The sequence below is a fragment of the Streptomyces sichuanensis genome, assembly GCF_020328095.1.
Taxonomy (GTDB): Bacteria; Actinomycetota; Actinomycetes; order Streptomycetales; family Streptomycetaceae; genus Streptomyces; species Streptomyces cinnamoneus.
In genome coordinates, this window is the sequence record NZ_JAIXMK010000016.1 from 1 (window position 1) to 57,435 (window position 57,435).

At 73.9% G+C, this 57,435-nt stretch carries 46 protein-coding genes, 1 pseudogene and 2 riboswitches (1 of these 49 only partly in view); of the genes and pseudogenes, 20 read left to right on the top strand and 27 right to left on the bottom strand.

Annotation, left to right across the window (positions count from 1 at the left end; all coding sequences use genetic code 11):
* Nucleotides 1-230, bottom strand: a pseudogene (locus LE181_RS07970) (hypothetical protein); the annotation flags it as partial.
* A 112-nt stretch (nt 231-342) separates the two neighbouring features.
* Here LE181_RS07970 and LE181_RS07975 point away from each other — a divergent pair.
* The 6 genes from LE181_RS07975 to LE181_RS08000 all read left to right on the top strand — a co-directional run bounded on the left by LE181_RS07975 (nt 343) and on the right by LE181_RS08000 (nt 5,945).
* Nucleotides 343-1,098: a bestrophin-like domain gene (locus tag LE181_RS07975; protein ID WP_225660485.1), complete on the top strand. Its 756-nt coding sequence runs from the start codon at nt 343-345 to the stop codon at nt 1,096-1,098.
* 178 nt (nt 1,099-1,276) lie between these two features.
* Complete coding sequence (gene egtA / locus LE181_RS07980; protein WP_225660486.1) at nt 1,277-2,557, top strand: ergothioneine biosynthesis glutamate--cysteine ligase EgtA; 1,281 nt, start codon at nt 1,277-1,279, stop codon at nt 2,555-2,557.
* On the top strand, nt 2,554-3,882 hold the full coding sequence (gene egtB / locus LE181_RS07985) for an ergothioneine biosynthesis protein EgtB (protein WP_225660487.1): 1,329 nt from the start codon (nt 2,554-2,556) through the stop codon (nt 3,880-3,882). The genes egtA and egtB overlap by 4 nt, the downstream gene beginning before the upstream one ends.
* Nucleotides 3,882-4,685 (top strand): ergothioneine biosynthesis protein EgtC, encoded by an 804-nt coding sequence (egtC, locus tag LE181_RS07990; RefSeq protein ID WP_225660488.1) that lies wholly within the window; start codon nt 3,882-3,884, stop codon nt 4,683-4,685. The genes egtB and egtC overlap by 1 nt, the downstream gene beginning before the upstream one ends.
* A complete protein-coding gene (gene egtD / locus LE181_RS07995; RefSeq protein ID WP_225660489.1) occupies nt 4,682-5,665 on the top strand; it encodes an L-histidine N(alpha)-methyltransferase in 984 nt (327 codons plus the stop codon). The genes egtC and egtD overlap by 4 nt, the downstream gene beginning before the upstream one ends.
* Nucleotides 5,666-5,732: 67 nt before the next feature.
* Nucleotides 5,733-5,945, top strand: a complete 213-nt coding sequence (locus LE181_RS08000) for a dodecin (protein WP_190107591.1) — start codon at nt 5,733-5,735, stop codon at nt 5,943-5,945.
* Between the two features lie 25 nt (nt 5,946-5,970).
* Here the strand turns inward: LE181_RS08000 and LE181_RS08005 are convergent, their stop codons facing one another.
* Together LE181_RS08005 and LE181_RS08010 are read right to left on the bottom strand one after the other, a co-directional pair.
* Complete coding sequence (locus LE181_RS08005) at nt 5,971-7,413, bottom strand: amino acid permease (RefSeq protein ID WP_225660490.1); 1,443 nt, start codon at nt 7,411-7,413, stop codon at nt 5,971-5,973.
* A 120-nt stretch (nt 7,414-7,533) separates the two neighbouring features.
* Nucleotides 7,534-9,894, bottom strand: coding sequence for a GH92 family glycosyl hydrolase (locus tag LE181_RS08010; RefSeq protein ID WP_225660491.1), 2,361 nt, complete (start codon nt 9,892-9,894; stop codon nt 7,534-7,536).
* A 226-nt stretch (nt 9,895-10,120) separates the two neighbouring features.
* Between LE181_RS08010 and LE181_RS08015 the strand changes: the two genes are divergently transcribed.
* Nucleotides 10,121-11,302, top strand: coding sequence for a serine hydrolase domain-containing protein (locus LE181_RS08015; protein WP_225660492.1), 1,182 nt, complete (start codon nt 10,121-10,123; stop codon nt 11,300-11,302).
* A gap of 156 nt (nt 11,303-11,458) precedes the next feature.
* The gene (locus tag LE181_RS08020) at nt 11,459-12,169 is read left to right on the top strand and encodes a (2Fe-2S)-binding protein (RefSeq protein WP_225660493.1); all 711 of its coding nucleotides are present in this window, start codon (nt 11,459-11,461) and stop codon (nt 12,167-12,169) included.
* Here the strand turns inward: LE181_RS08020 and LE181_RS08025 are convergent.
* A complete protein-coding gene (locus LE181_RS08025) occupies nt 12,148-12,786 on the bottom strand; it encodes a helix-turn-helix transcriptional regulator (RefSeq protein ID WP_225660494.1) in 639 nt (212 codons plus the stop codon). The two genes, LE181_RS08020 and LE181_RS08025, sit on opposite strands and share 22 nt — an antisense overlap.
* A gap of 123 nt (nt 12,787-12,909) precedes the next feature.
* Here LE181_RS08025 and LE181_RS08030 point away from each other — a divergent pair, with 123 nt between their 5' ends.
* Together LE181_RS08030 and LE181_RS08035 are read left to right on the top strand one after the other, a co-directional pair.
* Entirely contained in the window at nt 12,910-16,104 is a 3,195-nt protein-coding gene (locus LE181_RS08030) for a bifunctional cytochrome P450/NADPH--P450 reductase (protein WP_225660495.1), read from the top strand.
* A 109-nt stretch (nt 16,105-16,213) separates the two neighbouring features.
* Nucleotides 16,214-17,254 carry a phosphatidylinositol-specific phospholipase C domain-containing protein gene (locus LE181_RS08035; protein ID WP_225660496.1) on the top strand — a complete coding sequence of 347 codons (1,041 nt, stop codon included), beginning with the start codon at nt 16,214-16,216 and terminating at the stop codon, nt 17,252-17,254.
* 60 nt (nt 17,255-17,314) lie between these two features.
* Here LE181_RS08035 and LE181_RS08040 read toward each other — a convergent pair whose 3' ends face one another.
* From LE181_RS08040 to LE181_RS08050, 3 genes are all read right to left on the bottom strand, one after another.
* The gene (locus LE181_RS08040) at nt 17,315-18,178 is read right to left on the bottom strand and encodes an Fpg/Nei family DNA glycosylase (protein WP_225660497.1); all 864 of its coding nucleotides are present in this window, start codon (nt 18,176-18,178) and stop codon (nt 17,315-17,317) included.
* 35 nt (nt 18,179-18,213) lie between these two features.
* The gene (locus tag LE181_RS08045) at nt 18,214-19,422 is read right to left on the bottom strand and encodes an FAD-dependent monooxygenase (protein ID WP_225660498.1); all 1,209 of its coding nucleotides are present in this window, start codon (nt 19,420-19,422) and stop codon (nt 18,214-18,216) included.
* Nucleotides 19,423-19,598: 176 nt separating this feature from the next.
* Nucleotides 19,599-22,028, bottom strand: coding sequence for an excinuclease ABC subunit UvrA (locus LE181_RS08050; RefSeq protein WP_225660499.1), 2,430 nt, complete (start codon nt 22,026-22,028; stop codon nt 19,599-19,601).
* A 334-nt stretch (nt 22,029-22,362) separates the two neighbouring features.
* Here LE181_RS08050 and LE181_RS08055 point away from each other — a divergent pair, with 334 nt between their 5' ends.
* Together LE181_RS08055 and LE181_RS08060 are read left to right on the top strand one after the other, a co-directional pair.
* On the top strand, nt 22,363-23,091 hold the full coding sequence (locus LE181_RS08055; RefSeq protein WP_225660500.1) for a response regulator: 729 nt from the start codon (nt 22,363-22,365) through the stop codon (nt 23,089-23,091).
* Nucleotides 23,084-24,208 (top strand): sensor histidine kinase, encoded by a 1,125-nt coding sequence (locus LE181_RS08060; RefSeq protein WP_225660501.1) that lies wholly within the window; start codon nt 23,084-23,086, stop codon nt 24,206-24,208. The genes LE181_RS08055 and LE181_RS08060 overlap by 8 nt, the downstream gene beginning before the upstream one ends.
* 326 nt (nt 24,209-24,534) lie before the next feature.
* Here the strand turns inward: LE181_RS08060 and nicT are convergent, their stop codons facing one another.
* Together nicT and LE181_RS08070 are read right to left on the bottom strand one after the other, a co-directional pair.
* On the bottom strand, nt 24,535-25,740 hold the full coding sequence (gene nicT, locus LE181_RS08065; protein ID WP_225660502.1) for a Nickel transporter NicT: 1,206 nt from the start codon (nt 25,738-25,740) through the stop codon (nt 24,535-24,537).
* A 30-nt stretch (nt 25,741-25,770) separates the two neighbouring features.
* Nucleotides 25,771-25,985, bottom strand: a riboswitch (cobalamin riboswitch).
* Between the two features lie 81 nt (nt 25,986-26,066).
* Nucleotides 26,067-27,290, bottom strand: coding sequence for an FAD-dependent monooxygenase (locus tag LE181_RS08070; RefSeq protein WP_225660503.1), 1,224 nt, complete (start codon nt 27,288-27,290; stop codon nt 26,067-26,069).
* A 168-nt stretch (nt 27,291-27,458) separates the two neighbouring features.
* Between LE181_RS08070 and LE181_RS08075 the strand changes: the two genes are divergently transcribed.
* A complete protein-coding gene (locus tag LE181_RS08075) occupies nt 27,459-29,009 on the top strand; it encodes an APC family permease (protein ID WP_225660504.1) in 1,551 nt (516 codons plus the stop codon).
* A gap of 72 nt (nt 29,010-29,081) precedes the next feature.
* Complete coding sequence (locus tag LE181_RS08080) at nt 29,082-29,672, top strand: YIP1 family protein (RefSeq protein ID WP_225660505.1); 591 nt, start codon at nt 29,082-29,084, stop codon at nt 29,670-29,672.
* A 114-nt stretch (nt 29,673-29,786) separates the two neighbouring features.
* Here LE181_RS08080 and LE181_RS08085 read toward each other — a convergent pair whose 3' ends face one another.
* The 4 genes from LE181_RS08085 to LE181_RS08100 form a co-directional block, all read right to left on the bottom strand.
* Nucleotides 29,787-30,965 (bottom strand): cytochrome P450 family protein, encoded by a 1,179-nt coding sequence (locus LE181_RS08085; protein WP_225660506.1) that lies wholly within the window; start codon nt 30,963-30,965, stop codon nt 29,787-29,789.
* A 168-nt stretch (nt 30,966-31,133) separates the two neighbouring features.
* A complete protein-coding gene (locus LE181_RS08090; RefSeq protein ID WP_225660507.1) occupies nt 31,134-32,345 on the bottom strand; it encodes an MAB_1171c family putative transporter in 1,212 nt (403 codons plus the stop codon).
* A gap of 5 nt (nt 32,346-32,350) precedes the next feature.
* A complete protein-coding gene (locus LE181_RS08095; RefSeq protein ID WP_225660508.1) occupies nt 32,351-33,001 on the bottom strand; it encodes a hypothetical protein in 651 nt (216 codons plus the stop codon).
* Nucleotides 32,998-33,480 carry a helix-turn-helix domain-containing protein gene (locus LE181_RS08100; RefSeq protein ID WP_190107571.1) on the bottom strand — a complete coding sequence of 161 codons (483 nt, stop codon included), beginning with the start codon at nt 33,478-33,480 and terminating at the stop codon, nt 32,998-33,000. The genes LE181_RS08095 and LE181_RS08100 overlap by 4 nt, the downstream gene beginning before the upstream one ends.
* A 290-nt stretch (nt 33,481-33,770) precedes the next feature.
* On the opposite strand from LE181_RS08100, the gene LE181_RS08105 reads away from it, so the two are divergent.
* Entirely contained in the window at nt 33,771-35,531 is a 1,761-nt protein-coding gene (locus LE181_RS08105) for a hypothetical protein (RefSeq protein WP_225660509.1), read from the top strand.
* A gap of 183 nt (nt 35,532-35,714) precedes the next feature.
* Here the strand turns inward: LE181_RS08105 and LE181_RS08110 are convergent, their stop codons facing one another.
* Together LE181_RS08110 and LE181_RS08115 are read right to left on the bottom strand one after the other, a co-directional pair.
* Nucleotides 35,715-37,901 carry a hypothetical protein gene (locus LE181_RS08110; protein ID WP_225660510.1) on the bottom strand — a complete coding sequence of 729 codons (2,187 nt, stop codon included), beginning with the start codon at nt 37,899-37,901 and terminating at the stop codon, nt 35,715-35,717.
* On the bottom strand, nt 37,898-38,284 hold the full coding sequence (locus tag LE181_RS08115; protein WP_225660511.1) for a hypothetical protein: 387 nt from the start codon (nt 38,282-38,284) through the stop codon (nt 37,898-37,900). The genes LE181_RS08110 and LE181_RS08115 overlap by 4 nt, the downstream gene beginning before the upstream one ends.
* Before the next feature lie 210 nt (nt 38,285-38,494).
* On the opposite strand from LE181_RS08115, the gene LE181_RS08120 reads away from it, so the two are divergent.
* Entirely contained in the window at nt 38,495-39,448 is a 954-nt protein-coding gene (locus tag LE181_RS08120; protein ID WP_225660512.1) for a trypsin-like serine peptidase, read from the top strand.
* Nucleotides 39,449-39,509: 61 nt separating this feature from the next.
* Here the strand turns inward: LE181_RS08120 and LE181_RS08125 are convergent, their stop codons facing one another.
* The 9 genes from LE181_RS08125 to cobN all read right to left on the bottom strand — a co-directional run bounded on the left by LE181_RS08125 (nt 39,510) and on the right by cobN (nt 50,762).
* Nucleotides 39,510-40,229, bottom strand: coding sequence for a hypothetical protein (locus LE181_RS08125; protein WP_225660513.1), 720 nt, complete (start codon nt 40,227-40,229; stop codon nt 39,510-39,512).
* Nucleotides 40,229-41,485, bottom strand: a complete 1,257-nt coding sequence (locus LE181_RS08130) for a VWA domain-containing protein (protein WP_225660514.1) — start codon at nt 41,483-41,485, stop codon at nt 40,229-40,231. The genes LE181_RS08125 and LE181_RS08130 overlap by 1 nt, the downstream gene beginning before the upstream one ends.
* A gap of 45 nt (nt 41,486-41,530) precedes the next feature.
* A complete protein-coding gene (locus LE181_RS08135; RefSeq protein WP_225660515.1) occupies nt 41,531-42,214 on the bottom strand; it encodes a restriction endonuclease in 684 nt (227 codons plus the stop codon).
* On the bottom strand, nt 42,211-42,405 hold the full coding sequence (locus LE181_RS08140; protein ID WP_225660516.1) for a hypothetical protein: 195 nt from the start codon (nt 42,403-42,405) through the stop codon (nt 42,211-42,213). Before LE181_RS08140 ends, LE181_RS08135 begins: the two co-directional genes overlap by 4 nt.
* Before the next feature lie 29 nt (nt 42,406-42,434).
* Entirely contained in the window at nt 42,435-43,289 is an 855-nt protein-coding gene (locus tag LE181_RS08145) for a hypothetical protein (protein WP_225660517.1), read from the bottom strand.
* Complete coding sequence (locus tag LE181_RS08150; RefSeq protein ID WP_225660518.1) at nt 43,286-45,394, bottom strand: hypothetical protein; 2,109 nt, start codon at nt 45,392-45,394, stop codon at nt 43,286-43,288. The genes LE181_RS08145 and LE181_RS08150 overlap by 4 nt, the downstream gene beginning before the upstream one ends.
* Nucleotides 45,391-46,257, bottom strand: a complete 867-nt coding sequence (locus LE181_RS08155; protein WP_225660519.1) for a hypothetical protein — start codon at nt 46,255-46,257, stop codon at nt 45,391-45,393. Before LE181_RS08155 ends, LE181_RS08150 begins: the two co-directional genes overlap by 4 nt.
* Before the next feature lie 144 nt (nt 46,258-46,401).
* Nucleotides 46,402-47,091, bottom strand: coding sequence for a Crp/Fnr family transcriptional regulator (locus tag LE181_RS08160; protein WP_225660520.1), 690 nt, complete (start codon nt 47,089-47,091; stop codon nt 46,402-46,404).
* Between the two features lie 50 nt (nt 47,092-47,141).
* Nucleotides 47,142-50,762 carry a cobaltochelatase subunit CobN gene (gene cobN, locus LE181_RS08165; protein WP_225660521.1) on the bottom strand — a complete coding sequence of 1,207 codons (3,621 nt, stop codon included), beginning with the start codon at nt 50,760-50,762 and terminating at the stop codon, nt 47,142-47,144.
* Between the two features lie 97 nt (nt 50,763-50,859).
* Nucleotides 50,860-50,986: riboswitch (cobalamin riboswitch) on the bottom strand.
* Between the two features lie 89 nt (nt 50,987-51,075).
* Here cobN and cobG point away from each other — a divergent pair.
* From cobG to LE181_RS08180, 3 genes are read left to right on the top strand one after another with little or no spacing between them, the layout of a single operon-like run.
* The gene (gene cobG / locus LE181_RS08170) at nt 51,076-52,689 is read left to right on the top strand and encodes a precorrin-3B synthase (RefSeq protein ID WP_225660522.1); all 1,614 of its coding nucleotides are present in this window, start codon (nt 51,076-51,078) and stop codon (nt 52,687-52,689) included.
* Nucleotides 52,686-53,339, top strand: coding sequence for a precorrin-8X methylmutase (locus tag LE181_RS08175; protein ID WP_225660523.1), 654 nt, complete (start codon nt 52,686-52,688; stop codon nt 53,337-53,339). Before cobG ends, LE181_RS08175 begins: the two co-directional genes overlap by 4 nt.
* Entirely contained in the window at nt 53,336-54,847 is a 1,512-nt protein-coding gene (locus LE181_RS08180) for a precorrin-2 C(20)-methyltransferase (RefSeq protein ID WP_225660524.1), read from the top strand. The genes LE181_RS08175 and LE181_RS08180 overlap by 4 nt, the downstream gene beginning before the upstream one ends.
* Nucleotides 54,848-54,859: 12 nt before the next feature.
* On the opposite strand, the gene LE181_RS08185 is transcribed toward LE181_RS08180, so the two are convergent.
* From LE181_RS08185 to LE181_RS08195, 3 genes are all read right to left on the bottom strand, one after another.
* Complete coding sequence (locus tag LE181_RS08185) at nt 54,860-55,129, bottom strand: hypothetical protein (RefSeq protein WP_225660525.1); 270 nt, start codon at nt 55,127-55,129, stop codon at nt 54,860-54,862.
* Entirely contained in the window at nt 55,122-55,481 is a 360-nt protein-coding gene (locus LE181_RS08190) for a hypothetical protein (protein ID WP_225660526.1), read from the bottom strand. Before LE181_RS08190 ends, LE181_RS08185 begins: the two co-directional genes overlap by 8 nt.
* Before the next feature lie 72 nt (nt 55,482-55,553).
* Nucleotides 55,554-56,312 carry a cobalt-precorrin-6A reductase gene (locus LE181_RS08195; RefSeq protein WP_225660527.1) on the bottom strand — a complete coding sequence of 253 codons (759 nt, stop codon included), beginning with the start codon at nt 56,310-56,312 and terminating at the stop codon, nt 55,554-55,556.
* Nucleotides 56,313-56,396: 84 nt separating this feature from the next.
* Here LE181_RS08195 and LE181_RS08200 point away from each other — a divergent pair, with 84 nt between their 5' ends.
* Nucleotides 56,397-57,435, top strand: the 5' portion of a protein-coding gene (locus LE181_RS08200; protein ID WP_225660528.1) for a cobalt-precorrin-5B (C(1))-methyltransferase. Its footprint extends 125 nt past the window's final position; only the first 1,039 of its 1,164 coding nucleotides appear in the window; the start codon lies at nt 56,397-56,399; the stop codon falls past the right edge of the window.

Below are 57,435 nucleotides of genomic sequence, written 5' to 3' on the forward strand. Positions count from 1 at the left end.
CAGCCGCCGGGGCCGGAGCCCGTGCCCGTGACGTCGGCTCCGCCGCGGCCCGCGCCGCCCGTCCCGGTGGCCGCACCGCGGCGCGCGCCCCAGCCCCCGCCCGCACCCGTGCCGTCCCCACCGCCGTTGCCCGCCCCTGCAGCACGGCACTCCCCCGCGTCGCACATCGCGCCCCGCGCGTACCACCAGAGCGCCGCCAAGCCGGCCCCGGCCGGTACCTCACTGGTCACGCTCACCTTGGTGATCACCGCCCCGGCGGTGCTGGCCGCCGCCCTGCTGCGTCCGCGCTCAGGCGGCGGGCGCAGCCGCTGACCCCGCTTCCTTCGCCCCTGGAGGTACCCCTTGTCCGAGTGGCTGGTGCTGGCCCTCGCCATGCTCGCCGCCTGCGCGGTCGTCCTGTCCATCACGGTGCTGAGGCAGCGCAGGATCAGCGAGGACGACGACCCGTCGGAGACGCCCGACGTCATCGAGTACATGACGATGATGGTCGGCGTGGTGTACGCGATCGTGCTGGGCCTGGCCATCGCCGGCGTCTGGGAGGCGCGCAACGCGGCGCAGGACACCGTCCGGGCGGAGGCGCAGGCCCTGCACGAGGTCACCGAGCGGGTCCAGGCGTACGCGCCGGCCGCCCGCGACCGCACCCGCGAGGACGTGAACGCCTACGTCACCCACGTGGTCAGGAAGGAGTGGCCCGTGATGCTCGAACAGGGCGAGCTCACCGACAAGGGCTCCCAGCTGCTGGACAAGGTGCGCGCGGACCTCACCTCGTACGAGCCGCGCAACGACCATGAGGGCCAGTCGTACCAGCCGCTGCTGGACCAGGTCGGGGCGGCGGACGCGGCGCGCAACGCGCGGGCGCAGGCCGCCGAGCCGACGATGCCGGGCGTGGTGTGGTTCGGCCTGATCGCGGGGGCGCTGGTGGCGGTCGGGCTGATCTTCACCCTGCAGATCAGGCGCTCGCCGCGCGAACTGATGCTCGCCGGGCTCTACAGCGCACTGATCGCCTTCCTCCTCTTCCTGATCTGGGACTTCAATTCGCCGTTCGGCCACGACGTGGCCGATGCGACGGGCATCTTCAGCGACCTGTTCGCCGTCTGAGACCCACCGGGCCGGACGGCCCGGTCCGGCCTCCTCGCGTGGCGGGCGGGCCGCGGTGCCGCGACAATGAAGCCTCCCCGGCGAGCCGCAGAATGACCGGTTCACGGCTCGTCCCCCGGCGTGTCCGACTGCCATCCCCGTTTTGGGGGTACGGACCAACGGACGGGAGGTAGCAAGCGTGACCGACTGCTTTGCTGACAGGGAAGGCCTCACCAGGCCGGTCGGTGAATCGGAGGCCGACGCGTTCGTGCGCGGCATCTGCTTCAAAACCGGCCCGCCCCGCCTTCTCGGTGTGGAACTCGAATGGCTCGTCCATGATCTGCACGACCGGGCCCGCCCCGTCGCCCCGCACCGGCTCGCCGCCGCCGCGGACCGCGTGGGAGCGCTGCCGCTGCGGTCGTTGTTCACCGTGGAGCCCGGCGGTCAGCTGGAATTCAGCTCGCAGCCGGCGGAGTCGCTGACCGCCTGTGTGGAGGAGCTGACCGCCGACCTGGCCCTCGCCCGCGGAGTCCTCCGCGAGCTGGGCCTCACCCTGGCGGGCTACGGCAAGGAGCCGTGGTACGAGCCCCCGCGGGTGTGCGACACCGCCCGGTACAACGCGATGGAGGTCTACTACGACCGGATCAACGGCGCCGGGCGCAACGTCATGTGCCGCACGGCGTCGGTGCAGGTCTGCGTGGACGCGGGCTACGAGGAGCCCGGCCCCCAGGGGTACGTCCAGCGGTGGCGGCTCGCCCACCTGCTGGGGGCGGTGCTCTCGGCCTCGTTCGCCAATTCCCCCCTGCACCTGGGCGTCCCCAGCGGCTGGCGCTCCAGCCGGCAGGCGTGCTACGCGCGGATGGACCCGGGCCGCACGCTGGCCCCGGTGGGCGGGCGTGACCTGCGGGCGGCGTGGGCGGCGTACGCGCTGAACGCGAACGTGATGTTCGTCCGGTCCGAAAAGGAGCCCTGGGCGGTGCAGCAGGGGCTGGCACTGCGCCAGTGGACGCGCACGGGCCTGCCCCGGCGGCCCACCGTCGACGACGTCGCCTACCACCTCACCACGCTGTTCCCGCCCATAAGGCCGCGCGGCCATCTGGAGCTGCGCATGATCGACGCGCAGTCCGGGGAGGACGGCTGGATCGTCCCGCTCGCGGTGACCGCCGCGCTGTTCGACGACCCGGCGGCGGCCGAGACCGCCTTCCGGGCGGTGAAGGCCCTGGCGGACTCGCCGAGCCGGCAGCCCCCGCCGCGCAACGCCCTGTGGCGCAGGGCCGCCCGGCACGGCCTGTCCGACCCGGAGCTGCACGCCGCCGCCGCGGCCTGCTTCGCCGCCGCCCGCGAAGCGCTGCCCCGGCTCGGTGCGCAGACGAAGGTCCTCGACGCGGTGGACGAGTTCACCGCGCGCTACGTCGAGCGTGGCCGGTGCCCCGCCGACGACCTGCTCGACGAGGTGACCGGCAAGGGGGTCCGGGCATGACGGCCCCCGGGCAGGACCCCGCCGTCCTGCGCGAACGCGCCGCGAGCGCCCTGCTGGGCGCTCGCGAGCGCACGCGCCTGCTCACCGGCTGCGTGGACGAGCACGAGCTGACCGCCCAGCACTCCCCGCTGATGTCGCCCCTGGTGTGGGACCTGGCGCACATCGGCAACCAGGAGGAGCTGTGGCTGCTGCGGGCGGTGGCCGGGCAGACGGCGCTGCGCCCGGAGATCGACTCCGTGTACGACGCCTTCGAGCACCCCCGTGCCGAGCGGCCCTCGCTGCCCCTGCTGGCGCCCAAGGAGGCGCACGGTTACGTGGACGAGGTGCGCGGCCGGGTGCTGGACGTGCTGGAGCGCACGCCGGTGACCGGCGGCGGGCCGCTGGTGGAGGACAGCTTCGCCTTCGGCATGATCGCCCAGCACGAGCAGCAGCACGACGAGACCATGCTGATCACCCACCAGCTGCGCGGCGGTCCGGCGGCGCTCACCGCCCCCGAGCCGCCGCCCGCGCCGCCGGAGGCGGCCCTGCTGCCGCAGGAGGTGCTGGTCGAGGGTGGCCCGTTCACGATGGGCACGTCCGCCGAGCCCTGGGCGCTGGACAACGAGCGGCCCGCCCACCCCCGCTTCGTGCCCTCGTTCTTCCTCGACACGCTGCCGGTGAGCAACGGCGCGTACCTGCGGTTCATCGAGGACGGCGGGTACGCGGACCGGCGCTGGTGGCACCCGGCCGGCTGGGAGCAGGTGCGCCGCCACGGCCTGGCCGCCCCGCTGTTCTGGCGGCGCGAGGGCGACGTCTGGGTGCGGCGCCGGTTCGGGGTCGTGGAGCCCGTGCCGGCGCACGAGCCGGTGCTGCACGTGAGCTGGTACGAGGCGGCCGCCTACGCGGCGTGGGCGGGGCGGCGCCTGCCCACGGAGGCGGAGTGGGAGAAGGCCGCCCGCCACGATCCGGTGTCCGGCCGTTCGATGCGCTACCCGTGGGGTGACGAGGACCCCACCCCCTCCCACGCCAATCTCGGCCAGCGCCACCTGCGCCCGGCGGCCGTCGGCGCCTACGCACGGGGGGCGTCGCCCCTGGGCGTGCGGCAGCTGATCGGGGACGTGTGGGAGTGGACGGCCAGCGACTTCCTGCCGTATCCGGGCTTCCGGGCCTTTCCCTACCGGGAGTATTCGGAGGTCTTCTTCGGCGACCGGTACAAGGTGCTGCGCGGCGGCTGTTTCGCCGTGGACCCGGTGGCCTGCCGGGGGACGTTCCGCAACTGGGATCTGCCGGTCCGCCGGCAGATCTTCTCCGGTTTCCGCACGGCACGTGACGCGGAACCGGCCTGATGTGCCGTCACATCGCGGTGCTGGGGCCCGACGCCCCTCTGGGCGAGAGCCTCAGCGAGCCGCCGTACTCGCTGGTGCGCCAGTCCTGGGCCCCGCGCCACATGCGCAACGGCACGGTCAGCGCGGACGGCTTCGGCGTCGGCTGGTACGCCCCCGGCGACCCGCTGCCCGCACGCTACCGGCGGGCCGGGCCGATCTGGGGCGACGAGTCGTTCGCCGACATCGCCCGGGTCGTACGGGCCCCGGCGCTGCTGGCCGCGGTGCGGGACGCGACCTTCGCGGGCGCGGACGCCGAGGCGGCCGCGGCGCCCTTCGCCGGCGGCCCCTGGCTGTTCAGCCACAACGGGGCGCTGACCGGCTGGCCCGACTCGGCGGAGCCGCTGGCCGCGCTGCTGCCGCCGGGCGCGCTGCTGCGGCTGGCGGCCCGGTGCGACGCGGCGTTCGTCTGGGCGCTGGTCGAGCACCGCCTGCTGGGCGGTGACCCACTGGGGCGGGCGCTGGCCGAGGTGGTGACGGCGGTGGACCGGGCCGCACCGGCCTCCCGGCTCAACCTGCTGCTCACCGACGGGGCGGCCGTCGCCGCGACCGCCTGGGGGGACTCTCTGTGGTACCTCACCGGCCCCGCCCCGGGCCGGACGGTGGTGGCGTCCGAGCCGTACGACGACGACCCGGGCTGGACGGAAGTCCCCGACCGCACCCTGGTCACCGCCGATCGCACCGGCGTCACCCTCTCCTCTCTGCTCCCCCACACCCCGCACGCCTCGCATGCCCCGAGCCCTCCGCTCAAGGAGCCCGTTCTGTGAGCCCGTTCGTCCTCACCCGCACCCTCCCCCTCGATGCGACGGCCGCCGCCCTGCGGGCGGACGTGGCCGAAGGTCTGACCCGTTCCCCCAAGGAACTCCCCCCGAAGTGGTTCTACGACGCCCGCGGCAGCGAGCTGTTCGACGAGATCACGCTGCTGCCCGAGTACTATCCGACGCGCGCCGAGCGCGAGATCCTCATCGCCCGCGCCGACGACATCGCGGCGGCCACGCACGCCCGCACGCTGGTCGAGCTGGGCTCGGGCTCCTCGGACAAGACCCGCCACCTGATCCGGGCCCTGCGGGAGCTGGAGTCCTACGTCCCGGTCGATGTGAGCGAGAGTGCGCTCTCCGGTGCCGCCGCGACGCTGCTGGCGGAGCATCCGGCGCTGACGGTGCACGCCCTGGTCGCCGACTTCCAGTACGGGCTGGCGCTGCCCGACGTCCCCGGCCCGCGCATCGTCGCCTTCCTCGGCGGCACGATCGGCAACCTGCTGCCGCCCGAACGGGCCACGTTCCTCGCCGGCCTGCGCTGCGGGCTCGCCCCGGGCGACGCGCTGCTGCTGGGCACCGACCTGGTCAAGGACGAGCGCGTGCTCGTCCCGGCCTACGACGACGCGCAAGGGGTCACGGCCGCCTTCAACAAGAACGTCCTGTCCGTCATCAACCGCGAGCTGGGCGGTGACTTCGACCCCGGGGACTTCGACCACGTCGCCCTCTGGGACGCCCGGCGGGAATGGATCGAGATGCGGCTGCGCGCCCGCGTCCCGGTGGTGGCGAAGATCCAGGACCTGGACCTGGCCGTGCACTTCGAGAGGGGCGAGGACCTGCGGACCGAGGTCTCCGCGAAGTTCCGCCGGGAGGGCGTCCGCCGCGAGCTCGCGGCGGCCGGACTGGACCTCACCCACTGGTGGACCGATGCCGAGGGCCGCTTCGCGCTGTCCCTGTCGGTGCCGGCCGCCACCGGCCGGCCCCCGGTGTGAACGAGGGCCCTCCACCCGATGGCCCACCCGCTTCGCGTGCCGGCGGCGGGTGGGGCACGGTGGGGCCATGGCCAACCACACGTACCGGGTCACCGAGATCGTCGGCTCCTCGCAGGACAGCGTGGACGCGGCGATCCGCAACGGAATCAGCCGCGCCGCGCAGACCCTCCGGGAGCTGGACTGGTTCGAGGTGACCCAGATCCGCGGGCACCTCGAAGACGGTGCGATCGCCCACTACCAGGTCGGGCTCAAGGTGGGTTTCCGGCTGGAGGACACCTGAGGACGTCGCCCGCTCCGGGCGGGCGCTAGTCCCGCGGGATTCCCCGGGCGTCCGCGTGGGAGAGCTCCGAGTGCTTGTAGGAATAGGCGAAGTACACGACCAGCCCGATCACGAACCAGATCGCGAACCGCACCCACGTCTGCCACGCCAGGTAGGTGATGAGCCAGATGGACGCGGCGACGCCGATGGCGGGGACGACCGGCATGCCCGGGCAGCGGAACGAGCGCGGCAGCTCCGGTTGCCGGTAGCGGAGCACGATCACGGCGGTGCACACCACGGCGAAGGCCAGCAGGATGCCGATGTTGGTCAGCTCCGCCGCCTCGCCGATCGGCACGAAGCCCGCGATGAGCGCGGAGGCCACGCCCACGATCCACGTGACCCGGGTCGGTACGTGCCGCGTCGGATGGGTGTGGGCGAACCACTTCGGCAGCAGGCCGTCGCGGCTCATCGCGAACCACACGCGCGTCACGCCGAGCATGAAGGTGAACATCACCGTGAGGATGCCGATGATCGCGCCCACGGCGATGACGTCCGCGATGCCGCTCAGCCCCACGGACTTGAAGGCGGTCGAGAATCCGCTCTCCTTGTCGATCTCCGTGTAGTGCTGCATGCCCGTCAGCACCAGGCAGGCCAGGACGTAGAGGACCATCGAGATGGCGAGGGAGTACATGATCGCGCGGGGCATGTGCCGCTGCGCGTCCTTGGACTCCTCGGCCGCCGTCGACATCGCGTCGTAGCCGAACACCGCGAAGAAGACCGTCGCCGCCCCTGTGAAGGCGCCGCTGAGCCCGAAGGGGAAGAAGGGGTGGTAGTTGGCGGTGTCGATGTGGAAGAACCCCACGACGACCACCAGCAGTACCACCAGAATCTTCAGTCCCACGACGATCGTCTCGAAGCGGGCCGCGTTCTTGATGCCCATGGTCAGCAGCCCGGCGATCAGCAGGCACAGCAGCGCCGCGAAGAGGTCCACCCGGTGGCCGTCGCCGGTGCCGGGCGCCCCCAGCATCCAGTCGGGCAGCTGGGCGTTCGTCTCCCCGAGCAGGAAGTTGATGTAACCGGAGATGCCGATGGCCACGACCGCCACGATCGCCGTGTACTCCAGCAGCAGGTCCCAGCCGATGAACCAGCCGCCGATCTCGCCGAGCACCGCGTAGCCGTACGTGTAGGCGGACCCGGCCCGCGGGATGAGGCCCGCGAACTCCGCGTACGAGAAGGCCGCGGCCGCGCTCGCCACCCCCGCGATGAGGAAGGAGACCAGCACCGCCGGGCCCGCCACGCCGTTGGCGATGGTGCCCGCGAGGCTGAAGATGCCCGCGCCGATGATGCCGCCGACGCCGATGGCCGTCAGCTGCCACAGGCCGAGGGTGCGGCTCAGGTGCTCGCCGTGCGCCTCGGTCTCCTCCGCCTCCTCGATCGTCTCGATCGGTTTGCGGCGCCATACTCCCCGGCCCGTCCCGAGCTCTGCCATGGCCTGTCCTCCCGTCGGCCCCGAGGGCGGCTCGCCCCTGGACACATCGCCGCGAATGGCGGCCATCATGGCGGAGCCGGGGCGCCGACGGAAGGCGCCGCCCCGCACCCCGGCCGCGTATCAGCCGATGGCAGGGGGGACGGACCGGGCACCCGTCCCCCACCCGGACGGCTCCGGCCCGACCGTGAACTCCAGCCGCTCGCCCTCGCGGATCTGCTCCGTCGTCAGGTACGTGCGCTCGTGCGCGGCCCCGTCGAGCCGCACCGACCGCACGTACCGGTCCCGGTCCGAGGTGCCCGGCGCGCTCACCGTGAACCGGCCCCGCGGGTACCAGCGGCGGTCCAGCCGCAGGTCGACCCGGTCGAAGACCGGGGTGCTCAGCCCCCACGCGTCCGCGCCCGGCTGCACCGGGTACACGCCGATGGCGGAGAGCACCATCCACGCCGACATCGTGCCGAGGTCGTCGTTGCCCGTCATGCCGGTCGGTGAGTCGGTGAAGAGGGTGAGCGCGGCGTGCACCACGTCCGTGGTCTTCCACGGCTTGCCCGTCGAGAGGTAGGTGTACGGGGCGATGAGGTCCGGCTCGTTCTGCGGGTTGTACTTGTCGGCGTTGTAGTAGTCGTACGGGCCGTTGACCCACACCTGGCGCGCGGTCCGCGCCGGGTCGGCGAGCAGCCGGTCGTAGGCGAAGAAGGAGTCCAGCCGCCGTTCCGTCGCCTCCTTGCCGCCCAGCAGCCCGATCAGGCCCGGCAGGTCCTGCGGCACCAGCCACTGGTACTGCCAGGCCGTGCCCTCGTGGAAGCCCGGGCTCTTCGCCGGGTCCGCGGACCCGGCGAACGCCCCGCCGGCGTCCCGCGGCCGGAAGAAGCCGGTCGCCGGGTCGAAGAGCCTGCGGTAGTTGCGGGAGCGGCCGGCATAGCGCTCGGCGTCCGCGCGGTGCCCCAGGTCCCGGGCCATCCGGGCGAGCACCCCGTCGGCCAGCGCGTACTCCAGCGTGGCCGACGCGCCCTCGTGGTAGTCGGAATCCCCGGGCTTGCGCCGGGTCCGGTCGGGCAGGAGCGGGACGTAACCGTTGCGCAGGTACTCGGCGTTTCCCTCGCGGCCCACGTACGGCGAGCCCGCCGGCGGCACCCCGTCCGCGTTCTTCCGCAGCACCCGGTACGCCTCCTCCTCGTGCCCGGCGAGCAGGCCGTGGTGGAAGGCGTTGGTCAGGTACGGAGTCACCGGGTCGCCGGTCATGATGTTCGTCTCGACCGTCCCGTAGCCCCACTTGGGCAGCCAGCCGCCCTCGGCGTCGATCCGCAGCACCGACAGCGCCATGTCCCTCGACTCGCGCGGCGCCAGCAGGGCCAGCAGCTGCGCCTGCGTGCGGTAGGTGTCCCACAGGGACCAGTTCTGGTAGTAGGTGAAGCCGTCCGCCCGGTGCACGCGCTGGTCCCAGCCCGTGTAGCGGCCGTCGACGTCGCTGCCGACGTTGGGGGCGAGGAAGGACCGGTAGAGCGAGGAGTAGAAGGTCCGGCGGAGCGCGGGCGCGCCGCCCCGGGCCCGTACGTCGCCCAGGCGCCGCTCCCAGGCGTCGTGCGCCGCGTCGGCCGTGCGGTCGAAGCCGGCCTCCTCGGCCCGCAGGTTGCGCTCCGCGCCCGCCGCGTCGACGTAGCTGATGGCGGTGGTCGCCTCGACGTCCCGGTCGCGGGTGGTGTCGAAGCGGACCCAGGCGCCGTTGCCGGCCCGTGAGCTGGAGGCCCGTGAGCCCTCGGCGAGCCCGTCGCCGTTCCACGTGCCGTGGCCGGTGAAGGGCCGGTCGAAGCGGGTGAGGGTGTGCAGCGTGTACGGGCGGGTGTCCTGGCAGAAGCCGCGGCCGGTGATGGTGGAGCGCACCGTGCGGCTGTCGACGATCTCGATGCTGGTGGAGACCGTCTTGTGCAGCGACTGGCCCGCGTTGAAGAGGACGTTGGCCTTCTGCGTGGCGGGGAAGGTGTAGCGCTGCCGGCCCGTACGGGCGGTCGCGGTCAGCTCCGCGGTGATGCCGCCGTAGGAGGCGAGGCGGACCCGGTAGTAGCCGGGGCGGGCCTGCTCGTCACGATGGCTGAACTCGGCGGCGTAGCGGGCGTTGTCGGTCTGCACGACGTCGCCGGTGGTCGGCAGCACGGGCAGGTCACCGCCGATGCGGCAGCCGACACCGGAGAGGTGCACGGTGCTGAAGCCGCGGATGTGGTGGTCCTTGTAGTCGTAGCCGGTGTTGTGCCCGGTGTCCGGGGAGAGCTGCACCATGCCGAACGGCACGGCGGCGCCGGGGAAGGTGTTGCCCTCGTTCTGCGTGCCGATGAAGGGGTTGACGAGGGAGGTGAGCTCCTCGCCGGCCGGCCCGGCCGCCCCGTCCGGCCTCGGGGGCGGCGCGAGCGCCGTGGAGCCCAGCACCGCCACGAGGGCGAGCGCGGACGCGCCCGCGCGGCGCAGCAGTGGGTGTACGGCCCGTCTCATAGACCACGCCCCTCGAAGCGGCATCGATGTCAGCGCCGACGGTGCGCCGGGGGGTGACGGTGAGTCAAGGATGCGACGGATCGTGGGCGTGGCCTTCAGGACACCCCGGCGGAGCGCCGGTTCACCTACTCGGGTGAGTGGCCGGGCCGGTTCGTTTCGTCCCGCTCGCGGTGGGGGAGTGGGGCCTGGGCAGGGGGACGTCGTGCGCACCGGGGGGGACGGGGTCATGCCGGATACCGAAGGGGAGCGGATGCGACCGCCGGGCCGTGGGGGCGTCCGGCGCAGGTTGCGCACCCTCCTGGCCGTGCTCGTCGCGGCCGTCACCGCGGCCGCGGCCGCCGGCCCCGGAGCCCGGGGCGGCGGGGGCCACGAGCGCACCCTGGCCGCCATGGAGGCCGCGGTCCGGCAGGGCGTGCCCGGAGTCCTGGGCCTGGCCCACGACGGGCGCGGCGACTGGCAGGGCTCGGCCGGCGTCTCCGACCTCACCACGCAGCGGCCGTTCCGGCCCCGGGACCACTTCCGGACCGGCAGCATCGCCAAGACGTTCGTGGCGACGGTCGTGCTGCAGCTGGAGGCGGAGGGCAGGCTGAGCGTGGACGACACGGTCGAGTCCCGGCTGCCCGGGGTGGTGCGCGGGAACGGCCACGACGGCCGGAAGATCACCATCCGCCAGCTCCTGAACCACACGAGCGGCGTTTTCAACTACCTCGACGACCCCACCGTCCGCGCGAAGGCGTACGGCAAGGCGTTCCTCGCCCACCGCTACGACACATGGACCCCCACCGAGCTCGTGGGGCTCGCGATGAGCCACGCGCCCAACTTTCCGCCGGGTGCCCGCTATTACTACTCCAACACCGAGTACACCCTCGCCGCCCTGATCGTCGAGCGGGTGACGGGCCACCCCTACGCCACCGAGCTCAGGCGCCGCATCACCGGGCCCCTCGGCCTGCACTCCACCACCCTGCCCGGCACCGACCGGAGGATCCCCCGGCCCAGCGGACGGACCTACACCCGCTTCCACGACGACCCCGGAACGACGCACGACGTCACCGAGTTCAACCCCTCCCTCCTCTGGGCCGTCGGCGACATGATCTCCACCACCGCCGACCTCGACCGCTTCCTCGCCGCGCTGCTCGGCGGCGGGCTGCTCCCGCCGGCCCAGATGAAGGAGATGACGACCACCGTCCCCCTGGACGACGACCCCGACAGCGGCACCGGGCTCGGCCTGTTCCACTACCGGCTCGCGTGCGGGGTCGAGGTGTGGGGCCACGACGGCCTCTTCTACGGCACGCAGAGCATCGCCTACGCGACCCGTGACGGCCGGCACCGGCTGGTCGCCGACTTCAACGGCGACTGGCTCTCCGACACCGCGGCGGCCGGCGACGTCCTGCGCGCCGAATTCTGCTGAGACACCCCCGGCGCCCCTCCGTCAGCACCTTCTTCGTCCCCCGTCGGGCCGGGCGCACCGGCGACGAGCAGGCATACTGGGGCGTCCGGCCGGCGGACCGCACCGACCGGCCCCAGCGCCCGCAACGCCCGTACGTCCGGAGGAACGGTCCGTCCCATGCGCCTCGCCGAACTCGCCGACGTGGGGCCGTTCTTCGCCGTGCGCACCGGAGACGCCCCCGAGGGCGCCGCCGGCTACCTGCCGCTCGGCGGCGAGGCCCTGCGGCTGCGCGTGGAGACCGTCGCCGGCCGGCTGGGAACGACGGACCGGCGGGTGGCTGCGTCCATCGCCTTCCAGGGCATCGCCGGGCGCCTGTGGTCCGTCGCGCTCGGTTCGGCCGTACTGCACGGGCAGGTGCCCGACCTCGCCGCCGGGGACCTGCGCTGGCACCCGGACCGCACCGCCCCCGACGACCTGCTGCTGGCCGCCCCCACGGCCCTGCCGCCGGCCACGGACCCGCTGGCGCAGGCGGCGCAGCTCGCCACCGGCGTCCTGCACGGCCTGCTCGTCCCCCTGCACCACGCCACCCGCGCCCTGACCCCGGTCTCGGGTCAGCTGTTGTGGGGCAACGCGGGCTCGGCCCTCGCCGGTTCCCTGCGCGTGCTGCACACCTGGTGCCGGCAACGGCACCTGCCGCAGGACGCCGGCCGCGCCCTGGCCCTCGTCCGCGCCCTGTTCGAGGACCCGCTGCTGCGCGGCACCGGCACGTTGCGCCGCGCGCCCGGCGGTCCGGTCTTCGAGCGCCGCACCTGCTGCCTGTACTACCGCGTGCCCGGCGGTGGCACCTGCGGCGACTGCGTGCTGCGTCACCCGCCCCGCGCCCGCTGACCGGCCGGCGCGGGCGGCCACCGCCCCGGCTCCAGCACCCCGAGCACGTACGCCTTGGCGACCAGCGCCGTACGGTTCGGCACCCGCCACCGGCGGGACAGCCGGCTCAGGTGGTAGTTGACGCCGTCCACCGTCAGCCCGACGGCCTTGCCGATGGCCGCCGTCGTGGCCCCGGACGCCGCCAGCGCGAGGATCCGCCCCTCCACCTCACCGACCTCCACCGCAGGCGGTTCCTCGGGCCGCTCCCGCACCCGCAGCACGGCCAGCAGCATCGGATACGTCCGCGTCGGCTCACCGACCGTGTCCACCAGCAGCTCGCCCTCGCGCCCGGGCCCCTCGCCCGCCGCCCAGCGGACGTCGATCGTGTAGCGCGAACGGTGCCCCAGCCGCAGCGCCTCGGTCAGCCGCTCGATCTGTGCCGCGGCCCGCGGCCGGAAGAGGTCCAGCAGATTGCGGCCGCGCACCTGTCCCGGGACCAGGCCCCACTCGGCGGCCATCGCCGGATTGACGACGGCCACCTCGCCGTTCGCCTGGCAGATGGCGATCGGTATCGGCAGCCGGTCCAGCAGGGCGATGAAGTGATTGCGCCACGCGACGTACTCTTCACCACTGCCCACGGCCGTGCACCCCCGTTCGAACCCCGTCCGCGGCCGCGCGCAAGAGCGACGCGCCGCGGGCCACTGCACAATCATGCAGTTCCCGCGCCCGGCGGCCCGGACCGGGGCGGCCACGCTGAAGACATGAACCACGCCACCGAGGCCCCCACCACCACCGTCCCCGTCGTCGACGTCTCCACCGTCGGGGCGACCAGCACCCCCCTCCAGCAGGCCATGCGCCTGGCCCGCCGGCACGGACCGGTCTTCCGGCGCCGTCTGCACGGCACCGACCGGCTCTTCGTCACCTCCCTGGACCTGGTCACCGAGCTCGCCGACGAGGAACGCTTCACCAAGCACGTCGGCCCGGCCCTGGAGAACGTCCGCGAGTTCACCGCCGACGGCCTGTTCACGGCGTACAACCACGAGCCCAACTGGGCCAAGGCGCACGACGTCCTGATGCCGGCCTTCGCCCTCGGCTCGATGCGCGCCTACCACCCCGCCATGCTCACCGTCGCCCGCCGCCTCACCGACGCCTGGGACGCCCGCCTCGCCTCGGGCACGCCCGTCGACGTCCCCGAGGACATGACGCGGATGACCCTGGACACCATCGGACTCGCCGGCTTCGGCTACGACTTCGAGTCCTTCGCGCGCGGCGACGAACCGCACCCGTTCGTCGGCGCCATGGTGCGCTGCCTGGACTGGAGCATGAACAAGCTCGGCCGGGACCCCGAGGGCGACCACGCGGCCGAGGACGCGGCGTTCCGCGTCGACGCCGCCTTCCTCGCCACCGTCGTCGACGACGTCATCAGCGCCCGCACGGCCTCCGGCGAGACCCGCACCGACGACCTCCTCGGCCTCATGCTCGGCGCCCCGCACCCCGCCGACGGCACCACCCTCGACCCGGCCAACATCCGCAACCAGGTCATCACCTTCCTCATCGCCGGCCACGAGACCACCTCCGGCGCCCTGTCCTTCGCCCTCCATCACCTGCTGAAGGACCCCGTCGCGCTGCGCCTGGCCCAGCGCGAGACCGACGAGCTGTGGGGCGACGAGAGCGACCCCGAGCCCACCTTCGAGGACATCGGCCGGCTGCGCTGGATCCGCCAGGTGCTGAACGAGGCGCTGCGGCTGTGGCCCACGGCGGCGGCCTTCACCCGCGAGGCCCGTGAGGACACCCTCCTCGGCGGCCGCTACCGGCTGCGGGCCGGCGAGGGCGTCACCGTCCTCACCCCGATGCTGCACCGCGACCCGGCCTGGGGCGACAACCCGGAGCTGTTCGACCCCACGCGCTTCGCGCCCGAGGCCGAGGCGGCGCGCTCCCCGCACGCCTACAAGCCGTTCGGCACCGGCGAACGCGCCTGCATCGGCCGGCAGTTCGCCCTGCACGAGGCCACCATGCTGCTGGGCCTGCTGGTCCACCGCTACCGGCTCATCGACCACACCGACTACCGGCTGCGTATCAAGGAGACCCTCACCCTCAAGCCCGACGGCTTCACGCTCACCCTCGCGCGCCGCACCCCCGCCGACCGCGGCGCACGGCGCGGCGCCCTGCCCGGCGGCCCGGCCGCGCCCGCACGGACGGCGGCCGGCGACGACCCCGCCCGGCCCACGCGCGCCCGGCAGGGCACCGGACTGCTGGTCCTCCACGGCTCGGCCTACGGCACCTGCCGCGAGCTGGCCCGCACCCTCGCCGACGACGCCGCCCGGCTCGGCTTCGACACCACCGTCGCCGCGCTGGACGACCACACCGGCGCCCTCCCCCGCGAGACGCCCGTGGTGATCGTCGCCGCCTCCTACAACGGCCGTCCCACCGACGACGCCGCCCGCTTCACGCGGTGGGCCGAACACGAGGCCGCGCCGGGAGCGGCCGACGCGGTGCCCTACGCCGTCCTCGGCGTCGGCGACCGCAACTGGGCCGCCACCTATCAGCGCGTCCCCACCCTCCTCGACGAACGCCTCGCCGCCCTCGGCGGCCACCGTCTGCTGCCCCGCGCCGCGGCCGACGCGTCCGGCGACCTGAACGGCACCGTCGAGGAGTTCGGCCGTGACCTGATGCGGACGCTGCTGGAGCGCTACGGCGACCCGGCGAGCGCCGGCGCCCCGGCGACGCCGGACGAGGGCCCCGCGTACACCGTCACCGAAGTGACCGGCGGACCACTGGCGGCGCTGGCCGCCCGCCACGACATGCTGCCGATGACCGTCACCGACTCCCGTCCGCTCACCGCGCCCGGCCACCCGCGCACCAAGCAGTTCCTGCGCCTGGCCCTCCCCGACGGCGTCACCTACCGCACCGCCGACCACCTCACCGTCCTGCCCGTCAACGACCCCCGGCTCGTCGCCCGGGCCGCCGCCCTCTTCGGCGTCGACCCCGCCACGGTCCTGGCCGTCCACCCGCGCCGCCCCGGGCGCGAGAGCCTCCCCCTCGACCGGCCCCTGACCGCCGGCGAACTCCTCTCCTACCACCTGGAACTGCAGCAACGCCCCACCCCGCGGCAGCTGGCCGCCCTCGCCGACCGCAACCCCTGCCCGCCCGAGCAGGCCGCCCTGAGGGCCGTGCGGCCCGACGACCCGCGCACCCTCCTGGACCTGATCGAGGACCACCCGGCGCTGCGCGGCGCCCTCGGCGCGGCCGCCCTGCCGGAGCTGCTGTCCCCGATGCGGCCGCGGCACTACTCCATCTCCTCCTCCCCCGCCCGCGATCCCCGCCACGTCGACCTGATGGTCTCCCTGCTGGAGGCACCCGCCCGCTCCGGCCGGGGCGACTTCCGGGGCACCGGCTCCGGGCACCTCGCCGGGCTCCGCCCCGGCGACACCGTCCTGGCCCGCGTCCAGCCGTGCCGCGAGGCGTTCCGCATCGCCGGCCACGACCGCACCCCCGTGGTGATGATCGCCGCCGGCACCGGGCTCGCCCCCTTCCGGGGCGCGGTCGCCGACCGCGCCGCCCTCGCCGCCGCCGGCGCCCCGGCCGCCCCCGCCCTGCTCTACTTCGGCTGTGACGCCCCCGACGCGGACTTCCTGCACGCCGACGAACTGCGGGCCGCCCAGGAGGCGGGCGCCGTCAGCCTGCGCCCCGCCTTCAGCGCCCGCCCCGAAGCCGGGGGCGGCCCGTTCGTCCAGCACCGGCTGGCCGCCGAGGGCGACGAGGTCTGGTCCCTGCTGGAGTCCGGGGCACGGGTGTACGTCTGCGGCGACGGCGCCCGCATGGCCCCGGGCGTACGGGCCGCACTGCGCGACCTGTACGCCCGCCGGACGGGCGCCGACGCCCGCGCCGCCGACGCCTGGCTGCGCGAACTGACCGACGCGGGCCGCTACGTCGAGGACGTCTACGCGGCCGGCTGACCCTGGCTCCCTGTCACTGTGTCAACTCACGTACCCTGCTCCTCGTTCATATCACCGACCCCCGACCCGGCCGGTGATGACGGCGCACGGAATGAGAGTGGTGGGGGCCATGCGCACGGCCATACGTACCGCAGTGACCGCGGCCGCAGCGGCGGCCGCACTGGCCGTACCGGCGGCACCGGCCGGAGCGACGGCGCCCGGTGCCGCCTCGTACGGCACGACGACGGCGGTAGGGGTGCACAACGCCTACGAACAGGCCAAGTACCCCTACTTCGCCGACGCCCTGGACTCCGGCGCCGGCCTGCTGGAACTCGACGTGTGGTCCAACGGGTTCGGTGGCCGCGCCTTCCGCGTCTCCCACGCCAACCCGGTGCGCAACGACAACAACTGCGAGGGCGCCGCGTCACCGGCCGAGCTGCGCACCAAGTCCCGCAACCAGCCGCTCTCCGGCTGCCTCGCCGACATCCGCGCCTGGCACGACGCCCACCCCGGCCACCGCCCCGTCCTGCTCAAGGTCGAGATGAAGGACGGATTCAACGCCAACAGCGGCCGCGGCCCCGCCGAGCTCGACGCCCTGCTCACCGCCACCCTCGGCGACGCCCTCTACCGCCCCGCCGACCTGATGGGCTCGCACGCCACCCTGGACGAGGCCGTCCGGGCCGACGGCTGGCCGGCCCGCCCGGCGCTGGCGGGCAAGTTCGTCGTCGAGCTCATCCCCGGCACGGTCGAGGAGGGCAACCCGGCCGACCGGCTCTGGACCGACCGCGAGTACGCCACGCACCTGCGCAACCTGGCCGCCTCCGGCCGCCTGGCCCGGGCCGGCGCCTTCCCCGCCGTCCACGGCGCGACGGCGGGCGACCCGCGCACCCGGTACGCCGACACCACGATCCGTCCGTGGTTCGTCCTCTTCGACGGCGACGCCACCGCGTACACCCAGGGCGGCATCGACACCGCCTGGTACGACAGCCGCCACTACCTGCTGGTGATGACGGACGCCCACAAGGTGCCGCCCGCCATTGACATCACCCGCCCCACGGAGCCCCAGGCACGCGAACGCCTCTCGCTCCTGGCCCGGGCCCACGCGAGCTTCGTCACGGCCGACTGGTACCCGCTGCCGCAGGTGCTGTCGGCGGTGGCGCCGCGCGGCTGACGCGCCCGGGTGCACCTGCGAAGGGCCCGTCGGCCCGGGGGCCGGCGGGCCGGGCACCGCTCACTTCAGCAGGCGTGACAGCCGCCGGTCGGCCAGCGGCTTGCCGCCCGTCTGGCAGGTCGGGCAGTACTGCAGCGACGAGTCGCTGAAGGAGACCTCGCGGACGGTGTCGCCGCACACCGGGCAGGGCTCCCCGGTGCGGCCGTGCACCCGCATGCCGCTCTTCTTCTCCGCCTTCAGCTCGGCGGCGGCGTGCCCGCGCGACCGTTCGACGGCCTCCCGCAAGGTCGTGCCCAGCGCTTCGTAGAGGTCGGCCGTCTCCGCGTCGGTGAGCGTCGCGGCGAGCTTGAACGGCGACATGCGGGCGGCGTGGAGGATCTCGTCGGAGTAGGCGTTGCCGATGCCGGCGATGACGCCCTGGTCGCGCAGGACGCCCTTGATCTGGCGGCGCTCGCCGCGCAGCAGCCCGGCGAAGACCTCCGCGGTGAAGCCGGGCGCGAGCGGGTCCGGGCCGAGGCGGGCGATGCCGGGGACGTCGGCGGGGTCGCGCACGCAGTACACGGCGAGCCGCTTCTGGGTGCCCGCCTCGGTCAGGTCGAAGCCGTCGCCGCCGTCCAGCCGCACCCGGAGGGCGAGCGGCCCCCTGCCCGGGCGCGGGGGTGCGGCCGGCAGGCTGTCGTGCCAGCGCAGCCAGCCCGCCCGGGCGAGGTGGAAGACCAGGTGCGGCCCGTCGTCCGTGGCCAGGTCGAGGAACTTGCCGTGCCGCCGCACGGCGGTGACCACGCGCCCTTCGACGGCGCTCAGCGGCGGGTCGTAGGTCTTGAGGACGCTCACCGCGGCGGGCAGCACGCGCTCGACCGTACGGCCCACGAGGCGCTCGGTCAGGAACCCGGTGAGGGCCTCGACCTCCGGCAGCTCCGGCATGGCTCCAGTCTGCCGCAGCGGGCGGGGGCGGCAACTCAGTGGACGGGGGCGCCCCAGTCGATGCGGTAGCCGGTGAGCCACTCGGTGCCGCCCCCGGTGTCGTCCGCCATGCGGCGGGCGACGTCCTCGTCGCGGGCGCGCCGTTCCCCCGGGGTGGCGGCCAGGCGGCCGGCCATGGCGGCGCTCATGGCGACGACCCGCTCGACGCGCTCGCGCCGCAGCCGCTCGTAGGCCGCGAACGCCTCCGCCGGGACCGGCAGGTCGCGCAGGCAGCGGGCCAGGACGACGCCGTCCTCGATGGCCATGGACGCGCCCTGGGCGGCGTTGGGGGCGGTGGCGTGGGCGGCGTCGCCGACGAGGACGGTACGGGCGTCGTGCCACACGGGTGTGGTGGGGATGTCGTAGGCGTTCGTCCCGACGATGTCGTCCCCGGTGGCGGCGGCGATCGCGGCGGCGGGGGTGCGGTCGTCCGCGAAGGTCTCGGTGACGCGGCTGCGCCACCGGCCGGGGGTGAGGGAGGCGAGCGAGGCCCTGGGCAGCTCCGCGCCGGGGACGTTGGCGAACCAGTAGGTCGTGCCGTCGGGCCCGGTGGTGCAGCCGAAGAAGCCGCGGCTGCCGTACATCATCCGGTAGGTGCCGGTCGGCACGCGGTGGCCGGTGGCACGGGTGCGGCCGCAGACGGTGAGCTGGCCGGTGTGGCGGGGGACGGGCGCGGCGGGGTCCAGCAGGGCGCGGGTGCGGGAGTGGATGCCGTCGGCGCCTATGAGCAGATCGCCTGCGGCGCGGGTGCCGTCCGCGAAGACCGCCGTGATCGCCGGGTGAGGGCCGCCGGAGGGACCGGTGGGGGTGTCGGTGGAGGTGGAGACGAGCCGTTTGCCGTACTCGACGCGGATGCCGCGCCGCGTGGCCTCGTCGCGCAGGGCCCGGTAGAGGGCGGCGCGCGGGAGGGTGCGCGGCCTCGGCCCGCCGCCGCTGCCGGCGATGGGCCGGGTGCCGAGCGTGCCGCCCGTGTCGCTGAGGAACTCCACGGTGCCGGAGGGGAAGGAGTGCTCGCGTACGGGCCGGTCGGCGCCGATGACGGACAGCGCCTCCAGCCCGTTGGCGAACAGGACGAGGAACGCCCCGGCGTGGTCGGCGCCGCTCGGGTACGCCTCGTAGACCGTGGAGCCGATGCCGGCCCGCTGGAGGGCCATCGCGGTGACGGGCCCGGCGATGCCGCCCCCGATGATCAGGGCATGGGTCATGGCGCTCCATCCCAAGACGTCGCGTCCGGCCTCCCGGTCATCGGATGCACCGATCGTCCGGTCGAACATGCATGCACGACGAAACCAGACGCGGTGCGGCGCGTCCAGAGCCCGTGGGGGCCACCGTCCCGGCCCGCGCGGCCCGCTGCCCCACCGGCACGCTGCCGTGGCCGCGGCTACCGCCCGGTGCGGAGCGCCCCCGCCAGGTAGGGCGCCGTGGCGCTCCCGGCGGCCTCCGCGACCTCGTGCGGGGTGCCGGACGCCACGATGCGGCCGCCCTCCTCTCCCCCGCCGGGGCCGAGGTCGATCACGTGGTCCGCGCCCGCCACCACGGCCATGTCGTGCTCGACGACCACGACCGTGTTGCCCGCCTCCACCAGCCCGTGCAGCTGGCGCAGCAGCACCTCCGTGTCCGCCGGGTGCAGGCCCGTCGTCGGCTCGTCCAGCACGTACAGCGTGTGCCCGCGGTGCGTGCGCTGCAGTTCGGCCGCGAGCTTGATGCGCTGCGCCTCGCCGCCGGACAGCTCCGTGGCGGGCTGGCCCAGCCGCAGGTAGCCCAGGCCCACGTCCTGCAGCGTGCGCAGTCCGCGCAGCGCGGCGGGCACGTCGGCGAGGAACGCGGCGGCCGCGTCCACGGTCATGTCGAGGACGTCGGCGATGGTCCTGCCGCGGTGGGTGATCTCCAGGGTGCCGGGGTTGTAGCGCGCTCCGCCGCACGCGGTGCAGGGTGCGTACGTTCCGGGCAGGAAGAGCAGTTCCACGGCGACGAACCCCTCGCCCTGGCAGACCTCGCAGCGCCCGGCGACGACGTTGAAGGAGAAGCGGCCGGCGCCGTAGCCGCGGGCCCGCGCCTCGTCCGTGGCCGCGAAGACCTTGCGCACGGCGTCGAACAGGCCGGTGTAGGTGGCGAGGTTGGAGCGGGGCGTGCGGCCGATCGGCTTCTGGTCGACGCGGACGAGCCGGCCGACGGCCGCGAGCCCCTCGGCCCGCACCTCCGGCTGCCGCCCCTCCAGGTGCGCCCCGACGGTCTCGGCCAGCGCCTCCCCCACCAGCGTCGACTTGCCCGAGCCGGACACGCCGGTGACGGCCGTGAAGACGCCGAGCGGGAAGTCCGCGTCGACGCCGCGGAGGTTGTGCCGGGTGATGCCGCGCAGCCGCAGCACGCCGGACGGCTCGCGGGGCGTACGGGCTCCGGGGGCGGCGCCGTCGGGGAACACGAACCGGCGCGTCGCCGACTCCGCGACGTCCGCGAGCCCGGCGACGGGTCCGCTGTAGAGCACCCGGCCCCCGTGCTCGCCGGCCTGCGGACCGACGTCGACGATCCAGTCGGCGCGGCGCACGACGTCCATGTGGTGCTCGACGACGAACAGCGAGTTGCCGGCGGCCTTGAGCCGGTCCAGCACGGTCAGCAGGGCGGCGCTGTCCGCCGGGTGCAGGCCCGCGGAGGGCTCGTCCAGGACGTAGACGACGCCGAAGAGGCCGGAGCGCAGCTGGGTGGCGAGCCGCAGCCGCTGCAGCTCTCCGGCGGAGAGGGTGGGGGTGGGCCGGTCGACGCTGAGGTAGCCCAGGCCCAGCTCGGTGAGGACCTCGATGCGGGCGACCAGGTCCCGGGCGAGGGCCGCGGCGGCGCCGTCGCCCGTACCGGCGGCCGGGCGCAACGTCCGCGCCAGCCCGGCGAGCGGCAGGGCGGCGAGGGCGGCGATGTCCTGCCCGGCGAAGGTGACGGCGAGCGCCTCGGGCCGCAGCCGTCGTCCTTCGCACGCGGGACAGGGCCGGCTCACCAGGTGCCGTTCGGCGCGGGCCCGCAGCACGGCGCTCTTGGAGTCGGCGAAGGTGTGCAGCACGTAGCGCCGGGCGCTCATGTACGTGCCCTGGTAGGGGCGTTGGATGCGGTCGGCGTCCCGCACGGGGTGGACGGTGACGACGGGCTGCTCGTCGGTGAAGAGGATCCAGTCGCGGTCCGCCCGCGGCAGCTCCCGCCAGGGCCGGTCGACGTCGTGGCCGAGCGTGTGCAGGATGTCCCGGAGGTTCTTGCCCTGCCATGCTCCCGGCCAGGCGGCGATGGCGCCGTCGCGGATGGACAGCGACGGGTCCGGGACGAGGGAGTCCTCGGTGACGGTGTGGACCAGGCCCATGCCGTGGCACTCGGGGCAGGCGCCGGTGGCGGTGTTGGGCGAGAAGGCGTCGGAGTCCAGCCGCGCCGCCCCCTCGGGGTAGGTGCCGGCGCGGGAGTAGAGCATGCGCAGGGAGTTGGAGAGCGTGGTGACCGTGCCGACGGAGGAACGCGAGGTGGGCGCGGAGCGCCGCTGCTCCAGCGCGACGGCGGGCGGCAGCCCGGTGATCTCCTCCACCTTCGGCGCGCCGACCTGGTGGATGAGGCGGCGGGCGTAGGGGGCGACGGACTCGAAGTAGCGGCGCTGGGCCTCGGCGTAGACGGTGCCGAAGGCGAGGGAGGACTTGCCGGAGCCGGAGACGCCGGTGAAGACGACGAGGGCGTCGCGGGGGATGTCGACGTCGACGGACCTGAGGTTGTGCTCGCGGGCGCCGCGCACGCGGACGCAGGGGTCGTGCGGGGTGGCCTCCGGCCGGGATGCCGGGTCGTGCATGGGGGCTCCGCGGGGTCGGTGCGTGCGGGTGCGGGCCGATCCTACGTTCCCCTCCCCGCCGCCCCCCGCAACCGGGGCTCCGCCCCGGACCCCGGTCCTCGACCTCCCCCAGCTACCGCTGGGAGGTACCCCCACCCCAGCTACCGCTGGGCGGTACCCCCACCCCAGCTACCGCTGGGAGGTACCCCCACCCCAGCTACCGCTGGGCGGTACCCCCACCCCAGCTACCGCTGGGAGGTACCCCCACCCCAGCTACCGCTGGGAGGTACCCCCACCCCGGCTACCGCTGGGGGAGGGGGCGGGGAAGAGTCCTCCGGGGTGCCAAGCTGGGGGCATGCATGACACCCTGCCCGGCCACGTCCTCGTCGTGGACGACGACCCCACCGTCGCCGAGATCGTGGCGGGCTACCTCACCCGCGCCGGCTTCAGCACCGCCCGCGCGGCGGACGGCCCCGCCGCCCTGGCGGCGGCCGCCGCCGTCCGGCCCGATCTCGTCGTCCTCGACCTCATGCTCCCCGGCGGCATGGACGGCTTCGCGGTGTGCCACGCACTGCGCCGCGACCACGGCGCCCTCCCCGTGATCATGCTGACGGCGCGCGGCGAGGAGGAGGACCGCATCCTCGGCCTGGAGGTCGGCGCGGACGACTACGTCACCAAGCCGTTCAGCCCCCGCGAACTCGTCCTGCGCGTCCGGTCGGTCCTGCGCCGCACCCGCCCGGTCGCGACGCCGGCCGCACCGCCGCTGTGCGCGGCCGGCCTGACGCTCGACCCCGTGGCCCGGCGCGCCACGAAGGACGGCGGGGAACTGGCCCTCACGCTCCGCGAGTTCGACCTGCTGGCCTTCCTGCTGCGCCACCCCGGGCGGGCCTGTGCCCGCGAGGAGCTGATGCGCGAGGTGTGGGGCTGGGAGTTCGGCGACGTGTCCACCGTGACGGTCCACGTGCGGCGGCTGCGCGCCAAGGTCGAGGACGACCCCGCCCGGCCGCGGCTGATCCAGACCGTGTGGGGAGTCGGCTACCGCTTCACCGCGCACCCCGGCGAGGAGGCACCCGGCCATGCGTGACGTGCTGCTCATCGCCCTCTACGCCCTCCTCGGCGCCGCCGGCGCCGGGCTGCTGGGCGCCCTCGCGCTCCGGGCCCTGCGCCACCGGTCCGTCGCCGTGTCGCTCGCCGTGGTGGCCGCGGTCCCGGTGGCCGCGATGCTCGCCGGGACGCTGACGGTGGCGTGGGCGATGTTCCTGTCCTCGCACGACCTGACCGCCGTGACGACCGTGTGCGCGATGGCCGCCGTGATCTCGCTGGCGACCGCGCTGCTCCTCGGGCGCTGGGTGGTGGCGCGCAGCGCGGACCTGACCCGCGCCGCCCGTTCCTTCGGCGAGGCCGGTGCGTTCGCGGCCCCCGGCGGCGGGGCCACGGCCGAACTGGACGCGCTCTCCCGCGAGCTGGCCGCGACCAGCGCCAGGCTCGCCGCGTCCCGCGAGCGCGAGCGCGCCCTCGACGCGTCGCGGCGCGAGCTCGTCGCATGGATCTCGCACGACCTGCGCACGCCGCTGGCCGGGCTGCGCGCCATGTCCGAGGCGCTGGAGGACGGGGTGGCCGAGGAGCCGGAGCGCTACCACCGGCAGATCCGCACCGAGGTGGACCGCCTCAACGCCATGGTCGGCGATCTCTTCGAGCTCTCCCGCATCCACGCCGGGGCCCTGCCGCTGCGCCCGAGCCGCTTGTCGGTGGACGACCTGGTGGAGGGAGCGCTGGCGGGGGCCGGCCCGTTGGCCCGCGAGCACGGCGTCCGTCTGGTGGGGGACGCGGTCGAGGCGGTGACCGTCGAGGTGGACGGCAGGGAGATGACGCGGGTGCTGGGGAACCTGCTGGTCAATGCGATCCACCGGACGCCCGCCGACGGGACGGTCGCGGTGGCCGCGCGGCGCACCGGCGCCGGCGTCGTGCTCTCCGTCACGGACGAGTGCGGCGGCATCGCGGAGGAGGACCTGCCGCGTGTCTTCGACACCGGCTGGCGCGGCTCGGCGGCCCGTACCCCGCCGGCCGGCGGGTACGGCGGCGCGGGCCTGGGGCTGGCGATCGTGCGCGGCATCGTCGAGGCGCACACCGGCCGGGCGACGGTGCGCAACGTGCCCGGCGGTTGCCGGTTCGAGGTGACGCTGCCGGTGGCCGGATCGTAGGAACGGGCCCTCGCGGTCGTCAGCTTGGGGCCCTGGTGGCCCCGCGGAGGGTGATCACGGGCCAAGGCGCTGACGTGATCAGGGGCCGTGCGCCACGATGCAGCCTCCGGCAGAGCCACGACCGTGGAAGTGAACGGGATAGCCCATGTCCGACACTGACGCAGCAACAGGTTCCGGTACGGGCGGCAGCGGCTCCGGTCCCCTGCGCAGGATCGCCGCCGCGGTCGACCGGGAGCGGGACGCCTCCTCCCGCACGTGCCTGACGTGCGGCGGACCGACCAGGGTGGTGGTGCGGGAGGAGCTCACCGGGCACAGCCCGCCCGTCGTCAGCGCGCGGAAGGAGTGTGCGGGCCCGGGGTGTCCCCGTCCGTGACCGCGGCCGGCGGCAGCCCGGTGGCCGGCGCGGCGGCCGTGCGGGAGGCCCAGCGCTGCTCGACCTTCGCCAGGCGCCAGTAGGCGAGCGCGATCGCCCACACCACCACGAACAGGCCGACGATGACGAAGCCGACGTTGTCGAGGTTCAGCCCGGCGATCCAGCCGCTGACCGGGTCGTCGAGGCCGAGCTTCTCGTGCAGGACGCCGACCAGTTCGATGGTGCCGATGAGGAAGGCGACGGCGATGGACAGGCCGGTGATGGTGAGGTTGTAGTAGACCTTGCGCACCGGGTTGGAGAACGCCCACTGGTAGGCGAAGTTCATGAACGTGCCGTCGAGGGTGTCGAAGAGGCTCATGCCGGCGGCGAACAGCAGCGGCAGGCACAGGATCGCGTACCACGGCAGCCCGGCGGCGGCGCCGCTGCCGGCCATCACCATCAGCGTGACCTCGGTGGCCGTGTCGAAGCCGAGGCCGAAGAGGAAGCCCAGCGGGTACATCTGCCCGGGGCGGGTGATGGAGCGGGTGAAGCGCCCGAGGAGGCGGTTCATGAACCCGCGTGAGTCCAGGTGCTGCTCCAGCTCGGCCTCGTCGTAGCGGCCTTCGCGCATGGCCCGGAAGATGCGCAGGATGCCGGCGAGCGCGATGAGGTTGAGGGCGGCGATGAGGTAGAGGAAGCCGCCGGAGACGGTGGTGCCGACGATGCCGAGGGTCTGGTGGGTGGTGGACTCCTCGTCCATCAGCGTCCCGGCGAGCTGGGTGCCGCCGGCGACCAGCAGGGCCATCAGGACGACGACGCTGGAGTGGCCGAGGGCGAACCAGAAGCCGACGGAGACCGGGCGCTTGCCGTCGGCCATCAGCTTGCGGGTGGTGTTGTCGATGGCGGCGATGTGGTCGGCGTCGAAGGCGTGCCGCATGCCGAGGGTGTAGGCGGTGACGCCGAGGCCGACGCCGAAGACCTTGGAGTCGACGGTGTAGTGGTTCGGGACGACGAGCAGGAAGAGCACGCCGAAGGCGACGACGTGCAGGGCGGCTATGACGGCCAGCAGGCCGGCCGTCCGCACGGTGTCCTGGCGGCGCCAGCGGAAGGCGGGCAGGACGCCGCCGGGTGATGCGGCGGGATCGGCGGGACTGTCGGAAACCGACGGGAGGACAGACATGGTGGGGTGAACGCTCCAGCACCTCGTGGATCATTTCGAGATGCCGTGGCCGGTCTCCTGGCTTACGGGTCCGTACGCCACCGCCCCAGCCTTCCCGGCAGCCGGATGCTGCCAGTGGCTCCGCGCACCGGGGGTGCGCGGAACGGGACGGTCACTCCCCGATCACAGTGGCGAGGGCCGCTCCGGAATCGGACCACGGGGGTCTGTCACCGGTCTTCCCGAACACCACGGCCGGGCCACCTTAGCGCCCGGCCGCCCTCCTGCGGCACAAAAGTGGCTCTTGCCACGTTGTCGCAACAAGCTCCGCCCTGGTCACGGACGCCCCGTCACGGCGTGGGCCGTTCCAGCGCGTGGCCGCCGAAGCCCCGCTCGCCGTCGGAGATGCGCCGCCACCAGTCCTCGACCGTCCGCTGGTCCATGGCCGCCCAGTCGGGGGTGGCCTCGACCTGCGCCCGGCCGAGCCGCCGGGCGAGATCGACCACGGCGCGCCCGCTGGGCGAGCGTTCGGCGTCGTAGGCCCGCACCCCCTCGGCCCAGGAATCCGCCGCGCGCAGGGACCGCTCCAGCACCACCACGTCCTGCAGCGCCTTGACCGCGCCGCCGCCCATGTGCGGGCGGGCCACCGAGGCCGCGTCGCCCACCAGGACGAGGCGGTCCTGGCCGTAGTGGGGCACGGCGAGGTCGTACAGCGGCTGGACCGCGGCCGCGGAGCGCGGCGTGGCACGGACCACGTCCTGCCAGTACGGCGGGAAGTGCCGCTCGACGATGCTCTCGTGATGCTCGGTCAGCTCGGCGGTCACCCTGCCGGGCGGCAGGCTGGTCGGGTCGGCCGACGCCAGGGCGACGGTGGACGGCGGGGTGGCGTAGAAGACCCAGTTGGCACCGACGCCTTCCCCGCGCGGGCCGGGAATGCGGTAGGCGATCATGTGGCCGCCGGGGAAGGTGACGGTCGTCGCCTCGCCCTCGGGCCAGGCGGAGCGCGGCTCCGGCAGCAGCTCGCCGGGGACGGCGCCGCGCCAGGCCAGGTAACCCGCGTAGCCGGGCAGCTCGGGGGTGGGCGTCGCGGCCCGGACGACGGAGCGGTATCCGTCCGCGCCGACCACCAGGTCGAAGCGCTCCTCGCCGCCGCCGGCGAAGCACAGCGTGACCCCGTCCGGTGCGGGCACCACCCGTTCCACCACGGCGCCCTGCACGTACGCCACGGACGCGGGCATGCGGGCCCGCAGCGCGCTCCACAGCGGACCCCAGGCGTACGAGCGGAAGGGGAACGGCACCCCGCCCAGCAGCCGTCCGGCGTGCCCGCCGCCCTCGGCGGTGATCCAGGTGCGCCGGGTGAGCCGCACCCACGGCATCGAGGCGTCGGTGTACCCGGCGGCCTCCAGCTCGGCGTAGCGTTCCTTGTGCACCGCGAGGCCGATGCCGCGGTCGTGGAGCGCGCCGGCCGCCCGCTCGTAGACGACGACCTCGCCGGCGCCGGCCCTGGTCAGTGCCAGGGCGGCCGCGCATCCCGCGACGCTGCCGCCCACGACGGCCACTCTTCCTCCGCGCATGCCCCGCCCCTTCCTTCGCAATGGCGCCACGTGCCGCCCGATAGCACTCCGTGCACAGATCTTGACCGACCGTCGGGCACAGGGCCAGAGTCTCCGACACTCCGCAGGTGATGGACGCGTCGGGCGGGCCGGTGTACCAGTGCAGTATGACGAGAAGGGGCTGACGCCATGACAGATTCGGCAGCGCGCACGGAACACGGGCCCGGGGAGCCGGCGGTGCCGGGCCAGCGGGGCGCGTTCGTGCGCCGCATCGGCCTGTTCCAGGCCACCGCCATCAACATGAGCCAGATGTGCGGCATCGGTCCCTTCGTGACCATCCCGCTGATGGTGGCCTCCTTCGGCGGGCCGCAGGCGGTGATCGGCTTCGTGGCCGGTGCGGTGCTGGCCCTGGCCGACGGGCTGATCTGGGCGGAGCTCGGCGCGGCGATGCCGGGTGCGGGCGGCAGCTACGTCTACCTGCGGCAGGCGTACCAGTACCGCACGGGCAAGCTGGTGCCGTTCCTGTTCGTGTGGACGGCGATGCTCTTCATCCCGATCGGCATGTCCACGGGCATCATCGGCTTCGTGCAGTACCTGGGCTACCTCTGGCCGGGCATGGGGCAGACGGAGGGCGACGTGACGGGCCTAGCCGTCATCGCGCTCATCGTCACGCTGCTGTGGCGGCGGGTCGACCACATCGCACGGATCACGGCCGTGCTGTGGTGCGTCATGCTCACCTCGGTGCTGCTCGTCATCATCGCCGCGTTCAGCAACTTCAGCCCCGACCGGGCCTTCACCTATCCGGCGCACGCCTTCGAGGTGACGACCCATCACTTCTGGATCGGCTTCGCCGCGGGCCTGACCATCGGCATCTACGACTACCTGGGCTACAACACCGTCGCCTATCTGGGTGCCGAGATCAAGAATCCCGGTCGCACGGTGCCGCGGGCGATCGTCTACTCGATCCTCGGCATCATGGGCATCTACCTGCTGCTGCAGATCGGCACGCTGGGGGTGATCGACTGGAAGGAGATGCTCGACCCCGGGTCTACGGCCTCCTCCTCCGTGGCCTCCGCGGTGCTGGAACGCTCCTGGGGCAAGGGCGCGGCGAACGTCGTCACGCTGCTGATCCTGGTCACGGCGGGCGCGTCGGTCCTGACCGGGCTGCTGGGCGGTTCGCGCGCGCCCTACGACGCCGCCCGCGAGAAGGTCTTCTTCCGCCCGTACGCCAAGCTCCATCCCCGGCACGGCTTCCCGGTGCTGGGGCTGGGGACGATGGGCGTCCTCACCGCCGTGGGCTTCCTGATCGGCCGTCACACCGACCTGGCCACGCTCATCCAGCTGCTGACCGCCGTGATGGTGATCGTGCAGGCCCTGGCGCAGGTGCTGGCGCTGTCGGTGCTGCGGCGACGGCAGCCGGGTCTGCGGCGGCCGTACCGGGTGTGGCTCCACCCGCTGCCCAGTGTGGTGGCGCTGGTCGGCTGGCTGGTCATCTACGGCTACGCGGACGAGAACGCCCCGGGGCGGCACCCGATCGAGTGGTCGCTCGCCTGGGTCGCGGCCGGCTGTGTGGCGTTCGTGCTGTGGGCGGCGTACGAGAAGGTGTGGCCGTTCGGGCCGCGGGAGATCAGCGAGGAGTACCTGCACGCCCCGGATCCCGACGCCGTCCCCGATGCCGCGGACGACCGGGGTCAGGACCCCGACGGGAACCCCGACAGCAAGGAGCCGACCCCTGCCTGACGGGGCGTCGGCGGGGCCGGCCCCGCGGACCGGACTCCGGTGGTCCGGCCGAACGGTGATAAAACGGCACCCATGCCCGTGACCACTGCCCCCTCTCCGTCCTCTCCCGCCGCCCAGCAGCGCAGGCTGCTCTGGCACCGCCTGATATTCGGGCTCTGGTACCGGCCCGTCGAAGTCCTCGACGAGGCCCGGGACCGGAGCGTGTGGGGGGCGGCCGCATTCGTGTCCCTGCTGTGCGGGGCGCTCGGGACGCTGGCCAAGGACTCCTTCTGGGGGCAGTGGGGCGTGAGCCCCGTGCTCGCGCTGGAGGCGATGGCCATCGGCTCCGCGGTGATGATGCTGGCGAGCCTGCTGCTGGGCGCCGCCACCCACGCGATCGCGCGGCGGCTGGGCGGCAACGGCAGGTTCGGGCCCACGACGAGTCTGTTCGTGGTCATCTTCTGGGCGAGCGACCTGCCCCGGCTGGCCCTCGACACCTGGCTGTCGGCGGGCTCGATGCCCGTGCGGGCCGCCGCCTCGGTGACGGCGGCCTTCGGCTGCGCCCTCGCGACGCTGCTGATCCGCGGTCAGCACCACCTGCCGACCCACCGGGCCGTGGCGTCGGTGAGCATCCAGATGCTGGCGGCGGTGGTCCTGCTGAAGTTCCCGCCGGGCAGCGGCTGAGCCGGACGACGAAGGCCCGCCCGGTGCGACGGGGGATGCACACCGGGCGGGCTCGATGACAGTTCTACCTCATCAAGGATGGGTTATGCACCAAAAACCTGTTCGGCTTGTCGATTACCAGCGCACCGGGAGCGAGATCAGGCCACGCGCCCGGATGGTGGGACGCCACCGCAGTGCCTCCCTCGGAACGTCGAGTTCCAGCTTTTCGAAGCGCTCCAGGAGCGCGGCCAGCGCGGTCTCGGTCTCCATCCGGCCCAGCGCGGCCCCCAGGCAGTAGTGGATCCCGTGCCCCAGCGCGAGGTTCCCCGAGCGGTCCCGTCCCAGGTCAAGGCGGTCCGGGTGAGCGAACTGCGCCGGATCGCGGTTCGCGGAGGCCAGTGACAGCAGCACCGTCTCACCGGCCGGGACCAGCACGCCGCCGATCTCCATCTCCTCCGTGGTGAAACGCCGGATCGCCAGCGGAACGGGCCCGTCCCACCGGCTGACCTCGTCGACGAGCGCCGCGAGTCCGTCCGGATTCGTTCTCACCGCGCTCATCAGTCCGGGACGGTCCAGCAGGGCGAGGACCGTGTTGCCGATGAGGTGGACGACGTTCTCGTAGCCGCCGAAGAGGATGAGGAAGGCCAGCGAGGTCAGTTCGTCCTCGGAGAGCGTGTCGCCGGCCTCCCGCACGGCGATCAGGTCCGAGAGCAGGTCGTCGCCCGGCTCGGCCCGCTTGCCGGCGATGAGCCCGGTGAAGAAGCGCATCAGCGCGACGACCGCTTCCTTCGCCTGGTGGGGCCGCGCCGGGTCGGGGGTGATCAGGGCGTCGGTCCAGGCCCGGAAGTCGACCCGGTCCTCCTGTGGCACCCCGAGCAGGTCACAGATGACGATGACGGGCAACGGGCCGGCGTAGGCGGCCAGCAGGTCGGCACCGCCGGCCGGTTCCACCGCGTCCAGCAGGGCGTCGGCGATCGCGCGCACCGGGGTGCGGAGCTTGTGCACGCGGCCGGGCGTGAACGCCTTCACCACCAGGCGGCGCACCCGGCTGTGGTCGGGCGGGTCCATGTTGAGCAGGTTCGCGTCCAGTGCGGGCGGCAGCGAGAAGCCGTTGTAGTTGCCCGGGCGGGCGGTGGCCTTGTCCAGCGAGAGCCGCGGATCGGCCAGCCCCTTGCGCACGTCGTCGTAGCGGGTGACCAGCCAGGCGGGACGGCCGTCCGATCCGGTCACGCGGTGGACGGGGCCGCTCTCGCGGAGTTTCTCGTACGTGCCGTACGGGTCGTCGATCAGGGTTTGGGTGTCGATGGGGTGCATGTGACCCGACTCTAGACCGGACCGGAGGATCGGTTTGTGGTGGCTCCGTTCGCACCGGCGGCGCCGGGGGCGTACGGATCGTCGATCCGTACGCCCCCGGCGCCGGCCTGTGTCGCAGGCGGCCTTGACCCCCGTCCAGGGCCGCCTCGTCCATGGGCCGCCGCGCCGTCAGGGACGGCGGGCCGCGCTGATTTCTCTCAGCTCGGTGAGCACCGCGTCCACCATCGGATCGTGGTAGACGTCCGCGACGCGGGCCAAGTGCTCGTGTTCCTCGGCGGGGTCGGCGCTGACGGTCACCACGACGCTGTCGGCGTGGGGCGTCGGCACGTGCCCGGTCTGCTGGTTGGCCAGCCCCCGGCGCAGGGCGGCGGCCTCGACCACGGCGGCGGTGCGGTGTTCGTCGAGCGCGGCGGCGCGCGCCGTGCTCCGGGCGATGTCCAGGGCGGCCTGCTCGACGTGGCGCCGGACGCCGCGCTGGATGTCGCGGATCTCGGCCATCTGCCGGTTGGCCCGCCACTCCAGGTCGGCGAAGGGCCAGCGGGTCGTCCAGCGGGACTCGCCGATGGTGACCTCCGGGGCGTGGGCGGTGACCTCCCGCCAGAGCGGGGCGAGCCGGCGCAGCCGGCGCCAGGCCGCCGCACGCGGGCCGATGGCCGGCAGCGAGAAGCCCAGCAGGACCAGCAGGGCGGCCACCGAGGCGCTCATCGGTGCCACGCCGTTGGAGAGCCAGTACACGTCGTGCCCGGCCCAGGTCAGGACGAAGCCGGCCAGCTTGCAGGCGCAGTACAGCAGGCCGAGCCAGCAGCCCGCCGCCAGCGTCCGCAGCCCCCTGGCCAGCCAGGACCGGCCCAACTGGGCGGCGTAGCGCGGGCACAGGGTGCCCAGCCCGGCGAGACTGATCCCGAAGATGGCCAGGTACAGGACGAGGAAGGCCACCACTCCGGGCGCGTGGGCGTAGGCGGTGCTGAAGTCGCGGGGATGCTCCACGTCGTCGGGCCGCCCGACGGCGAAGCAGACGATCGCGGTGGTCCAGGCCACCGCGAGGGCGGCCACGGCGAACCGCGAGCGGGCGGCGGCACGGGCGTGGGCCGCCGCGTCGCCCCTGCTGGTCCAGCGGAGCAGCAGGACGGTGGCGCCCGACGCGAAGAGCACGACGGCCGAGTACAGGAACACCATCGCGAGGTTCGCCACGCCGGTCAGCCGGTCGAACGCGCGGTAGACGCTGGGCGCGGAGAAGAGGAAGACGACGGGCACGCCCGAGGTCATCAGGGCGGTCAGCCCGAGGTCGGTGTTGCCGCGGTCGCGGAACCAGGCCCGCGCCTTGTAGCCGACGATGGCCCAGGCGATGGCGCTGAAGGTGAGGTAGAGGGCGTCGAACACCGGCGTCACCCCCGCGTTTCCGGGGGTACGGCGTCGGCGGCACGCAGCTGCCGGCGCACGTGCTGCAGCGCGGGCCCGAGGGACGCGGCGAGCGCGGCGGCCTCGCCCTCCAGCGGCTGCTCCTGTCCCGGCGGCGGCGGGACCACCTTGGCCATGAGCAGGGTGCCCAGGATCTCCGTCTCGCGCTCGGTCAGGTTGTCGTAGCAGTGGTGGCGCGCCAGACCCATCGTCAGGCCCATGCGCCGCATGGCGGTGGCGACGTCGACCGACGGCGTCCACACCTTGAGGGCGTCCTCGGTGACGGCCGGGTCCTGGTCGTGGCCGAGCAGCAGGTGGCCGATCTCGTGCAGCACGATGTGGACCTGGTGCCAGGGCGAGGTCTTCTGCTCGTAGACGATCCAGAAGGCGTCGTCGGTGGTGGCCGTCATGCCCGAGACCACGCCGTCCAGGCTCATCGGCACGAGGTGGATGGGCCGGTCGACGTGGCGGGCGACGGCGTCGCACATGCCCCGCAGATCGGTCGACGCGGGCAGCGCGAGCTCGTGGATGAGCTGCTTGCAGCGCCGGCGTATCCGCCCCACCCGCATGCTTGCACCGTCCTCGTCCTCGGTACGCCGCCAGTAAGTGAAGAGCCGGTCCTCCGCCAAGACGGTCACGAGCGCTCCTCACCACCCGCGTCGGGCGGGTCGGACGGAAGGTTCATCTGCTGCCGGAACTGCGAGATGATCGTGGTCAGGCTGTCCTGCACCTCCGGCGGCAGACCCACCGAACGCAGGGCGATCGCCCTTACGCGCTGATCCCTCATGGCGACGAGGAAGCGGACCTCCTCCTCCACGCGCTCGGCCTGGGAGGCCGACAGGTCGCCCAGCAGATAGCCGACCGGCACGGCGAAGAACTTCGCCAGCGCCCGCAGCACATCGGGGCTGGGGTTGGCGCGCTTGCCGTTGCGCAGCATCGACAGATACTGCTCGGTGAGCGTGACCCCGCCGTACTCCTCCCCCCGGCTGATCTCCTCCGCCACGTGCCCGTTGGTGTAGGGAGCGCCCGGCGGGTGCATGTTCGCGAACAGGTAGTTGAGCCGCTGCGCGAGCGGGCTGCCCGCGTCACCTGCCGGCCTGTCCCCCCCGACTGCCATCTGCCCCGTTCCTTCGAACCTCTGCGTCACACGGCTTCATGGCCTTGCACGGCTTTTCACGGTCTTTCACGGCCAGTTAAGTGCCGACCGGCCACGAGAGGCATCCTGTCACGGGATGAGCGCCGAGCACTAGTCCGCGCGCGATGACGAGCGGATGAACGACTTAACCACGAGTTGATACGGGCGCGGGGCCCGGGCCGCTCGTCTACGGTGGGAGAACGGCGGAGCACGGTGGCAAAGGTCTGGTCATGCTATCGGCGAAAAGTTGCGGGGGCGGTGTACCGGACGGTATGGGCGACAACATAGGGAGCCGGACAGCCGGGCGGGTGCGGGGCCGTGCGGGGTGGCGGCCGGGGGACCTGCGGGTGCCGGTCGGGGCGGACGCCGGACGGTGGCGGACGTTCGAGGGCGGCCGCGTCCTCGTCGCGGCGGCCCGTACCGTCACCTCGGCCGTCCGTCTCCTCGACGTGCTCCCCGCCCTCCTGCGCTCCGACCCCCGCGTCGACGTCGTCTTCGCGTTCGACCCCACCTCCGCCTTCGACGACGGTGTCCATGACCTGCTCCGCGCCACCGGCGTGCGCGTCATGCCGTGGGACCAGCTCCCCCGCATCCACTGCCACCTCGTCGTCTCCGCGAGCGAGAACATCGATCTGACGGCCGTCGCGGCCGACTGCCCCGTGCTCGTCCTGCCGCACGGCGTCGGCTTCCACAAGCTGGTGCCCGACGCGCGCGGCGAGGGGCGGCGGCTGTCGGGGGTCATGGACGACGCCCGCGCCTGGCACGCCGTCTCGCACCACGACCAGACCGCCCAACTCGCCGAGCACCACCCGTGGCTGGCCGCCCGCAGCCGGCTGGTGGGCGACCCGTACCACGACCTCATGCTCGCCTCTCGGCCGCTGCGCGCCCGCTACCGCGCTGCGCTCGGCGCCGGCGACGGCCGGCGGCTGGTGGTGGTGACGTCCACGTGGGGCCCCCAGTCCCTGCTGGGGACGGACCCCGGCCTGCCGGCCCGGCTCGTCGCCGGGCTGCCGCTCGACGAGTACCGCGTGGCCGCCGTGGTGCACCCCAACGTGTGGTTCGCGCACGGCCGCCGGCAGGTCCGTGCCGTCTTGGCCGCCGCCCTGGACGGCGGGCTGCGGCTCATACCCCCGGAGCGCGGCTGGCAGGCCGCGCTCGTCGCCGCGGACGTCGTGCTCGGCGACCACGGTTCGGTGACCCTCTACGCCGCGGCCCTGGGCAGGCCGCTGCTCCTGGCGGCGTTCGGCGAGGAATCGGTGCCGGGCACGCCCATGGCCGAACTGGGCCGCATCGTGCCGCGCCTGGAGCCGCACGGGCCCCTCGGCCCGCAGCTGGAACGCGCGATGGCCGAGCACGACGCGGAGCGCGTGCGGAAGGTGACGGACGGCGCCTTCGCCGAGCCGGGCCACGCGCTGGAACGGCTGCGCGCGACGGTGTACGAGCTGCTGGGGCTGGCCCTGCCGGCAGCGGGTTCGCCTCCGCTGTACGCCTGCCCGGTGCCGGACGCCGAGGGCGGCGAGGTCACGGCGGCGTGGGTGAGCACGTCGGTCACCGGCGACGACGTGACCGTACGCCGGCTGCCCGCGACCGGCGGCCAGCCGGAGGAGGGGGACGGAACGTTCTGCCACCTGTCCTGCGACGAGGAGGAACGGGATCTGCGCCTGCTGGGCAGCGCGTCGGCGATCGTCTCCGGTGCACCGGGGGCGTCGGCCGCGGCCGGCGTGCGGTGGGCACGGCAGACGCTCGCGGCGTGGCCGGGCAGCCGCCTCGCGACGGCCGCGGTCCCCGGGGGCTGTGTGACGGTCCTGCGGGACGGACGGGTCGTGGAGTCGACGGCGACCGGACCGCTGCCGGACGCCGCGCTGCACGCGGCCGTCGTCTACGCCCGGCTACGGGCACGCCACGCCCTGACGGGGACGGCGGCCCTGCACGTGGCCGGCCGGACGGAGGACGTGACGCTCGGGGTACGCCCGGCGCTCCACTCCCCTGCCGGGACCACCCCGCAGGAGCCGGTGACCGGCCCCAGGGCGTGACGGCCCGGCGGAGGCTCCCGGGGCACGGCACGGCCCCTGCGCGCGGCGAACGCGGCAGGGGGAACGAGCCCGGAGGCGCAGACGCTGCGGGCCGCGGGCACGGAGGCAGCCCCGGGAGCGGGCGCGACGGAGCGCGGGCCCGCGTTGGCCACGGGCACGCAGGATGCGGCCCCGGGGGCGCCCTCAGGCGCCGGGCGGGGCCGGCGCGTCGGGCCCGTCGGTCAGGGCCGCGAACCGTTCGCGCACCTCTCCGGCCCGGGGGCTTCCGTCCCGTTGCAGCAGCTCCACGGCCCGGGCCAGGTGCCGGCGTGCGGCCGCCGGGTCCCCGGCGCGCACGGCGTGGTCCGCCAACTCCTCGCGTAGGGGGGCCTCGTAGAACGAGGCGCGCTGCTCCTGGAGTGTTTGCGCAGCGCGTTCGAGTGCCCGTACGGCCTCGCCCGTGCGCCCCAGGTGGCCGTGGGCCCTGCCCAGTGCCGCCAGGGCGCGCCCGGCCATGCGTGCGTCGCCGAGGGCCGTCAGCCGGTCGCAGGCGTCCGTCAGCGTGCCGACGGCGAGCTCGTGCTCGCCCATGGCGTCCTGCGTGCAGCCGGTGAAGTAGCGCACGAGGGCGACGCCCCGCCGTTCCCCGGCCGCCTCGTTCAGGGCGAGGGCCTCCCCGTACTGGGCCAGGGCGCGGGGCGGATCGTAGAGGTCCCAGTAGCGCGCGGAGAACTCCCGTACCGAGGCGCGCAGCACGCAATGGCCCGTGGCGTCGGCGCGTTCGAGCGCGGTGTCCAGCTCGCGGCGGGCCCGGTCCGTGAGGCCCATGTCCATGAGCGGGCGGGAGAGCAGGCTGCGCAGCCGGGCCTCCATCGCCCGGTCACCCAGGCGGGCTGCGGCGCCGGCACCGAGGGTGCCCGTGTCGACCCAGTCCGTGGGGTGGCGGTGGTTGAGGAAGAGGGCGGTGAGCGATTCGGCGAGCTGTGCCGCCTGCCGGTGGAGGCCGAGGCCGGCGGCGGCGCGCACGACGGCCACGGCGTTGTGCCGTTCGGCCTCCAGCCAGTCGAGGGCATCGTTGCGGGCCCCGGACCCGGTGAACGGGGACTCGTGCCCGGCCAGCAGTACGGCGTGGTCGGTGATCCGCAGCCGGTTTCCCATCACGGCCCCGTCGGCGAACGCGGCCCGGACGACGTAGTGGTCGACCACCCGGCGCAGCGCGCCGTCCCGTTCGGCTTCCGTGTCGCCCCCGTCGCCCTCGGCCAGGGAACGGGCGTGCAGCCGTACGAGGTCGTGCAGGCCGTAGCGGCCGGTCGGCTTCCCGTCCACGATCTCTTCCTCCAGCAGGCTGGCGGAGTACAGGTCCTGGAGCGCCTCGTGCACGGTGAGCGGGTCGCTGCCGTCCACGGCTGCCGCGACGTCTGCGGGGAACGTCCGGCCGGGCAGGAGTCCGAGCCTGCGGTAGAGCCGCAGGGTCCGGCCGGGGAGGTCGCGGCAGGCGACGGAGAGGGCCGCGGCGACGCCGCGCCGCCCGGGGCCGGAGCCGATGGACAGCGTGGACAACCGGCCCCGCTCGGCGGTCAGTTCCGTGACGACCGAGGCCAGGCTCAGCCCCCGGCGGGCGGCGAGGCGCGTTCCGGCGACGGTGAGCGCCAGGGGCAGCCCCCCGCACAGCTCGACCAGCCGTGCGGTCGCCTCCGGTTCGGCGTGGACGCGGTCGGCGCCGCACAGGGTGGCGAGCAGTTCCGCGCCGTGTCCGGGGCCGAGGGGTTCGAGGGACAGCAGCTGGGCGCCGTCCAGAGCGAGCTCGTCGAGGCGTTTGTTGCTGGTGACCACGACGGCGCTGCCGGGGGCGGTGGGGATGAGGGCGAGGACCTGTGCGGGCTGGGTGACGTTCTCCAGGACGAGCAGGATGCTTCCGTGCCGGGAGGTCTCGGTGCGGTAGAGGTCGTCCAACTCGGGGCCGGGGAGGTCCAGGTACCGCTCCCCCACCCCGGCCACGGAGCGCAGGACCTTGGCCTGCGCGCCCCGGACGTCGCCGCCGTCCGCACCGCTGCGCAGCGCGGCGAAGTCCACGTAGGGGACGCCGCCGGGGTAGGCGTCGCGCACGCTCTCCGCCCAGCGGCGTGCCGTGCTGCTCGTTCCGATGCCCGGCAGGCCGCTGATCACGCAGGTGCGGGGCGGCCCGGATCCGGGGCGGCCCAGCCAGGTGTGCAGGCGGGCGAGTTCGTCGCTGCGGTTGGTGAACCGGGGCGTGCTGGGCGGGATGTGGTACGGGCGTGCCGGCCGTTCCGGGGCGGCGGGACGGTGGTCGTGGTAGTGGATGTCCCCGCCGGCCTGGAAGACCTGGCCGGCCTCCCCGGAGAAGTCGTTGCGGACGTGCGGGCCGCTCATCGTCCCGTCACGTTGATGCTGTGCCCCTGGTAGAGCGTGCCGACCCTGGCGTTGCCCGAGACGGTGTTGGTGACCGTGGTGTTGCCGACGGACACTCCGGCGGTCCGCGCCTGCTCCTGCCAGCTGCGGAACTCGGCCGCGAACGCCTCGTCCTGCAGGATCCGCCCGAACAGCATCGCCGCCAGGGCCTGGACCTCCTGCCCGTTCGCCGCGTCGAGGGGCAGCGGCACGGCGGCGGCCTCGTCCTCCCGGCCCCTGCCGAAGGCGCGGCGCGCGAGGTCCACGAGGGAGCCCCAGACCTGGCGTCCCGCCTCCGTCCCCACGGAGCCCGCGGCGGCCGTCACCGCAGTCGTGACCGCATCGAGCGACACCGGATCCACCATGGTCAACTCCCCACCCCGCGGCCCCTGCAGGCCCGGACAACACGACGCACTGGTGTCCACAGGCTACCGGCCGCCCCCGACAGCGGGTGTGCGTCGTTGTGGTGAATCCTGTCGCGTCGGCGTCTCACCACTCATGCCCCGCCCGTAGGACGATGACACGCTCACCCCGTGCGTGCGGTTCCGCGCACTCGGCTTCCGGGAGGTTCGTCCATGCGCCGCAGACCCCTCGCCATACGTGGATGCGTCACCGCCACCGTCACCGGCCTGCTGGTGGCGGTCGCCGCCCTCCAGGGACCGGCCGCGGCCGGCGCCGGCGGCCCGCGCGCCCGGGCCGCGGAGGCGGTCCCTTCCGTGTCGTCCGCGGCCGCCGACGCCTACTGGACGCCCGAGCGCATGCGGGCGGCCCTGCCCGCCGGCAGCGCCCGCAAGGGCCCCGCGGCGGACGACCCCGTACCCCCCAGCCATCCCTTCGACGGCCTGCCCCAGGTGGGGACGTTCTTCTGGACCGACGGCCAGAACACAGGCCGCTTCTGCGGCGGCACGGTCGTCCGCAGTCCGCACCGCGACCTCGTCGTCAGCGCCGCGCACTGCCTGCGCTCGCCGGACCCGAAGAAGCGGCTGTCGTTCGTGCCGCAGTACCACGACGGCCTGAAGCCGCACGGTGTCTTCCCCGTCGAACTCATCTACATCGACCAGCGGTACTACGACCTGGGCACCGACGGCGGGGCGCGCTGGGACTACACGGTGGTCCGGCTCGGCCGGCGCGCGGACGGCACCCGGGTCGAGCGGGCCGTCGGCGGATTCGACCTGGCCGTGTACCCCGGGTACCGGCACGGGAACGTACGGCTGATCGGCTATCCGGGCAGCAGCGACGCCAGGTACCCCAAGCCGCTGGACTGCAGCTCCTCCACGCACCGCTACACCAGCACGGATCCGGCCGCGCCCGGCGACTTCCTGGAGATCGCCTGCGCGGGGTACGTCGGCGGCACCTCCGGCGGCCCGTTCCTGGTGCGCCGGTTCGGCGGGTACGCGCTGATCGGGGTGATCGGCGGCTACCACACGGGCGGTGACACCCCGGACATCTCCTACAGCTCGTACTTCACCGAGGACCTGTGGGAGCTGTACGTGCAGGCGGTGCGCGGCGACGATCCCGCCGCCCCCTGAAACGCGGGCCGGCGGCGTCCCCGCAGTGCGGGGACGCCGCCGGTCACCGGTCCGGTCGCCGTCAGCGGCGGCGCGGGTGGCGGGTCAGGGTGTACCCGCCGACGGCCGCGAGGGCGCCGAGCACGGCGCCGCCGACCGTCCATACCCAACGGGACGTGAACCAGCTGCCGTTCCAGCCGCCGTCGGGCTCGGCGACGGCCTTCGCGTGCAGCGGCGCACCCAGTTCACCGCCCTCGGCGCGCTCGCCGCCCATGTCCTCGGCGGTGGCCTCGACCGCCGCCTTCACCGGCAGGCCGAGGTCCCGCTCGGGGGCGTCGGTGACGGTGAGCCGGATGTAGTACGCGCCGGGCAGCGGGTCGTTGGCCCACCGCTCGGCCCAGGGGCGCACGGTCCGCAGGGTGCAGGTCAGGTCCACGGTGGACGCCTGGCCGGAGGCCCGCTTGGTGGGCTCGCCGGACGTGCACGCCTGGCGGCGGCGCAGCCCGTCGAAGACGTCGAGCTGCCAGGTGGCGGAGCCGTGCCGTGCGGACGTCTCGGGCAGCGTCACCGTCGCCTTGACGGTGGGCCGCTGCCCGGCGCCGGCAGGGAACTGCCAGTAGAGGTAGTCGCCGGTGGAGGCGTCGGCGGTGGCCTTCTCGCCCTGCTCGATCGCCACGGCGGTGCGGAAGGCGGTACCGGCCTCGGTGGGTGCCTCGTCGTCGGCCACGGCGACCGCCGCCGGGCCGAACGCCCCGGCCGCGGCGAGCAGCCCGGCCGTCAGCACACGTGTCGTCCGTCGCATCAGTTCTCCCTCCACACCGCTACGCGCCAGCGGGCCAGCCAGCCCCACGCGAGCCCGGCCAGCAGTCCCGTCACGCCCAGGACCAGGAGCAGCACCCAGCCCCGGCCGAGGCCGAAGGCGGCGAGGTCGGAGGGGCTGTCGGGGGCGTCCACCAGATCGACGGCGAGTTCGACGGGCAGGCCCGGGTCCCGCTTGACGGAGGGGGGTGCGGAGAAGGAGTTGGAGACCTCCAGGCAGACGTTCCTGGGCTCCTTGTCGTCCTCCTTGGCCTTCCACACCGGAAGACGGAGCCCCGACGCCATCACGTCGGTGCGCCCGCTGCCGGCGTCCGACCCGCGGACGAGTTCCCGCCCGCCCGCACCCACGGCGCGGACCAGCACCCCGTAGTCCCGGTCGACGGCGCGGTCGGCGCCGACGCTGACGGAGGCGCGCAGCTCCTGCCCGGGCTTGACCTTGACGCGGTACCAGCGGTGCTCGGAGAACTTCTCCCGGTCGGTCCAGATCCCGGCACCGATCTCGGGCGCGGTCGGGCACGCGTTGCCGCCCTCGACGGGCTTCGGGGTGTCGACGGGCGTCTCCGCCCGGCGCACCAGCTGCTTGATCCGGCCGGAGAGCTCCTTGCGGTGCCGCACGGTGGTGTACGTGCCACCGGTGGCCTCGGCGATGCAGCTGAGCTGCTCGCGCGTCTTGTCGTCCTGGGTGAGGCCGAGCGTGTCGACGGTCAAGTGGGTGCCCTTGGCGGCGAGTTCGCGCGCCACGTCGCACGGGTCGGGCAGCCCGCAGGAGTCCTCACCGTCGGTGATGAGCACGATCCGGCGCGTGCCGCCGTCCGTCCCCAGGTCCTGGTCGGCGCCGCGCAGGGCGTATCCGATGGGCGTCCAGCCGGTCGGTCGCAGCGTCGCGACCGCGGCCTTGGCCTCGGTCTTGTTCACCTTGCCGACGGGGTAGAGCTGCTTGCTGTCGCGGCAGCCGGTCGCCTTGTCGTCACCGGCGTAATCGGCCCCGAGCGTGCGGATGCCGAGCCGCACGCCTTCCGGCACCGCGTCGATGACCTCGTTGAACGCCTGCTGCGCGGCGGCCATGCGGGTGTCGCCGTCGACGTCCCGGGCCCGCATCGAGCCGCTGACGTCGAGGACGAGTTCGACCTTGGGCGAATCCTTGGGGGGCCCGTCGGCGGCACTCGCCGGCGCCATACCCCCGGCCAGGGCGGCGAGCAGGGCGCAGGCACCCGCCGCCAGCCGTTTTGTGATGATCATCGGGCGATCCTATGGAACGGGGCAGTCCGGCCTCAAAACGTGAGGTCAGCCGCCGGGTCGGCCCGATGCGGGCGTGGCCAGGCCGAGCACTTGGTGCAGGCTGCTGCCCTCTTCGGCCCATGCCCGCAGGCGTTCGCGGTCGATCCAGTGCACGCCGTTGCGGTCGCCCCACGAGCGGGCGTCGCGGGTGAAGCCGCCGTTGGTCACCACGACCGCCACGTCGGCGCCGTGGACGGGTGTGGCGGTCCCGTTGACCTCGTACATCACGTGCGATCCGACCCGGCCTCCGAACATCGTGTGCTTGCACTGGGCGACGATGACCCGGCCGTCCGTGTCACGCCCGATGACGTCCGCGGCCTGGTCGCCGCGGCGCCCGACGTGGCGTGCGCTGATGCCGTCACGTGCCATCAGGTCCCTTATGGCCAGTTCGAACTGGTCGGGAGAGAGGGCGTCCACCTCGTGCAGCGGCATCCGCAACCGCTCCAGCCGACGGGCCCGTTCCCGCCGCACCGTACGGCGCCGCACCAGGCGCGTACCGCATACCGCCGCCGCACAGCCGGCCGTCACGAAGATCACGGGCCACAGGTACGGGTCGAGGTTCTGCAGGAACCGTGCCAGGCGGCGCAGGGCGAGACCGAGCACTCCGAGCACGACGACCGCGGCTACGGCCTCGCCCCCGGTGCGGGGCAGGAGCTGTCGCCTTCGCCTTCGCCGCGCCGTGCCGCTCACCGGGGCACCGCCGGGGAAGAGAAAGGAGGAGTGGGCGGCGGCTGGTCGTCCGTGCCGTCGTGCAGGCATCCGTTGAACATTCCCCAGCCGAGCACGGCAGCGACGGCGAGGGCAGTCCAGGGGCCGCTGTTCCTGCGCGCAGCCGGTTTCCGGACCCAGTGCCCGCGGCGGTAGTACCACTCGTCACGCATGACGTACCTCCTGTCTCCTCGACGGCCGCTCACAGCCGGTCCGGAACATCGCGGTCTATCGCGGCGTACGGCGGCGGTCCGGCCGGATACTCGGCGTCGGCCCTCGCCAGTTGTTCCTTCATTTCGCCGGGAAGGCTGTCGAAGAGGGCGCGACCGCCGTCGTCGTCCGGCACGCCCGTGATCTCGCGCGGGTGGTCGACCACCCATTCCAGGACGTCCCGCACCTCGTTCGGGTGGTGGAGCAGCCACAGGGCGACCAGCGCTTCCGGGCCGGTGCGCACTGCTTGAAGGTAGAACTCGTACTCCTCACGCCGCTGGGGCGACCACAGCTGAGGAGGCGAGGCGACGACGGGGCCGAGGGCGTCGAACTCGGGCGGGGTGGTCTCCACGCGGCAGGACAGCCCCAGGTGGGGAAGGTGCTGCGGCTGGGTCAGCTGCCCGAGGACGTCTCGGGCGGTGAGTTCCCGGCCGACAGCCCGGCAGCGGGCCGCGACGGACTCCAGCAGTCCGTCCAGATACCCGCTGACGGCCGCCCACGGGTCGTTCAGCAGATGGCGATTGAGGACGACCAGCCGCGGGTCCGCGGCCCACCAGGTGACTTCGAGCGCGGCCTGCCGGTCGCTGAGCATGAGCTGCCAGACACCGCTTCTGCGGGTGGTGTCCACGAGGTGGGCCTCGGTGTAGCGTCCGAAGGCGGCCCGTGTCAGCGAGACACGCGTCTCCGGCTCCCACACGGCATGCTGGTCCCGGTCGATCAGCACCAGCGCGGTGTCCGGCCGCGGGGAGGTCCGGAAGCGGAGGAGCTGCCGGAAGGGCTTTCCCTTGCTGGTCTCCCAGAGGCCGCCGCCGGGGCGGGGTGGCGCCGCATAGTAGGTGGTGGTCATGCTCGGCCTCTCTGCGACACGCCCTGACGCCACTCGGCCAGGGCTCGTGCCGCTCGTTCGGCGCCGGGAGCCGACACGGCGCATTCCAGGTCGGTGAACAGCCGGAAGACACCGCCGTGCAGGTGCGGCGCCAACCCGTCGACGAGGTGCTCGAAGGCCGGCGCCCTGTGGGGGTCACCGGCAGCGCGGTCCTGCCATGTAAGGAGCGCATCGCGCATGGGCGCGTAGCTGGCCTGTTCGGTGAGAGCGCGACGGATCAGTGTCAGACCCGCGGGATCCGCCGACGGGTTCCCGTCCGGTGTGCGGTCGGCGAGCAGGTGGTCGCTCCACCACTCCCCCGGTTCCCTGATGGTGGCCGCGGCCTTCACCATCTGGGCCACGGCGGCACACGCCGTGCGTCTCGCCGCTCCGCCCTCGCCCGCCCACCGAGCGAGGGTGTTGAGGAGCCGGAGCCGGACCATGGTTTCGGTGAAGAGGTTCACCAGGGCCCTGCGAACGGCGGATTCGACCACGATGGAGTCGTCGGCCCGTGTCGTCACCGTCGCGTGCAGCAGGTTCAGCGCCGTCTCCGGCCGTGCCAGGCCGAACTCCGTCGCGCAGGTCAGTGCGACCGTGCAGCGCCTGGACCCGCCTGCCGCACCGCTCCAGCCGCGCAGCCTGCTTTTGATCGCGCCGGCGAGCACGGGGTCTGCCGAGGCCGCGCCCAGCGCTCGGGCTGCCATGCGCCAGTCGGCCGGGCGATCGGAGTCGACGAACTGCTCCACGGGGCGCAGCGCCTGGTGGCCCGAGCTCCATCGGGCGAGCTGGCCGAGGATGAAGCCGGCCCGTGCACCCCTGCCGTTGCTCTCGGGTGTCTGCCGGAGCCATTCCACGAGCAGGCCACGGGCATCGTGGTGTTCTTCCCACACGTGTTTGAGCACGGCCTTGCCCTGCAGATGCCGCTTGAAGGCGACGGGAACGACAGTGCAGCCGTTGTACGCCGAAGCCGGCCGGACTTCGGGACGGGTGCGGCAGGCTTCGATGGCCTCCAGGCGGTCCCTCAGGGGACGGCGCAGCACGAACTCCGGGTTGGGGCGTCGGCCTGCCTCCGGCTCCTGGCCGTCGGGGGCGGATTCGCTGTCGAGCCTGCCGTCGGCGAGCTTCTTCAGTCGCCGCGCCTCCTCCTCCACGACGGTGTGGTCGAACTGCTCGAACACGCAGGTGGCGAGGAGGAGGGCGAGATCTTCCGGGCTGTCGTGCAAGGACCGCAACAGGTGCGGCGCATGGGCGTCGGCATGGATGCTGAGGCGTTCGCGGATGCCCGCCGCGGGGGCCTCGCCGGTGACGGCTCGTACCACTTCGCCGGCGATCTCGACCACCTGCGCGGGGCCGAGGCCGGGGGTAAGGAACTCGTCGAGGAGACCCGGCGGCAGGCCGGCCAGCGCAGCATCCGTTCGCTCGCCGCTGAGCAGTACGGAGGTCAGCTGGGCCGTCAGCACGTCGCGCGGTGGTGGGGGTTCAGCGTGCACGGGCGGCCGGTCGAGCAGGCCGCGCAGATGGGCCACCACACGCGGCGCGGCCGTGGTGATCACGACCATGCGGGCGTCGGCGTCGCGGAGTCGGCTGCGCAGGGAGTCCAGGCCGAGGGCGTCGAGGGCGAGGACCCGTGTCTCCACGAGTCCGTCGACCAGGTAGCCGCGGGCTGTCGTGCTGGTCGCGGTCCATGTCGCCAGGTCGACGTCGGAGTCGACGGCGCGCAGGGCGAATCCCCCCGTATGCCGGTGCAGCAGGTTCAGCGCGGCAGTCCTGCGCCCACTGCCGGAGCGGCCCGTGAGGAAGAGCAGACGGCTGTCGAGACCGGCGAGGGCGGAGGGGAACCAGGCCGGTTCGGCAAATCCCCGTCCGGCGAGGACGACGCTGTCGGCGGGAATGTCCCCCTCTCGACGCTCGACGGCGAACTGCGATGCCGATAGTCCGGAAGGGCCGCCTTCGTGATTGTCGACGTGTTGACCGCCGTGGATGGTCTCGGCGAGGTTCACGAAGCTCCTCGACACATTCCACACCTGCACGGTGGGCTGGTCCCCGCCTCCGAGCGGCTCGGCCCAGTCGACGTCGGGCGGGTTCACCGGCCCGCACCGCCACCGTTACGCGGTCCGGGACCGTCGTAGTTGTTGATGTTCTGGCCCCCGTGGACGTTCTCGGAATGCGAAATGAAGCTGCGGTCGTAGCTCGTGGTGGGGCCGGCGGGCTGCTGCGCGGGACGTGCGGGGGCCTCGCCGGTGGACGGTTGTGCCTCGTCGGGCTGAGAGTCCTCACCCAGGATCCGGCGGTCGTAGAGACTGCCCGAAGGAGCGGGGACGTGCAGCCAGGCGCGCTGCTGGAAGTTCTTGCCCTCGACCGTGGCGGGCACCTCGATGAAGCGGTCGGGGTGGAGTCGGGTGTAGCCGGAGAGGACGGCGTCCTCGAAGACGCGCTGGGAGACGATCGCGGCAACCTGGGTGATGTTCTCGCTGGAGGCCAGCATGAGCTTGACCGGCCTGGAGTCCAGGAGTCGGTGGGTGTCGTTGCGGGGCGTGCCGTTGCCGTCGCCGGGGGCACCGGAGTCGGGCAGCGGCCCGACGTGGAGGCTGACGCGCAGGCGGAGGGGGCCGGTGGCGGTCGCGTGGATGTTGTAGTCGGTGAGCAGTTCCTGGAGTTCGTTCAGGAAGGGGTGGATCACTCGCGGCAGGGCGGTCGGGTCGAAGCCGAAGACGAACCCGTCCCCGGTGTGGTTGGCGAACCGCTGGTCCTTCCACAGTTCGCCGAGCCCGGCGCGGTCGAGGGTCTGGCGGAGGAGCTGCGGGATGGCCGTGGCGATCGTGACGTGCTCGACGGCGGGCCTTCCCGTGAAGTCCTTGGCGTCGACGGCCAGGATCCCACGGTAGGGCGGCAGGTCCCGGCTGACGCTCCAGGGTGCCGGTCCCGAGGGCGGAAAGTCGGTGACGGACATGGGCGTGCTCCTCTGCGTGAGGGCTCGCCCGGCGCGGGTGCCGCGCCGGGCCGGACGCCTCAGATGCTCGTGGAGCCGGGAGCGGCCGTGTGCACCGCGCGTGCGCTGGAAGCATGACGGAAATCGCTCGTCAGCAGCAGAAGATCAGCGCCGGGGGCCGGCCACCGCGCTCAGTGCCGCCATGTCGTGGACGACGATGCTCTTCCGCTCTGCGGAGACGATGCGCTCGCCGATTTCGCGCAGCCTGGTGCTGACCGTGTTGCGGGAAATTCCCAGGTACTGGGCGAGTTCCGCTCTGGTCACGGCCAGTTCCAGGCCGCCGGGCCGCACCGGGCCGCCGAACGCCGCGGCCAGCGCCAACAGCGCCTCGGCGAGCCGCTCACACGATCCGCCGTACCCGGCCCGGGCGCGGTCGGACTCGCCCAGTCGGATGAGGGCGTGCTGGTGGAGGACCGGCGACAGACCGTGCCGGTCGACGAAGCGTATGAACCGGCCCTTCTCCACGACCACGACCGAACAGTCGGATATGGATTCCACGGTCGCCAGCCGGGTCATTCCCTCACGTGCGACCGCCGCTTCGCCCACGACATCGCCCGTTCCGCGGAAGGCGAGGACACGGAGCCGGCCGTCCCACTCGATCCGGGTCACCTTGACGGCCCCGCAGGTCAGCGCGAGCACATGGGTACCGGAATCGCCTTGCCGTAACAGCACTTCTCCGGCGCGGTGCGTGCGCTCGCGCCCCTCGCCGAGCAGCGCGCCCCACAGAGGCGCGCCGATCAGCTCGGCGAGGGTCACGCCCAGGGAGTGACCCCGCCCGTTCTCGTTCCCGTCCATGGGACAGGACTCTAGGTGGACCGGTGGTCACCCGCCGTGGGTTCGCGGCGTCACTCCCCGCCCTCCAGGTTCCCCTCGGTCTCCAGGAAGACCTGGCGCAGGGCTTCGAGGGTCTCGGCGTCCGGCTTGGCCCACATGCCGCGGCTCTCGGCCTCCAGGAGGCGTTCGGAGATGCCGTGGAGGGCCCAGGGGTTGGCGTCCTCCAGGAAGGCGCGGTTGTCCGGGTCGAGGACGTAGGTCTGGGCGAGCTTGTCGTACATCCAGTCGGGGACGACGCCCGTGGTGGCGTCGTAGCCGAACAAGTAGTCGACGGTGGCGGCGAGTTCGAAGGCGCCCTTGTAGCCGTGGCGGCGCATGGCCTCGATCCAGCGGGGGTTGACCACGCGGGCGCGGAAGACGCGGGAGGTCTCCTCGACCAGGGTGCGGGTGCGGATCGTCTCGGGGCGGGTGGAGTCGCCGATGTACGCGGCCGGTGCCGTGCCCTTGAGGGCCTTGACCGTGGCGACCATGCCGCCGTGGTACTGGAAGTAGTCGTCGGAGTCGGCGATGTCGTGCTCGCGGGTGTCGGTGTTCTTCGCCGCGACCGCGATGCGCTTGTACGCCGTCTCCATCTCCTCGCGGGCCGGGCAGCCCTCCAGGCCACGGCCGTAGGCGTAGCCGCCCCAGACGGTGTAGACCTCGGCGAGGTCGGCGTCGGTGCGCCAGTCGCGGCTGTCGATGAGCTGGAGGAGGCCGGCGCCGTACGTGCCCGGGCGGGAGCCGAAGATGCGGGTCGTGGCGCGGCGCTCGTCGCCGTGGGTGGCGAGGTCGGCCTGGGTGTGGGCGCGGACGTGGTTGCGGTCGGCCGGCTCGTCCAGTGACGCCGCCAGCCGCACCGCGTCGTCCAGCAGGCCGATGACGTGCGGGAAGGCGTCGCGGAAGAAGCCGCTGATGCGGAGGGTCACATCGATGCGGGGGCGGCCGAGCTCGTCGAGGGGGATGGGTTCGAGGCCCGTCACCCGGCGCGACGCCTCGTCCCACACCGGGCGGACGCCCAGCAGCGCCAGCGCTTCCGCCACGTCGTCGCCCGCCGTGCGCATCGCGCTCGTGCCCCACAGGGAGAGGCCCACGGACTGCGGCCACTCACCGTTGTCCGTGCGGTAGCGCTCCAGGAGGGAGTCCGCGAGGGCCTGGCCCGTCTCCCAGGCAAGGCGGCTGGGGACGGCCTTGGGGTCGACGGAGTAGAAGTTGCGGCCCGTCGGCAGGACGTTGACCAGGCCCCGCAGCGGGGAGCCGGACGGGCCGGCCGGGACGAAGCCGCCGGCCAGGGCCTTGACGGCGTGGTCGAGTTCGGCCGTGGTGCCGGCCAGGCGCGGGACGACCTCGCGGGCGGCGAAGGCCAGGATCGCGGCGACCTGCTCACCGTGCTCCGCGGCCACGGAGGCGACCGCGGCCGGGTCCCAGTCCGCGGCCTCCATGGCCTCCACCAGGGCGCGGGCCTTCTCCTCGGCCTCGTCCGCGGTGGTGCGGGTGGCGGCGGACTCGTCCAGGCCGAGCGCCTCGCGCAGGCCCGGCAGGGCTGTCGTGCCGCCCCAGATCTGGCGGGCGCGCAGGATCGACAGGACGAGGTTGACCCGCGCCTCGCCGGTGGGCGCGCCGCCCAGCACGTGCAGACCGTCGCGGATCTGGGCGTCCTTGACCTCGCACAGCCAGCCGTCGACGTGGAGCAGGAAGTCGTCGAAGCCGTCGTCCTCCGGGCGCTCCTCCAGCCCGAGGTCGTGGTCGAGCCGGGCGGCCTGGATCAGCGTCCAGATCTGGGCGCGGATCGCGGGCAGCTTGGCCGGGTCCATCGCGGAGATCTGCGCGTACTCGTCCAGGAGCTGTTCCAGGCGCGTGATGTCGCCGTAGGACTCGGCGCGGGCCATCGGCGGCACGAGGTGGTCGACGAGCGTGGCGTGGGCGCGGCGCTTGGCCTGGGTGCCCTCGCCGGGGTCGTTGACGAGGAAGGGGTAGACGAGCGGCAGGTCGCCGAGCGCGGCGTCGGGGCCGCAGGCGGCGGACAGGCCGGCGTTCTTGCCGGGCAGCCACTCCAGGTTGCCGTGCTTGCCGAGGTGCACCATCGCGTCGGCACCGAAGCCGCCGTCCTCGCGCGCGGCCGCGATCCAGCGGTAGGCGGCCAGGTAGTGGTGGGAGGGCGGGAGGTCGGGGTCGTGGTAGATGGCGATGGGGTTCTCGCCGAAGCCGCGCGGCGGCTGGATGAGGATGAGCAGGTTCCCGCGGCGCAGGGCGGCGAGAACGATGTCGCCTTCCGGGTCGCCCTCGGCAGTGCGGCTGCGGTCGAGGAACATCTCGCCGGGCGCCGGGCCCCAGTGCTCCTCGACGGACGCGCGCAGCTCGGCGGGCAACTGCGCGTACCAGCGCTTGTAGTCGGCGGCCGGGATCCGGACGGGGTTGCGGGCGAGCTGCTCCTCGGTGAGCCAGTCCTGGTCGTGGCCGCCGGCCTCGATCAGGGCGTAGATCAGCTCGTCGCCGTCGCCGGACGCGAGGCCGGGGACCTCCTCGTCGCCGAAGTCGTAGCCCTCCTCGCGCAGCCGGCGCAGCAGCGCCACGGCGCTGGCGGGGGTGTCGAGGCCGACGGCGTTGCCGATGCGGGAGTGCTTGGTGGGGTACGCGGACAGGACGAGCGCGATCCGCTTGTCGCCGGCCGGGATGTGGCGCAGCCTGGCGTGGCGCACGGCGATGCCGGCGACGCGGGCGGCGCGCTCGGGGTCGGCGACGTAGGCGGGCAGGCCGTCCTCGTCGACCTCCTTGAAGGAGAACGGGACGGTGATGATGCGGCCGTCGAACTCGGGGACGGCCACCTGCGTGGCGGCGTCGAGCGGCGAGAGCCCCTCGTCGTTCTCCTCCCACGCGCTGCGCGGGCCGGTCAGGCACAGGGCCTGCAGGATCGGCACGTCGAGGGAGGCGAGGGCGCCGGCGTCCCACGACTCGTCGTCGCCACCGGCCGACGCCTCGGCGGGCCGGGTGCCGCCGGCGGCGAGGACGGTGGTGACGACGGCGTCGGCCGCGCCGAGCGCCTCGATGAGCTCGGCCTCGGGGGCGCGCAGGGAGGCCACGTACAGCGGGAGGGCGCGGCCGCCGGCGTCCTCGACGGCGTCGCAGAGGGCGTCCACGAAGGCGGTGTTGCCGCTCATGTGGTGGGCACGGTAGTAGAGCACCGCGACGAGCGGGCCACTGGCGCCGGGCCTGGGGGTGCGCTCCAGCTCGCCCCAGGTGGGGGCGGCGGCCGGGGCCTCGAAGCCGTGGCCGGTGAGCAGCACGGTGTCGGAGAGGAAGCGGGCCAGCTGTTCCAGGTTGGCGGGGCCGCCGTGGGCGAGGTAGGCGTGGGCCTCGGCGGCGATGCCGATGGGGACGGTGGACGCCTCCATCAACTGGGCGTCGGGGGCCTGTTCGCCGGTGAGGACGACGACGGGGCGTTCCTGGGCGAGCAGCAGGTCGAGCCCCTCCTGCCAGGCGCGCACGCCGCCGAGGAGCCGGACGACGACGAGGTCGGTGCCCTCCAGGAGCGCCGGGAGGTCGTCGAGCGCGAGCCGGGCGGGGTTCGCGAGCCGGTACGGGACCGGGCCCCCCTGTGCGGCGGCCGCGCGGGCACTGAGCAGGTCGGTGTCGGACGTCGACAGGAGAAGGATCACGCGGCGCTCCCGAGTGCTTCGAGGGTCGCCCGGGGTGCGCGGCACCGGAACGTGCGCATGCTGCGGCTGGCCTTCCTCGGGGTCCGCGCCCCGGGCGGTTGGAGGACGGCGGGAGTTCCTGACTCGCGCGGCATCGCTGCCGCGCTCACAGTGGCGGGACCGTGCCGGAGTCTCACCGGCTTCCTCCCCTGACGCCGTCGCTGGCGTACGGCGGGCCGGATATCCGACGGGACTGCTGGATACTGCCCACCTGGTGAGCATAGTAAGCGCTGGTGATCCGGTGCGGGACGGTGCACCGGGCCCCGGCGTCGGTATGCTCGCCGCCATGCCTGTGCCCCCCACATCTCCCGCGGACCGGGACGAGACGTGCCGAACCGGCGCATCCCCGCGCGACCGCGGCGACGCGTGCCCCGGCGCGCTGCGGCTGCACTCCGCGGCCGACGGGGCGCTGGCCCGCATCCGGGTGCCCGCCGGGCTTTTGACGACCCGTCAGGCCGAGGCCCTGGCCGGGCTGGCCGAGGAGCTGGGCGACGGACACCTCGACCTCACCTCCCGCGGCAACCTCCAGCTGCGCGGCCTGCCTTCGGACTGCGGGGCCGTCCTGGCGGCGCGGCTGCGCGCGGCCGGCCTGCTGCCGTCGGACGCACACGAGCGGGTGCGCAATCTGGTCGCCTCGCCACTGAGCGGACTGGACGGCTCCGGGCACGCCGACGTCCAGGCGTGGGCACGGGAGCTGGACCGGCTGCTCTGCGAGAACCCCGACATCACTGCGCTTTCCGGGCGCTTCCTCTTCGGGCTGGACGACGGGCGCGGCGACGTCGCGGCCCTCGACCCCGATGTGACATTGATCGCAGAGGAGGGCGACCAGGCCGTCCTGCGCTACGCCACCGGGCCGGCCGGGCTGCGGATACCGGCCGCGGACGCGCCGCGGGCGGCGGTCCTGGCCGCCGAGCACTTCCTCGGCACGTTGCGCGCACACGAGGTGACCGCCTGGCGCATCAAGGACCTGGCTCCGCAACACCGCCCGCCCCTGGACGCCTTGGCCGACCGCCTTGTTGAGGCCGGCATACCGGCTGAGGCGATCGGCGGGACGGCCGCCCTTGCCGGACCCGCCGCTGCCGGGCCCACTGTTGCCGCGTCAGCCGTTGCCGGGCCCACTGCTGCCGGGTCGGCCCTTGCCGAGCCCGCCGGTGCCGGGCCCACCTCCGGCCCGGCACCGGCTGTCGACACAGCAGCCGGACCGGGGCCCGTGGCCGTGCCGGGACCGACGGCCGAAGCAGGACCGGTGGCCGGGCCGGGACCGGTCCCCGAACCGGGGCCCGTCGTCGGGCCCGACGGTCGGTGCGCGCTGTCCGTCACGGCGCCCCTCGGCCGGCTCACCGTCGGACAGTGGCGGCTCCTCGCCCGTACCGCCGCCGAAGCCGGCACCGGCGAACTGCGGGTGACGCCCTGGCGCGGCATCGTCCTCCCCGGCCTCCCCCGCGGGGCCGCTGCCGCCCGGCTGGCCGTGCTCGCCGACGCCGGCCTCGTCACCTCCCCCGCCTCCCCGTGGCACCGCGCAGGCGCGTGCGCCGGGCGCCCGGGCTGCGCGAGGTCGCTCACGGACGTACGGGCCGACGCGTCCGCCGCGCTCACCGACGCGCGCCCTGGCGGGCCCCGGGTGCTGCCGGTGTACTGGTCCGGATGCGAACGGCGCTGCGGCCACCCCTCCGACGGCCCGTGGGTCGACGTGCTGGCGACCGCGGACGGCTACCGCGTCACCGTACGGACCGGCGCCCCGGACACACCCCACGCGGTGGCCCCGGAAACGGCACCGGAGCTGGCCGAAGCGGTGACCACGGCACGTACGCCCGGCATCGCCCCGAGAACGACGACCGCCACGACAGCAACGGCAGCACCCCCACCAGGCACCACCCGTACGACATGAACGACGAAGGCGACGAGGGCACAGTGTTCGACTACGAAAAGGACGGCGCGTCCATCTACCGCCAGTCCTTCGCCACCATCCGCGCCGAGGCCGACCTCGGCGGGCTGCCGCCGGAGGTGAGTCAGGTCGCGGTGCGCATGATCCATGCGTGCGGCATGACCGATCTCGTACGGGACCTCGCGTACTCCCCGCAGGTGGTCGCGCGGGCGCGCGAGGCGCTGCGCGCCGGGGCGCCGGTCCTGTGCGACGCCAACATGGTCGCCAGCGGCGTCACCCGCAAGCGGCTGCCCGCGGACAACGAGGTGCTGTGCACGCTCGCCGACCCGGCGGTGCCGGAGCTGGCCCGCCGCATGGGCACGACCCGCAGCGCGGCGGCGCTGGAGCTGTGGCGCGAGAAGCTGGACGGCGCCGTGGTGGCGGTCGGCAACGCGCCGACCGCGCTGTTCCGTCTGCTGGAGATGGTGGCCGAGGGGGCGCCGCGCCCGGCCGCGGTCCTCGGCATTCCGGTCGGTTTCATCGGCGCCGCCGAGTCCAAGGACGCGCTGGTGGACAGCCCCCTGGGGCTGGAGTATCTGGTGGTGCGGGGCAGGCGGGGCGGCAGTGCGATGGCCGCGGCCGCGATCAACGCGATAGCGAGCGAGGAAGAGTGAGCGAGCAGCATCCGCAGACGGCCGGCCGGCTGTACGGCGTCGGGCTGGGTCCCGGCGACCCGTCGCTGATGACCGTACGGGCCGTGGAGGTCATCGCGGCGGCGGACGTCGTGGCGTACCACAGCGCCCGGCACGGCCGCAGCATCGCGCGCTCGATCGCCGCGGCGCACCTGCGTCCCGGCCAGATCGAGGAGCAGCTGGTCTACCCGGTGACCACCGAGGCCACCGACCACCCCGGCGGCTACCGGGGGGCGATGGAGGAGTTCTACGAGGAGGCCGCGGCCCGGCTGGCCGCCCACCTCGACGCCGGGCGGACGGTCGCGGTGCTCGCCGAGGGCGACCCGCTCTTCTACAGCTCGTACATGCACATGCACAAGCGGCTGGCCCACCGCTACCCGACGGAGGTCGTGCCCGGGGTCACCTCGGTGAGCGCGGCCGCCGCCCGCCTGGGCGAGCCGCTCGTCGAGGGCGAGGAGGTGCTGACGATCCTTCCCGGCACGCTGCCGGAGGAGGAGCTGACGGCCCGCCTGGCCTCGACGGACTCGGCCGTGGTGATGAAGCTCGGCCGGACCTTCCCGGCGGTGCGCGGCGCGCTGGAGCGCTCGGGCCGGCTGGCGGAGGCGCGGTACGTCGAACGCGCGACGATGAGCGGCGAACGGACCGGCCGGCTGGCGGACGTGGACCCGGAGTCGGTGCCGTACTTCTCGGTGGCGGTGCTGCCGAGCCGCGTCGACGCGCCGCCCGTCGCCGGGGGCGGCGAGGTCGTGGTCGTCGGACTCGGCCCGGCGGGCCCGCTGTGGCTGACGCCCGAGGCGCGGGGTGCGCTGGCGGCGGCGGAGGACGTGGTGGGGTACACCACGTACGTGGACCGCGTTCCCGTGCGCCCCGGCCAGCGCCGGCACGCCTCCGACAACAAGGTGGAGTCCGAACGCGCCGACTTCGCCCTCGACCTCGCACGCCAGGGCCGGCGCGTGGCCGTCGTCTCGTCCGGCGACCCGGGCGTCTTCGCGATGGCCACGGCCGTGCTCGAAGTCGCCTCCGAGGACCCCTACCGCGAGATCCCGGTCCGGGTGGTCCCCGGCATGACGGCCGCCCACGCCGCCGCCGCCCGGGCGGGCGCCCCCCTCGGCCACGACTACGCGGTCGTCTCCCTCTCCGACCGCCTCAAGCCGTGGGAGGTCATCGCGGAGCGGCTGCGCTCCGCAGCGGCCGCCGACCTGGTGCTGGCCCTCTACAACCCCGGCTCCCGCAGCCGCAGCTGGCAGGTCGGCAAGGCCCGCGACCTCCTCCTGGAACACCGCACGCCCGACACCCCGGTGGTCCTGGCCCGCGACGTGGGCGGCCCGGAGGAATCCGTCCGTATCGTCCGCCTCGGCGAACTCGACCCGGATCAGGTCGACATGCGCACCCTGCTCATCGTGGGCTCGACGCAGACGCAGGCGGTACGCCGCGGCGACTCCGGCGCGGAGGAGATCGTCTGGACACCCCGGCGGTATCCGGAGCGCTGACGCACCTGCGGATCACAGTCCGAGGAAGGAGACCTGGCGGATGTAGACCCGCTGGTGGCGGGGCACGACCTGATACACGAACATCCCCGACGCGTCGATGGTCTCCTCCTGCAGGCGGGGCGAGGTACCGGTGTACTTCGCCCCGTCCAGGTAGAGCGCTGCAGCCGCACGGACCAGTTCGTCGGCCCGCTCCTCGACCCTCGCGATGAAGGCGAGGTTGTCGATGCCGCCGATGACGTATCGGGGGTCAGGGTCGTACTCCCACGCCCACGCCTCAGTCACCGGTCACCGCAGCACGAGCCTCGTTCCGGACGGCCATGCATGCGTCCATGGCCGCACGCCACCTGGGGTCGTCGCGGTCGAAGGTGTTCGCGCCGTCCAGGGCTGCTCGGTACCGAGCGGCCAGGGCCGGCCTGCGCTCGATCTCGATTTCGGTCGCCCACTTGACCTGGAACATACGGATCGGGTTGAAGGAGGCGTGCTGAGTGGCCGCGGTGAACGCGGAATCACGGTCCGCCTGGAACTCCGCGAGGCGGGAGGACGCGACGCGGGCCAGCGCGGCGCGCAGCGCCGGGAACGTCATCTCCGGCCGCGGAACGAGCTCGGCAGGTTCTTCGGCGTGCTGTGCGGTCATGGGTCCTCCGTCCTCAGGCGCTCCTCGCACCGTACCGGCTCACCCCCCGGCGCCGGACCGGAACCCACGCGGTCACCGTCCGTCCAGGACCTCTCGTACCCACGCGGCCGCTTCCTGCGGTCCCGCCGCCTCGGGCACCCCCTCCGGCACCGCCGGCCGCCGGACCACCACGACCGGGATGCCCGCCTCGCGGGCCGCGGTCAGTTTCGCGGACGTCGCCGCCGCGCCGCTGTCCTTCGTCACCAGGACGTCGATCCGGTGGCGGCGCAGCAGGTCCGCCTCGCCTTCGACCGTGAACGGGCCGCGGTCCAGCAGGACCTCCGTGTGCGGGGGCATGGGCGGCTCGGGGGCGTCCACGGAGCGGACCAGGAACCACCTATCCTCAAGGTGCGCGAAGGCCGCCAGGCCCATCCTGCCCGTGGTCAGGAAGACCCGCTCCCCCAGCGCGGGCAGCGCGTCCGCCGCCTCGGCCAGTGAGGCCACCGGGTGCCAGTCGTCGCCCGGGCCCGCCACCCAGCCGGGTCTGCGGACGGCCAGCAGGGGAACATGGACGGCGGCGGCCGCCCGTGCCGCGTTGAAACTGATCGTGCCGGCGAAAGGATGGGTGGCGTCGATGAGCGCGTCCACCTGCTGCTCGCGCAGCCAGCGGGCGAGGCCCTCGGGCCCGCCGAAGCCCCCGATCCGCACCTGCCCGGCCGGCAGCCGCGGTGCGGCGACGCGACCGGCGAGCGAGCTCGTCACCCGCAGCGCGGCGTCGGCGGCGAGGGTGTCCGCCAGGCGGCGGGCCTCGGTCGTGCCGCCGAGGATCAGGACGTGGCGCGTGGCGCTCACCAGGTGCCTCTCGTTGTACTGTGCCCGGCCCGCCGGGCCGTCGCGGCGGGAAGCCCCAGCGTACGGCCGCGCCCGGAGGTCCTCGTGACCGAGGTCGCCGCCGACGCGGCGGGAGCGGGCGCCCCGGCCGGCCAGGCCGTCGGCGGGCGCACCGCACAGCTGCAGCACACCGGGCTCCGGCACGGCTGGACGACGGGCGCCTGCGCCACCGCCGCCACCACCGCCGCGTACACCGCGCTGCTCACCGGCGAGTTCCCCGACCCCGTGACGATCACGCTGCCCAAGGGACAGACGCCCTCCTTCGCGCTCGCCGCCGAGGAGGCGGGTGACGGGCGGGCCATGGCCGCCATAGTCAAGGACGCCGGCGACGACCCCGACGTCACGCACGGGGCGCTCATCCGCGCCACCGTACGGATCCTGCCCGCCGGCTCCGGCGTCGTCTTCCGGGCCGGCCCCGGCGTCGGCACGGTCACCCGGCCGGGGCTGCCGCTGGACGTGGGCGAACCCGCCATCAACCCCGTGCCCCGGCAGATGATGCGCGACCACGTCGCCGAGGTCGCCGCCCGGCACGGCGGCACCGGCGACGTCGAGATCGAGATCGCCGTCGATCACGGCGAGGAGATCGCCCGCTCCACCTGGAACCCGCGCCTGGGCATCCTCGGCGGCATCTCCATCCTCGGCACCACCGGCATCGTCGTCCCCTACTCCTGCTCCGCCTGGATCGACAGCATCCGGCGCGGCGTCGACGTGGCCCGTGCCGCCGGCCGTACCCATGTGGCGGGCTGCACGGGCGCGACGTCCGAGAAGGTCGCGGTCGCCGTGCACGGACTCCCCGAGGACGCGCTGCTCGACATGGGCGACTTCGCCGGGGCCGTGCTCAAGTACATCCGCCGGCACCCCGTGGACCGGCTCACCATCGCCGGCGGCTTCGCCAAGCTCTCCAAGCTGGCGGCCGGCCACCTCGACCTGCACTCGGGCCGCTCACAGGTGAACAAGGCGTTCCTCGCCGGACTTGCCCGCCACGGCGGTGGCGACGACGCCCTCGCCGCCGCCGTCACCGACGCCAACACCGGGCTGGAGGCCCTGCGCCTGTGCGAGGCCGCCGGCGTCCCCCTCGGCGACC

Bases quoted from the DNA above. Each gene is read 5' to 3' on its own strand.
- egtB (WP_225660487.1), top strand. From the start codon at position 2,554: ATGACGGCCCCCGGGCAGGACCCCGCCGTCCTGCGCGAACGCGCCGCG.
- egtC (WP_225660488.1), top strand. From the start codon at position 3,882: ATGTGCCGTCACATCGCGGTGCTGGGGCCCGACGCCCCTCTGGGCGAG.
- LE181_RS08000 (WP_190107591.1), top strand. From the start codon at position 5,733: ATGGCCAACCACACGTACCGGGTCACCGAGATCGTCGGCTCCTCGCAG.
- LE181_RS08005 (WP_225660490.1), bottom strand. From the start codon at position 7,413: ATGGCAGAGCTCGGGACGGGCCGGGGAGTATGGCGCCGCAAACCGATC.
- LE181_RS08010 (WP_225660491.1), bottom strand. From the start codon at position 9,894: ATGAGACGGGCCGTACACCCACTGCTGCGCCGCGCGGGCGCGTCCGCG.
- LE181_RS08015 (WP_225660492.1), top strand. From the start codon at position 10,121: ATGCCGGATACCGAAGGGGAGCGGATGCGACCGCCGGGCCGTGGGGGC.
- LE181_RS08020 (WP_225660493.1), top strand. From the start codon at position 11,459: ATGCGCCTCGCCGAACTCGCCGACGTGGGGCCGTTCTTCGCCGTGCGC.
- LE181_RS08030 (WP_225660495.1), top strand. From the start codon at position 12,910: ATGAACCACGCCACCGAGGCCCCCACCACCACCGTCCCCGTCGTCGAC.
- LE181_RS08035 (WP_225660496.1), top strand. From the start codon at position 16,214: ATGCGCACGGCCATACGTACCGCAGTGACCGCGGCCGCAGCGGCGGCC.
- LE181_RS08040 (WP_225660497.1), bottom strand. From the start codon at position 18,178: ATGCCGGAGCTGCCGGAGGTCGAGGCCCTCACCGGGTTCCTGACCGAG.
- LE181_RS08045 (WP_225660498.1), bottom strand. From the start codon at position 19,422: ATGACCCATGCCCTGATCATCGGGGGCGGCATCGCCGGGCCCGTCACC.
- LE181_RS08050 (WP_225660499.1), bottom strand. From the start codon at position 22,028: ATGCACGACCCGGCATCCCGGCCGGAGGCCACCCCGCACGACCCCTGC.
- LE181_RS08055 (WP_225660500.1), top strand. From the start codon at position 22,363: ATGCATGACACCCTGCCCGGCCACGTCCTCGTCGTGGACGACGACCCC.
- LE181_RS08060 (WP_225660501.1), top strand. From the start codon at position 23,084: ATGCGTGACGTGCTGCTCATCGCCCTCTACGCCCTCCTCGGCGCCGCC.
- nicT (WP_225660502.1), bottom strand. From the start codon at position 25,740: ATGTCTGTCCTCCCGTCGGTTTCCGACAGTCCCGCCGATCCCGCCGCA.
- LE181_RS08070 (WP_225660503.1), bottom strand. From the start codon at position 27,290: ATGCGCGGAGGAAGAGTGGCCGTCGTGGGCGGCAGCGTCGCGGGATGC.
- LE181_RS08075 (WP_225660504.1), top strand. From the start codon at position 27,459: ATGACAGATTCGGCAGCGCGCACGGAACACGGGCCCGGGGAGCCGGCG.
- LE181_RS08080 (WP_225660505.1), top strand. From the start codon at position 29,082: ATGCCCGTGACCACTGCCCCCTCTCCGTCCTCTCCCGCCGCCCAGCAG.
- LE181_RS08085 (WP_225660506.1), bottom strand. From the start codon at position 30,965: ATGCACCCCATCGACACCCAAACCCTGATCGACGACCCGTACGGCACG.
- LE181_RS08100 (WP_190107571.1), bottom strand. From the start codon at position 33,480: ATGGCAGTCGGGGGGGACAGGCCGGCAGGTGACGCGGGCAGCCCGCTC.
- LE181_RS08105 (WP_225660509.1), top strand. From the start codon at position 33,771: ATGGGCGACAACATAGGGAGCCGGACAGCCGGGCGGGTGCGGGGCCGT.
- LE181_RS08110 (WP_225660510.1), bottom strand. From the start codon at position 37,901: ATGAGCGGCCCGCACGTCCGCAACGACTTCTCCGGGGAGGCCGGCCAG.
- LE181_RS08115 (WP_225660511.1), bottom strand. From the start codon at position 38,284: ATGGTGGATCCGGTGTCGCTCGATGCGGTCACGACTGCGGTGACGGCC.
- LE181_RS08120 (WP_225660512.1), top strand. From the start codon at position 38,495: ATGCGCCGCAGACCCCTCGCCATACGTGGATGCGTCACCGCCACCGTC.
- LE181_RS08125 (WP_225660513.1), bottom strand. From the start codon at position 40,229: ATGCGACGGACGACACGTGTGCTGACGGCCGGGCTGCTCGCCGCGGCC.
- LE181_RS08130 (WP_225660514.1), bottom strand. From the start codon at position 41,485: ATGATCATCACAAAACGGCTGGCGGCGGGTGCCTGCGCCCTGCTCGCC.
- LE181_RS08140 (WP_225660516.1), bottom strand. From the start codon at position 42,405: ATGCGTGACGAGTGGTACTACCGCCGCGGGCACTGGGTCCGGAAACCG.
- LE181_RS08145 (WP_225660517.1), bottom strand. From the start codon at position 43,289: ATGACCACCACCTACTATGCGGCGCCACCCCGCCCCGGCGGCGGCCTC.
- LE181_RS08155 (WP_225660519.1), bottom strand. From the start codon at position 46,257: ATGTCCGTCACCGACTTTCCGCCCTCGGGACCGGCACCCTGGAGCGTC.
- LE181_RS08160 (WP_225660520.1), bottom strand. From the start codon at position 47,091: ATGGACGGGAACGAGAACGGGCGGGGTCACTCCCTGGGCGTGACCCTC.
- cobG (WP_225660522.1), top strand. From the start codon at position 51,076: ATGCTCGCCGCCATGCCTGTGCCCCCCACATCTCCCGCGGACCGGGAC.
- LE181_RS08175 (WP_225660523.1), top strand. From the start codon at position 52,686: ATGAACGACGAAGGCGACGAGGGCACAGTGTTCGACTACGAAAAGGAC.
- LE181_RS08190 (WP_225660526.1), bottom strand. From the start codon at position 55,481: ATGACCGCACAGCACGCCGAAGAACCTGCCGAGCTCGTTCCGCGGCCG.